The organism is Micromonospora sp. LH3U1 (assembly GCF_028475105.1).
GTDB lineage: Bacteria > Actinomycetota > Actinomycetes > Mycobacteriales > Micromonosporaceae > Micromonospora.
Map to the genome: position 1 here is coordinate 2,570,223 of NZ_CP116936.1, position 57,671 is coordinate 2,627,893.

Genomic DNA, 57,671 nt, shown 5'->3' on the forward strand with positions numbered 1-57,671 from the left:
GCTGCCCGCCGGTCAGGTCCAGTTGGAACGCTGGTTTCCCGGCATCGCCGACGAGGCGCTCGCCCTCGGTGCGCCTCCGCCGCCCAGCGACCAGGGCACCGCGAAGATCTTCATCAACGGCGAGCTGGGGCTGCCGCCGGCAGCGACCGACACCGGGCCGGCGCTGATCACCACGCGCCCGTTCCTGGAGGCGCTGGTCCGGCGGCGGACCCTCGCCGTCGACAACATCCGCATGGTGTACGGCCGGGCGGAGGGCCTGCTCTTCGACGAGCGGCGCGTCACCGGCGTCCGGTACGTGCCCGAGGGTGGCGGCACCGAGCCTGTCGTCGAACCGGCGGAGCTGGTGGTCGACGCGATGGGGCGGTCCAGCCGGCTCAGCGACTGGCTGGCCGAGCACGGGTGGCCCCGCCCGCCGATGCACCGCATGCCGATCAAGCTGAACTACGCGACGGCGCTCTACCGGCGCGACGAGAAGGTCAGCGACGCCTGGGTGGCGGTCTTCCACACCATGGCGGGCAAGGGGCGTACCGCCCGGATCGGTGGGATCAACTCGGTCGAGGGGGACCGCTGGATCATGCTGGTGGCCGGCTACGACGAGGACCGACCGAGCCGCGACGTCGCCGACTTCACCGCCCGCTGTCGGGAGCACTATCCGCAGATGTTCGGCGACATCGCCGAGCACGGGGAGATGCTGGGCGGGGTGGTCACGTACCACCAGGCGGACAGCCGACGTCGCGACTTCCACAAGCTCGACCGCCTGCCCGCCGGGTTGGTTGCCGCTGGTGACGCGGTCGCGTCCTTCAATCCGGTGTACGGCCAGGGCATGACCTCCGCGACGCTGCACGCGTCCTGCCTGTCGGCGTACCTGCGGTCCGGTCCGAAGCCGCTCGACGAGCCCGCGCGGGCGTACTTCGAGCAGGTCCGCGTGGTCGTCGACGCCGCCTGGCAGATCTCCACCACCGCCGACATCGAGCTTCCGCACGTCGACGGGCCGTACCCGCCCGGGTACAAGGTCACCAAGTGGTTCGGTGATCTGCTCTTCCGGACGTCGCTGACCGATCCGGTGCTCAACGCCCGGCTGGGTCGGGTCACCACCATGCTCGACCACCCGGCGACCCTGAGTCGCCCCGGCACCCTGCTCCGGGCCCTCCGGCTCGGCCTGTTCACGAGCTCTCGGCGGTGATTCGTCGCGAAACCCGCCGTCACCAGAGGGCTCGGTGGAGAATGGTGGGCCGGGGAGGGGTGCTGCGACGGACCCGGGGGAGCAGGCGTGCTCGCAACCAGCCTCCTTGGCCGGCTTCGCCGCCGTGACCCGGGGGACGCCATCCTGCGACGCGCGGCACGGTTGACGCTCGTCGCGTCCGCCGTCTTCTACGGCTGCCGTTACGGCGCGGGCAGTTCGGTGCTCGCCACATACGCTCTGTTCGGCACGATCGCCGCCGGGTCGTTCGCGCAACTGCCCGGGCCCGCGCCGCAGCGGGCGCGGATCCTCGTCACGTCGCTGCCGGCGGTCTGGGCGCTGATCGCCGCGGGTTCGCTGCTGGCGTGGAGCACGTGGTCGGCCGCAACCGGAATGCTGGTCATCGGGTTCGTCGTGGCGTTCGCCGGGGTCGGCAACCCGCGCCTGGTGGGTTTGGCGAGCGCGTTCCAGCTCTTCTACATCCTGGCGTCGTTCCCGCCGTACCAGCCGGGCACCCTGCCGGAGCGACTCGGCGGCGTCACGCTCGCCATCGTGCTGCTCGCCGGGGCCGAGGTGGTCCTCTGGCCCGACCCGGTGCCCGTCTCCTACCGGCAGCGTCTCAACGACGCGGCGGACGGCCTCGCCGCGTTCCTCGACGCCGCCGCCGACGGGTTGACCGACCCGCACGCCGGTCACGGTGGTCGGGACACGCGGCGCAAGCGGGCGTACGAGGTGGTGGCCGCGATCGGGTTGGGCCGCAGCCCTCCGGAGTGGGCCCCCACCGCGGCGGGCGTTCAGGATCGGGCGTTACGGATCTGCGCGGCCGCCCTACGGGAGGTCCTCACCGAGGCGGACCGGCTGGCGGCGGACGCCCCGCCGGAACCGATCCCGGACCTGGCGGCGGCCCGCCTGCTGCGCTCCTGCGCGGACACGACCCGCGCCGCTGGCCGCAGCCTGTCACCGGGTGCCCCGGCAGTGGGCCTCGACGACCTGGACGCCGCGGTCGGGCGAGCCGAGGCGGCGTACCCCGTGGGCGCGGGCCGGGGCCGTGACGCGTCGGACGTCCCCCGGCTGTGCCGGGACGCGACCGCGCTGGCCCTAGCCGACCATGTTCGGGTCTTCGCCGTTGGTGCCCGGGTCGCCACCGGGGCGCGGCTCGACGGCGAGGACGCCTCCTCAGGGCTGTTCGAGTACGCGCGGCACAGCCCGTGGAGGCTGTACTGGTGGCAGTTCCGCTCCCACCTGGCGCCCCGCTCGGCCCACCTGCACAGCTCGCTGCGGCTGGCCGTGGCGCTCGCCATCGCCCGGGTGGCCGCCGGGGTGTTGCAGCTGACCCACGGCTTCTGGGTGCTGCTGGCCACCCTCACGGTCCTGCGCACCTCGGCCGCGGACACCCGCACCGCGCTGCGGCCGGCCGTGCTGGGCACGATCGCCGGTGCCGCGGTCAGCGGCGCGGTGATGCTCGTCGTCGACCAGCCGATCGTCTACGCCGTCGTCCTGCCGGTCACCCTGATACTGGCCTTCGGCATCGGTCGCCTACTCGGGCCGGTGTGGCAGCAGGCGCTGCTCACCCTGCTGTTGACGGTCGTCTTCGCCCAGCTCAGCCCGGAAGGGTGGCGGCTCGCCGAGGCCCGACTCGTCGACGTACTGCTCGGTGCGGTGATCGGCGTGCTCGCCGGTGTGGCGATGTGGCCGCGTGGCGCGAGCCACGACCTGCGGCACAATGCCGCCCGTTATCTGGCGGCCAGCGCGGACGCGGTCGAGCAGACCGTCCAGGCGGTGCTCGGCGGTGCTCCGCCTCCCGACCGTGCCCTCGATCGGGTCCGGCGCCGGATGGTCCTGATCGACTCGTCGTACTGCCAGTACCACTCGGAGCGGCACGACCCGCACCGTCAGAAGGTGAACTGGGACGCCGTTCTGAGCGCCGGGCACCACGTGCTGCCCGGCGCCGAGTCGCTGCTGCGACGCAACCCGCCCGGCTGCCTCGCCGGCTGGCCCGCCGCGGCCGCGCTGCTGCGGGAGTCCGCCGGGCAACTACATTCGGCGTACGCCGACCTGGCCGACGAGGTGGCGCACGATAGGCGGTCCGGTCCGACGCCTGTCCCGACCGGCTGTGCCCGGGAACTGGAACGGATCCGCCCGCTGCTCGGGGAGGTCGGCCCCGAGTCGGTCCGGCACCTGGTGGAGGTCGACCGGTGGCTCGCTGGCCTCGCCGACACTCTCACCCGGATCCACCCGCCCGTCGAGGGCGAATCCGCCGGCCGCCACGGGACGCCATGACCTGCTCGCCCGCTTCGAGCTCGGAGTGCTCGCGGAGCCTTAGGGCTGCGCGTGCGGGTGCTCTTCGACCGCGTCATGGCCGACGGTCGGGACCCTGGCGTTCGGTTGCTCGGCCAGGACTTCGTACGGATCTGACAGGCCGCCGGTCGCCGATTGGCCGTGCCCGTACGACGCCGACCCGCCTAGCGTCGACCACATGGAGATCGAGCAGGCACAGAAGCTGTGGCAGCCGGAGCCCGGTTGGTTGAACACCGCCTCCTACGGGTTGCCGCCCGAGCCGGCCTGGACGGCCCTGCAGGAGGCCCTCGCGGCTTGGCGGGTCGGCAGTACGTCCTGGGAGGGCTGGGGCGAGTCCGTGAACCGGGCCCGCGCCGCGTTCGCGGGCCTCATCGGCGTGCCGGCCGGTGACGTGGCGGTCGGTGCGGCCGTGTCCCAGATGCTGGCTCCGGTCGCGGCGGCGCTGCCGGCCGGGGCCACCGTGGTGGTTCCCGAGGTCGAGTTCACCTCGAACCTGTTCCCCTGGCTGGTCCAGGAGGATCGCGGGGTCAGCGTCCGCACGGTGCCGGCGGATGGACTGGTCGACGCGATCGACTCCGACACCGACCTGGTTGCGTTCAGCTTGGTGCAGTCCGCCGACGGCTCGGTCGCCGCGTACGACGACATCGTGGCCGCGGCCCGCGCGCACGACGCGTTGGTGGTGGTGGACGCGACCCAGGCGTGCGGCTGGCTGCCGTTCGATGGGAGCCGGGCCGACGTGGTGGCGGTGGGTGGCTACAAGTGGCTGATGAACCCGCGCGGCACCGCGTACACCTATCTGGCCCCGTCGTTGCGCGACCGGCTGCGCCCCGACGCCGCCGGCTGGTACGCGGGCCGCGACCCGCACGCCTCCTACTACGGCCCGCCGCTGCGGCTGGCCGACGACGCCCGCCGGTTCGACATCTCACCGGCCTGGTTCAGCTGGGTCGGGGCGGCGCCCGCTCTGGAGTTGGTCGCCGAGATCGGCGTGCCGGCGATCCGGGAGCACGACGTGGCGTTGGCCAACCGGTTCCTGACGGGGCTGGGCCGGCCGCCGGGGGAGAGCGCCATCGTGAGCGTGGATGTGCCCGACGCGCAGCAGCGGCTGGGGGCGGCCGGCATCCGCGCGGCGGTCCGCGCCGGACGGGTCCGCGCCTCCTTCCACATCTACTCCACCGAGGCCGACGTGGACGCGGCCCTGGAGGCGCTGACCCCCTGAGCCCCGCTCAGGCGAGGTGACCGCCGATCTTCGTGTAACCGCGCAGCAGATCGCGGGAGATGATCAGCCGCTGCATCTCGTCGGTGCCCTCGAAGATCCGGTAGAGCCGGACCTGCCGGTACCAGCGTTCGATGGGCAGCTCACGGGTGTAGCCCATGCCGCCGTGGATCTGGAGCACCCGGTCGACCACCCGGTTGACCATGCCGGCGCCGTAGAGCTTGCCCATCGACGAGGCGTGCCGGGGATCGAGGCCCTGATCGACCGTCCACGCCGAGCGCAGCACCAGCCAGCGGGCCGCCTCCAGCTCCGTCTCCGAGTCGGCGATCATCCACTGGATGGCCTGGTTGGTGCCGATCTTCGCGCCGAAGGTCTCCCGGGTGTTGGCGTAGTCGATCGCCATCTGCAGCACCCGCTCGGCGATGCCGATGGCGTGCGACGGGATGGTGTACCGGCCCTTGCCGATCCACTCCATGCCCAGCGTGAAGCCCTGCCCGATCTCGCCGAGGATGTTGCGGTGCGGCACGCGTACGCCGTCGAAGATGAGCGACGCGGGCCCGCCCTCGCCCATGGTCTGGATGAACTCCGAGCGCCAGCCCATCGACCGGTCCACCAGGAACGCCGTGGCCCCGCCGTTGCGGGCGCCCTTCTCCCGGTCGGTCACCGCGACCACGATGGCGAAGTCGGCGTCGTGGCCGCCGGTGATGAAGGTCTTCTCGCCGTCGAGGACCCAGTCGTCGCCGTCGCGGCGGGCCGAGAGCCGGATGTTCGCGGCGTCCGAGCCGGCGCCCGGCTCGGTGATCGCGAAACAGGAGCGCCGCTCGCCCTCGATGGTCGGGATGAGGAACTCCCGCTTCTGCTCCTCGGTGGCGTGGAACAGGATGTTGTCCGCCTCGCCGCCGAAGCGGAACGGCACGAACGTGTGGCCCAGCTCGGTCCAGATCAGTGACTGGAGCACCGCCGGCAGGTTCATCCCGCCGTACTCTTCGGGGGTGGCCAGGCCCCAGAAGCCGAACTTGCGCGCCTTGAGCTGCAGTTCGCGCACCTCGGAGTGGTCGAGGCCGGGCTGGTGCGCCCGTTCCCGGCGGAGCACCTCCGCCTCCAGGGGCATCACCTCGCGGCTGATGAACGATCGGACGGTGTCCCGCACCGCCCGCTCTTCGTCGGTCAGTGAAAAGTCCACGGTGGTCCTCCTGGCGTCAGCGCTGCCGGTCACCTTTAAACTAGCGGTGCAAGTTTTGCCGCGTCCAGACCTGACGGCCGAGACCCGCGAGGAGCGCAGTGCCCCGACCACGCCAGCCCCGGCTCACCCGGCAGCTGATCGTCGAGACAGCCACCGCGCTCATCGACGCCGAGGGCCTGCCCGCCTTCTCCACCCGCCGACTCGCCGCCGAGTTGGGCGTACGCGGGCCGTCGCTCTACAACCACTTCGCCACGAAGGACGAGATCCTCGACGCGGTCGCCGACACGGTCACCGCCGCCGTCGACACCAGCGGCTTCGCCAGCCGGGACTGGGCCGCCGCGCTGCGTGACTGGGCCTGGTCGTACCGGCGGGCGCTCACCGCCCACCCCAACATCGTGCCGTACCTGGCCCAGGGGCCGGGCCGTCGACCGGCCGCGCTGGCCATGGCCGACGCGGTCTACGGCGGGTTGGTACGCGCCGGCTGGCCGCCCGCGCGGGCCACCCACATCGGCGCGGCGCTGCGCTACTTCGTGGCCGGGTCGGCGCTCGGCTCGTTCGCCCGCGGTTTCGTCGAGGACCCGGAGTTGTACGCCGCGCACTACCCGCACCTGCGTCAGGCGCACCGGCTCGCCGAGCACCAGCAGAGCGTGGACGAGGGCGCCTTCGCCCTCGGCCTGGACGCACTGCTGCACGGTCTGGCCGCCGAGTACACCCGCACCGTCGCCACGGTGGAGTCCGCCCGGTCCAACGGGTAGCGTCCAAACTCCCAGCGCTAGTTTCCTCGCCCGTCGCGACCCCGTCGCCATCGCCCGTCGCCCACCCCCGAAGGGACGCCATGGACCTCGCCGCCCCGCCGTCGCAGCTGCCCGACGCCCTGCGCCTCCGACGCCACCTGCACCTCGGCGGCGAATGGACGTCTCCCGCCGACGCCGGTCTGATCGACGTGGAAAATCCGAGCACCGGGGAGCTGATCGGGCAGGTGCCGGCCGGCACCCCGGCCGATGTGGATCGCGCCGTGGCGGCCGCCCGGGCCGCGTTCCCCGGCTGGTCGGCCACGGCCCCCGCAGAGCGGTCCGCCCACCTCGACCGGCTGCACACCGCGCTCGCCGCGCGCGCCGACGACCTCGCCCGCACCATCGCCGTGGAACTGGGCTCGCCGCTCAAGCTCGCCACCCGGGTGCAGGTCGGGCTGCCGCTGACCGTGCTGCGCGACCACGTCGCGCTCGCGGCCCGCGCACCCGTCGAGGAGAGCATCGGCAACTCCCTCGTCGTCCGCGAGCCGATCGGCGTGGTCGGCGCGATCACCCCGTGGAACTACCCGCTGCACCAGGTGATGGCGAAGCTGGCGCCCGCTCTGGCCGCCGGCTGCACGGTGGTGCTCAAGCCCAGCGAGTTGACCCCGTTGACCGCGTACCTGCTGTTCGACGCGGTCACCCAGGCCGGGTTGCCGCCGGGCGTGCTCAACCTGGTTTCCGGCACCGGGCCGGTGGTGGGCGAGGCCCTCGCCGGGCACCCCGACGTCGACCTGGTCTCGTTCACCGGGTCCACCGCCACCGGCGCCCGGATCATGCGGCTCGCCGCCGACCGGATCGCCCGGGTCGCGCTGGAGTTGGGTGGCAAGTCCGCCAACGTGATCCTCCCCGACGCCGACCTGGCCACCGCGGTCAAGGTGGGCGTCGGCAACGCCCTGCTCAACTCCGGCCAGACCTGCACGGCGTGGACCCGGATGCTGGTGCACCGCGACCGGTACGACGAAGCGCTCGACCTGATCGCCACGGCGGTGGCCGGCTACCGGCTCGGCGACCCGTTCGACCCGGCCACCCGGCTCGGCCCGCTGGTCTCCGCCGCCCAGGCCGCGCGGGTGCGCGGCCACATCGACCGGGCAGTGGCCGACGGTGCCCGACTGGTCGCCGGTGGCCCGGACGCCCCGGTGCCGACACAGGGGCATTTCGTCGCCCCGACCGTCTTCGCCGACGTGCACCCCGACAGCGCGCTCGCCCAGGAGGAGGTCTTCGGCCCGGTGCTCGCCGTCATTCCGTTCGCCGACACCGACGAGGCGGTCACCATCGCCAACAACTCGTCGTACGGGCTGGCCGGCGCGGTCTGGTCCGCCGACACCGACGCCGCGCTCGCGGTGGCCCGGCGGCTGCGCACCGGCGCGGTCGACATCAACGGCGCCCCGTTCAACCCGCTCGCCCCGTTCGGCGGCTACAAGCAGTCGGGCCTGGGCCGGGAGTTGGGCGTGCACGGGCTCGCCGAGTTCTGCGAGCTGAAGGCGATCCAGCGATGACCGGCCCCGAGCTGTCCCCGCCCGCGCCGGCCCTGGAGGGAGCGCCGGTCACCGTGCGGGCGCTTGTCGCGCGCGGGTCCGGCGCCGAGTTGCGGGTCGAGCAGGTTCGCCTGCCCGCACCCGGCCCCGGCGAGCTGCGGGTGACGATCCGCGCGGCCGGCATCTGCCACTCCGACCTGTCCATGGTGAACGGCACCCTCGCCGCGAGGTTCCCGCTGGTGCTCGGCCACGAGGCGACCGGGGTGGTGGCCGAGGCCGGGCCGGGCAGCCGGCTGGCGGTCGGCACCCCGGTGGTGCTCAACTGGGCGCCCGCCTGCCGGGCCTGCTGGTGGTGTCAGCACGACGAGCCGTGGCTCTGCGCCAACACCACGGCCCCGACCGTGCCGCGCGGCGAGACCGACGACGGCGTCCCGCTGCACCTGACCCTCGGCCTCGGCGCGCTCGCCGAGGCGGTGGTGGTGCCCGAGAACGCCGTCATCCCGATCCCCGCCGGTCTGCCCCCGGAGCGGGCCGCGTTGCTCGGCTGTGCGGTGCTCACCGGTGTCGGCGCGGTCTACAACACCGCCCGGGTGGCTGCCGGCGAATCGGTCGCGGTGATCGGGCTCGGTGGGGTCGGCCTCGCCGTGCTCACCGCTGCCCGCCGGGCCGGCGCGACGACGATCCTCGCTGTCGACGTCGCCGAGGCCAAGCGCGACCTGGCGCTCGCCGCCGGGGCGACCGACTTCCTGCTCTCCGACGACCGGCTCTCCAAGGAGGTACGGGCGCGTACCGAGGGTCGGGGCGTCGATCACGCCTTCGAGTGCGTCGGCCGTGCGGCCACCATCCGCGCTGCCTGGCGGCTCACCCGGCGCGGGGGAGCCGTGACCGTGGTCGGTATGGGTGCCAAGGACGACATGGTCAGCCTCGGCGCGCTGGACATCTTCCACTCCGCCCGTACGCTGCGCTCCTCGGTGTACGGCTCGTCCGAACCCGACCTGGAGGTGCCCGTGCTGGCTGCCGAGCTCGCCGAGGGTGCACTGGACTTGCGCGTGCTGGTCAGCGGCACGATCCCGCTGGACGAAGCGCCCGCCGCGTTCGACCGGCTTGCTCGGGGCGAGGGCGCTCGCTGGGTGGTCACCCTGGACTAGCCGAGCGGTGTTGGCCGGTGACCGCTGCTCGATCAGCGCGCCCGCCGCTCGTCCGCCTTCGCGGCTTCCACGTCGGCGCGGCCTGCGGGCAGTCGTGGTTGGCCGACAACCACGCGCGCAACGCGTCGGCGTCCCCGACGATCAACTCATCACGTTCGGCGCTCGTGTTGACCGTTGCCGCGGTGCTCGCGGCGACGGTGGCGATCCCGGCGGCGCCGGCCGCCGCGGGCGGCACGGGCTGGTGGGCCATGTCCGGCTACCTGGTCAGCAACAGCGCATTCAATCCCAACGAAACGACCGTGACGGTTCCGACCGTCCCGAACCTCAAGCTCAAGCACACCGGCACCCCGGCCCGGACCGGTCAGCGCGCACCGGTCGTCGCCGACGGACTGGTGTACACGCCGGACGACCGTGGTGTCACGGCCACCGACGAGGTGACCGGCGCACAGAAGTGGCGCTTCGAGCTGGACCCCGCGACGTTCGTGATGCCTACGGAGCTCGTTCACACGGCCGGCCAGGTCGTCCTGGCGGCGAACGTCATACTTCACTCCCCTGGCGTCGTTGCGTCACAGGTCTTCGTGCTCGACGCTCCGACCGGCACGATGGTTCGGGACTTCGATGACGAGGGAGTGGCTACTCAGATTTTCGTTGACCGGGGCGTCGTCATGGTCTCTGGTGAGAGCCGGTGGGCCGCAGACACGCGCGCCTACCGCCTCGCCGACGGGCAGCTGCTGTGGCAGCACGACAAGTACATGCAACAGCCGGTCTCGGCGAACGGTCGCGTTGTCCTTTCCGGAACCGGAACGGCCGCCAAGCCCTTGGCGAGCACCATCGTCGACATCGCCACCGGCAGCATCATCAACACCACAGGGACCGCGACTACCGGGCGCTCGCGACGGACGAGACGGGGACCAAGTTCTACGTCGGGTGGGGGCACAGCCTGCAGGTCCTCGACCCGACGACCGGCACCCTGACCTGGCTCGCGTCGAACCTGAACCCGCAGTTCGTGGTGGTCACCCCGACCAGGCTCTACGTCACCTCCTCCGGGGGCACTGTCTACGCGTTGAACCGCAGCACCGGCGCCATCATCTGGAACCGGAGCATTCCGGGAAGCCAGCACCAGCGGGCGATCATCGCGGGTGGCGTTCTGTACGTCACGGCCAAGGGCAACCGGGTGTACGCCCTGAACCCGGTCGACGGCGCTCCGCTGAACGCGCCGGCATTCACCGGCGCGACCGACCAGCTCGTGGTCACCTACGGCAGGGTGTACGTCACCGACGGCACGAAGCTGACGGTCTACGGCCTCTAGCCGAGCGGCGTTTCAACGGCGGTTGACCGGATGTCGCGGTCAACCGCCGTTGTTGTCTGCGCGGTGTGGCGCCGCCACGGGTGGGCCGGCGTCAGGTCACTTGCCGGTGACGATGCCCGGGTTGATGCAGAGCCCCGGGTTGGCGCCGTTCTTCTCGGCGATCTCCAGGCAGCGGGTCACCTTGTCGACCTTCGCGTTCGTCTCGGTGATCTGCTTGGAGATCTCCGCGTTCTTGCGGTCCTGCTCCAGGTTGCGGGTCTGCGCCAGCTTGTCCTGGAACGCCTTGATGTTGCCCTCGGTCTTGTCGTCGTGGTTCACCCGCGTGATGGTCACCGAAAGGATGTCCACGTCGGTGGCGAGCCGGGTCTCCCCGCTGGTCTTGATGTTCGCCGCGAACGGCTTCAGGTCGACGTTCAGGTCGCCGGTCTGGGCGTCGATCTTCTCCAGCGGGTTGTACGCGGCGAAGGCGTCGTTGACGGCGCTGTCGAGCTGCACACCCACCCGTTGGCCTCGGAAGCTGTTGAAGTCTCCCTTGTAGTCCATGAACTGCTTCGGCGCGTTCTCCGGCTTGACCTGCCACTCGATGAGCACCTCGACGCAGGCGTCGGCGAGCGTGCCGGTGCGGACCCGTACGCAGTTGTTGCCGCCGATGTGGTCGTACTTCTGCCGGCCCGCGTCCCACTCGCCGACCTTCTGCCAGGGCGCCACCCACTTCAGGCCTGAGCCGGTCACCTCGCCGGTGGGCTTACCGAAGCTGGTGACGATGCCGACCGAGCGGATGGGCACCGAGTGGGCGCTGGAGGCGACACCGACCACCAGCGTGAGGGCGAGGAAGCCGAGCGCGGCGAGGGAGGCCGTCCGCTTCAGCGAGCCCTTGGGGGCGACGAGAGCCAGGACGGCGCAGACCGCCAGGACGACGGCGAAGACGATCGCCATGGTGAAGCCGACAGGCATGGGGTGGGGACCTTCCGTGGGGCTGTGTGGATCATCAACCTAGGAGATCCGGTCAAGTCGGCGGCACGGGGGAGTGGAGTTTCTGCACGTCCGCTGCCGGCCGAATATGGATGTCATCGACATGGTTCGACGTGCGCGGCCCGCCGTAGGTTTCGTCCACGCGACGGGCCTGTGACCACGGTCACCGAACGACCGTCGCCGCGACCGTGCGGAGGATGAGGCGATGGCCGGGCAAGCGCTCCTGTCGGCCCGTGGGCTGACCCGCGACTTCCGGGGCTTCCGGGCGGTCGACAACGTCGACCTCGACGTCGCGCCGGAGAGTGTGCACGCGCTGGTCGGCCCGAACGGCGCGGGCAAGACCACCCTGTTCAACCTTCTCACCGGCTTCCTGCGACCCAGCGGCGGGCGCATCGAGCTGGACGGGCGGGACGTCACCGGGCTGCCTCCGGAGCAGGTGGCACGGCGTGGCGTGGCCCGCTCGTTCCAGATCACCAGCCTCTTCCCGCAGCTGTCGGCCCGGGAGCACGTCGCGCTGGCCCTGCAGTCGTCCAGTGGGCTGGGCTGGCGGTTCTGGCGTTCGGCGAAGCTGATGGGTCGCTACACCGAGCGGGCCGACGAGTTGCTGGCCATGGTGGGGCTGGCCGACCTGGCGCAGGCCCCGTCCGAGGCGCTGGCGTACGGCCGCAAGCGGGCCCTGGAGCTGGCCATCGCCCTGGCACTGGACCCGAAGGTGCTGCTGCTCGACGAGCCGACCGCCGGGATGGGCCTGGAGGACGTGGACCGCACCGTCGAGCTGATCAGCCGGGTCCGCGAGGGCCGGACCGTGGTGATGGTCGAGCACAACATGAGCGTGGTCGGCCGACTCGCCGACACCGTCACCGTGTTGCAGGCCGGCAAAGTCCTCGTCGAGGGCCCGTACGAGCAGGTCCGCGCCGACGAGCGCGTGATCACCGCCTACCTGGGAGCCGCCGATGCTGCGCATTGAGAACCTCTCCGCCTTCTACGGCGAGGCGCAGGTGCTGCGGGAGGTCAGCCTCCAGGTCTCCGCTGGCGAGGTGGTCACCCTGGTCGGGCGCAACGGTGCCGGCAAGTCCACCCTGCTGCGCTGCGTGATGGGGCTGCACCCCGGTCAGCGCGGCACGGTCGAGCTGGACGGGCGCGACATCGCCAAGCTGCCGGCGCACAAGCGGGCCCGCCTGGGGCTGGGCTGGGTGCCCGACGACCGGGGCAGCTACGCCACGTTGACCGTCACCGAGAACCTCACCCTGCCGCCCACGGTCGGCCCCGACCCGTGGTCGCTGGAGCGGGTGTACGAGGCGTTCCCCGCCCTCTACACCCGGCGGGACTCGGCGGCCACCACGCTCTCCGGCGGCGAGCAGCAGATGCTCGCGCTGGCCCGGGTGCTGCGGATGGGCGCCCGGCTGCTGCTCTGCGACGAGCCCACCGAGGGCCTCTCGCCACTGCTGGTGCAGCAGGTCGGTGACCTGCTGCGCGAGGCCAAACAGCACGGGGTGACCGTGCTGCTGGTCGAACAGAACCTGCACTTCGCCACGGGTGTGGCCGACCGGCACTACCTGCTGGCCGAGGGACGCGTCGCCGAGGCGATGGACAACTCCGAGGTGCGTTCGCGGGAACGCGAACTGCTCGCGTACCTCGGGATCTGATTTTTCAACGACGACCCGCGCGACGACGCACGGGATGGATGGAGTGGGCATGCGCAGGACGGTGGGTGTGGCGGCGGCGTCGGCCGCGGTAGTGCTGGTGGCCGGATGCGGCGGCGGTGGACCCCAGTCGAGCGGCGACCAGAAGCTGACCGGCGACAAGATCGTGCTGGGCGTGCTCAACGACCAGTCCGGGGCGTACTCGGAGTTGTCCGGGAAGAACTCGGTGGCGGCCGTGGAGATGGCCGTCGCCGACTTCACCGCGAAGTACGGAGACAAGGCGGTGACCAAGGACATCACCGTGGAGACCGCCGACCACCAGAACAAGCCGGACGTGGCCAACTCGAAGGCCCAGGAGATGTACGACCGCAAGGGCGTCGACCTGATCCTGGATGTGCCCACCTCGTCGGCGGCGCTGAAGGTCGCCGACGTGGCGAAGGAGAAGAAGAAGCTCTATTTCAACATCGGTGCGGCGACCACCGATCTGACCGGCAAGAGCTGTAACAAGTACACCTTCCACTACGCGTACGACACGTACATGTTGGCCAACGGCACCGGAAAGACCACCACCGAGCAGATCGGCAAGAACTGGTACATCCTGTACCCGAACTACGCCTTCGGTCAGGACATGGAGAAGAGCTTCTCCACCGCGATCACGGCGGCCGGCGGCACGGTGGTCGGCAAGGACGGCGCACCGTTCCCGAACACCAGCGGAGACTTCTCCACCTTCCTGCTCAAGGCGCCGAACCTGAACCCGAAGCCGGACGTGTTGGGCACCATGCAGGCCGGCGCGGAGCTGGTCAACGTGGTGAAGCAGTACAACGAGTTCAAGCTGCGCGACAAGGGCGTCGGCCTGGCGGTGGGGCTGATGTTCCTCACCGACATCCACTCGCTCACCCCGGCGGCGCTGGCCGGCACCACGTACACCGACGCCTGGTACTGGAACTTCGACGCGAAGAACCGGGAGTTCGCCGACCGCTTCCAGCAGAAGGCCGGCACCCGGCCGACCTTCGCGCACGCGGCCAACTACTCGGCGGCGTTGCAGTACCTGGAGGCGGTGCAGGCAGCCGGCACCGACGACGCGGACGCCGTGGTCAAGGGCCTGGAGGGCAAGACGGTCGAGGACGTCTTCCTGCGCAACGGCAAGATTCGCGCCGAGGACCACCGGGTGGTGCACGACGCGTACCTGGCCCAGGTGAAGCCGCAGTCCGAGGTCACCGAGCCGTGGGACTACGTGAAGGTGCTCAAGACGATCCCCGCCGCGGAGGCGTTCCGCGCTCCCTCGGCGGACTGCAAGCTGTGAGTGCGAGGAGTGAGCCGGTTTTGCGAGCCCCGCAGTCGCGAACGGGCGTGACGCTGTGACGGCATTCGCCCAGAACACGTTCAACGGGTTGGTGAGTGGGGCGTTCTACGCCCTGCTCGCCCTCGGGCTCGCGGTCATCTTCGGCATGCTGCGGGTGGTCAACTTCGCGCACGGCGCGTTCTACATGCTCGGCGCGTTCGGGGCGTACGTGCTGCTGACCGAGGCGGGAGTGCCCTTCTGGGCCGCCCTGGTGATCATGCCGGTGGGGCTGGGCCTGCTCGGCATGGCGTTGGAACGCGCCGTGATCCACCGGCTGACCAAGCTCGACCCGCTCTACAACTTCCTGCTCACCTTCGGCCTGACGCTGATCGTGCAGGATCTGGTGAAGCTGCGCTACGGCGTGCAGTCCAGCCCGTACGCCACTCCGTCGCTGTTGAGCGGGACGGTGAACTTCGGGCTCTTCGACTTCCCGACGTACCGGGTGTTCATCCTCGGCTTCGCGGTGCTGCTCTGCGTCGCGGTGTGGTGGGTGCTCACCCGTACCCGGATCGGCATGGTGGTCCGCGCGGCCACCGAGCGGCCCGACCTGACCCGCGCGTTCGGTATCGACGTCGGACGTTGGGTGACGCCGGTCTTCGGCTTCGGCATCGGGTTGGCCGGTCTGGCGGGCGTGCTGGCCGCGCCCATGCGCGCGGTCAACCCGTTGATGGGAGCCGACCTGATCATCGTGGTCTTCGCGGTGGTGGTGATCGGCGGGCTGGGCTCCATCTTCGGTTCGGTCGCCGCCGGCTTCGGCATCGGGCTGGTGCAGGCGTGGGGTGAGGCGTACCTGTCCGCCTTCCCGATCGTCTCCCAGACGATCGTCTTCATCGTGATGGCCGTCGTGCTGCTCTGGCGCCCGGCCGGTCTGTTCGGTCGTGAGGAGGCTCCCGCATGACCAGCACCGTCGACACTCCCGCCGACGCGTCCCGCTCGACGCCACCGTCCGGGCTGATCGCCGTGGCGCAGGCACCCGGCTGGGTGCGGTACGCGCTACTCGCCGTCGGGCTGGCCGTCGCGGCATGGCTGCCCAACGGCCTCTACCCGGCGGTCGCGGTGGACATCCTCTGCTGGGCGCTGTTCGCCGTGGCGGTGGACCTGCTGCTCGGCTTCACCGGGCTGATGTCCTTCGGTCACGCCGCGTTCTGGGGCACCTCGGCGTACGTCACCGGGTTGGTGGCCATCCACGCGGGCCTGCCGTTCCCCCTGGCCGTGCTGGCCGGGGCACTCGCCGCGGCCGTGCTGGCGGTGCCGATCGGCTACCTGGCGGTCAAGCGGACCGGCATCTACTTCGCCATGGTGACCCTGGCCTTCGCGCAGATGGTCTACTACGTGGCCAACGAGTGGCGCTCGGTGACCCAGGGTGAGAACGGCCTCCAGGGCGTACCTCGCGAGTTGTTCGGTTGGGACCTCACCGACGACTACTTCTTCTACTACGCGATCCTGCCGATCGTGCTGCTCGGGCTGGCCGCCGCCTGGCGGATCGTGCACTCACCGTTCGGTCGGGTGCTGGTCGGCATCCGGGACAACCCGGCCCGGGCGCGGGCGCTGGGCTACCCGGTGCACCGCTACAAGCTCACCGCGTTCGTGCTCTCGGGGTTCATCGCCGGGCTCGGCGGTGGACTGTTCGCGGTCGGCCACCGGTTCGTCTCGCTGGACGTGCTGCACTGGACCACCTCCGGCAAGGCGGTCATCGTGGTGGTGCTCGGCGGCATCGGCACCCTCTGGGGCGGCGTGCTCGGCGCCGGCATCGTGGTCCGGCTGGAGGACTGGCTGTCGTTCTCCGGGTTCGAGGCGATCGGCCTGGTGACCGGCGGCATCTTCGTCCTCGTCGTGGTGCTGTTCCGGCGCGGCATCTGGGGCAGCGTCGCCGCGCTGGCCCACCGGTTGGCGGCCCGCCGCCGGTAAATCCCGTGGCGGCGCATCCGCCGGGCACCGTTTCAGCGAACCCCCGGGTAGGGAACGTCTACCCGGGGGGTACGTCTGGTGCTGACTGATCCGATGCCGGCAGAGGCCGTGGAGATCGCGCACAAGCAGGTCTCGCTGGCGGCCGAGGACCTGGACGGCAGCGGTGTCGCCACGCTGCTGCTGGAGTTGGCCGACGAGTGGGGCGTGCCGGCGTTGTGGGAGCAGGTCTGCCGTCCGTTGCTGGCCCGGCTGCCGGGGCGTACCGCCGCCGAGGTCGCCATCGAGCACGCCCTCAGCGAGGGCGTGCGGGTCGGGCTGGACGTGCACCGCCGGGAGCCGGGCCGGTCACTGCCCACCGGCGGTGTGCTGCTGGCCGGCGCCGAGCGGGAGGAGCACGGCCTTGGCCTGCAGGCGCTCGCCGCCGCGCTGCGCGAGCAGGGCCGCGGCTGTCTGAATCTCGGCCCGGCGTTGCCCTGGGCCGCGCTGACCAGCGCGGTCTACCGGGCACGCCCGCGCACCGTCGTGCTCTGGTCGCAGACGCCGGTCACCGGCCGTGCGTACCGCCTGGTGCGCTTCGCCCGGGACTTCCCGCTCCTGCGGGTGTACGGCGCAGGGCCGGGCTGGATCGAGCCGCTCACCGCGCCGGCGAACCACCTCGGCACGCTGCCGGCCGCCGTCGCCGCCTGCCTCCCGACGTCCTGCCGGCGCTGACGCAGACGGGGCTGACGACGGCGGTTCGGGGCGGCGGTTCGGGGCGCCCGGGCGGCGGGCGGTTGGCGCTGCGGAGTTGGCCTCGATGGTCGCGAGAGTGGGCTCGTTGCCGTGATCCGTCCAGGCGTCGGTGTGACGGGCACCGAACGGGCTGACTGACAACCAAACGTGACGTGGGCCACTTACGATACGGATCCGTTCCGTATCGTTAATGACGGTCTTAGGCTGTCCGCAGTTACGAGTCTGGCCCGTATCGTATTGCGTGACGGGTACAACCGGGGGGAGAACCGGGCATGGAGCTGCACAACAACACTGGACACCCGAGGAGGTGGGCGATCCTGGGGGTGCTGGTGATCAGCCTCCTCGTGGTCGTCCTCGACAACACGATCCTCAACGTCGCCCTGCGCACCCTGGCCGACCCGGTGCACGGCCTCGGTGCCAGCCAGGGCGAGCTGGAGTGGTCCATCAACTCCTACACGCTGGTCTTCGCCGGGCTGCTGTTCACCTTCGGGGTGCTCGGCGACCGCGCCGGCCGCAAGCGCTTCCTGATGATCGGTCTGGTGCTGTTCGGCCTGGCATCGCTGCTCTCCGCGTACGCCCAGAGCCCCGCCCAGCTGATCGCGGCCCGCGCCCTGATGGGGGTCGGCGGCGCGGCCATCATGCCGGTGACGCTGTCGATCATCTCCAACGTCTTCGACCCGCGTGAGCGCGGCCGTGCGATCGGCGTCTGGGCCGGCGCGGTCGGCCTCGCCGTGGCGATCGGCCCAATCCTCGGCGGTGCGCTGCTGGAGCACTTCTGGTGGGGCTCGGTCTTCCTGATCAACGTGCCGGTGGTCGCCGCCGGCGTGGTGCTGGTCGCCCTGCTGGTCCCCGAGTCGCGTGACCCGCGTCCGGGCCGCGTCGACGTGCCCGGCGTCCTGCTCTCCGTCGTCGGCCTGGTCGCGCTCTCCTACGGCATCATCGACGGCGGCGAGCACGGCTTCGGCCGGCCGGTGGCCTGGGGTTCGATTCTGGTCGGCCTGGCGGTGCTGGCCTGGTTCGTGCAGCACGAGCGGCGCAGCGACCACCCGTCGCTGGACGTCCGGCTGTTCACGCTGCCCCGGTTCGCCGCACCCGTGGCCATCGTCGGCCTGGTGTTCTTCGCCGCGATGGGCGTGATGTTCTTCAGCTCGTTCTACCTGCAACTGGTGCGCGACTACAGCCCGCTGCAGACCGGCCTGCTCTTCCTGCCCTTCGCCGGGGCCCAGCTGATCTTCGCGCCGCGCAGCGCCGCGATGGTCCGCCGCTACGGCGGCCGGGCGGTCGCCACCGTCGGGCTGGCGCTGACCGTGCTGGCACTGGCCGCGTTCGCCTTCATCGACGCGTCCACCCCGATCTGGATCGTGCTGGTCGTCTTCTTCTTCCAGGGCGTCGGAATGGCCAACATCATGCCGCCGGCAACCGAGTCGATCATGTCGGCGCTGCCCCGGGAGAAGGCCGGCGTGGGCTCCGCGGTGAGCAACACCGTCCGCCAGGTGGCCGGCGCGCTCGGCGTGGCGGTCCTCGGCTCGGTGCTCTCCGCGGTCTACCGGGCCGACATGGACGGCGCGCTGACCGGTCTGCCCGCGCAGGCCCGCGACACGGCCAACGAGTCGATCTCCGGGGCGTACGCGGCGGCCGGGCAACTCGGCCCGGCGGCGCCAGCGCTGATCTCGGCGGCCAACGACGCCTTCGTCACCGCCATGCACTGGGCGGCGGGGCTCTCCGCGGTGGTCGCCGCGCTCGGGATCCTGGTGGTGCTGCGCTGGATGCCGGGCCGGGAGGCCACGGCTGCCGTACCGGCGGCGCCGGCCGCCGAACCCGAGTTGGCCGGGACGGCCTAGGTTCGGGGACAATGTCCGACATGATGTCCACTGCCGATGCTCCGCGGTCGCCCGGGCGACCGCGGAGCCTCCGCGCCGATGAGGCGATCATCGAGGCCACCCTCGACCTGCTCGCCGAGGGCAGCACCACCGAGGCGCTCTCGATCGAGGCGATCGCCGCTCGCGCCGGGGTCGGCAAGGCCACCATCTACCGCCGCTGGGCCGGCAAGGACGCGCTGCTGCTGGACGCGCTGCGCCGACTCAAGGGCGTCCTGCCGCAGCCCGAGGGGCACTCCATCCGGGACGATCTGATCCTGCTGGTCGGCGCGATCGGGAAAAATGTCGACCCACGCGCGGCGAAGATCATGCCCTGCCTGGTGCCCGAGGTGAACCGCAGCCCGGACCACTTCCAGCTCTACCAGAACATCATCGCCCCGCGCCGGCAGTTGATGCGCGAGGTGCTACGGCGCGGCATCGACGAGGGGACGCTCCGCGCCGACATCGACGTGGAGGTGACGATGGCTCTCCTCACCGGGCCGATGCTGATCCAGCGGGTACTGCAATGGAACCCGGACCTGGACGAGCGGACTCTGCCCGAGCAGGTCGTCGACACCGTGCTGAAGGGCCTCCGCGCCCACTGACCCGCCCCGCCCGCGCCCCGCCCGCGCCCCGCCCCGCGCCGCCCGCCCCGCGCCGCCCGCCCGCGCCGCGCCGCCCGCCCCGCCGATCTAGGGGATATCGCTGCTGTTGGAGATCAACCAGCGACGATCTGCCCTAGATCGGCGCGTCAGCCGGCGGGGGCCCGCAGGCGGTGCAGGCGCAGCGCGAGCTGCACCTCCAGCGCCCGCTCGGGCCGCTGCCAGTCGGTGCCGAGCAGTTGCCCGACCCGCTCCAACCGCTGGGTCACCGTGTTGACGTGCACGTGCAGCTGCTCGGCGGCCCGGGCCAGGCTGCCACCCACCCCGAAGTACGCCTCCAACGTCTTGACCAGAGCGGTGCCCCGCCGGGCGTCGTAGTCGACCACCGGTCCGACGGTGGCGCTGAGGAACTGGGTCACGTCCGTCTCGCCCCGGTCGCCGACCGTGCCCAGCAGCAGCCCGACGAACCCCAGCTCCGCGGTGCTCGCCCCCTCACCGGTACGGCCCAGCGCGCCCAGCGCGGTGAGGCACCGGTCCGCCTCGTGGAACGTCCCGGCCAGCGCCGCCGGGGTGTTCGACGGGCCACTCGCCCCGGCCGTCACCGGTCGGCCGGTCACCCGGGACAGGTCCCGGGCAACCGCACGGGCACTGCCACCGGCGTCCAACCCCGGCAGCATCAGCACCACCCGACCGTCGCGTGCCGCGGCCAGCCCGCCGCGCGCCGAGGCGTACGTGGTGGCCCAGGAGAGCACCCGCTGTCGGGCCGAGCCGGTCGCGGCGATCGCGTCGTCGCCCACCGCCACGAGCACGTGCGGCGCGTCCAGGTCCACCCCGAGCCGGCGAGCCCGGCTGCGCAGCGCGTCGGTGTCGCGTAGCGGGCGGGCGATCAGGTCGTCCAGCAGTTCGCCGCGAACCCGCCCCTCCGCCTCGGCGACCGTCCGGCGGAACAGCAGCAGCAGCGCGGTCACCAGCGCGGCCCGCTCCAGGATCCGCTGGTCGGCGTCGACCAACTCGTCGTCCGGGCGCAGCACCAGGGCACCCAGGTTCTCCGCGCCCGCCACCACGGCCGCGTACCAGAGCGGACTGCGACGCACGCTGCGCCCCTCGGTCCGGGACGCGGCCACCGCCTCGACGATGTCCACCCGGTCCGGCTCGTCGATCTCACCCACCCGGGCCAGTAGGCGGCCCTCGGCGTCCAGCGCCAGCAGCGCACCGCCCAGCACCTCGGTCACAGCGGCCGCCACGTCCTCCACACCGCCGCCGCGCAGCACCAGCGCGGTCATCCGGTCGTGTGCCGCCGCGGCGCGCTCCACCGAGCTGCTGTGAGCCCGGATGGTGGTGTTCGCGGCCGACAGCTCGGCCAGCGCCGAGCGGGTCTCGGTCAGCAGCCGGGCGGTGTCGATCGCCACCGCGGCGTGCGCGGCGAGGGAGACCAGCAGCGCGACCTCCTCCCGGACGAACGGCCGGGCCGAACGGTTGGCCGCGTAGAGCACGCCGATCGAGGTCGAGCCGAGTCGCAGCGGCACCCCGAGGATCGCGACCAGACCCTCCTCTCCGACGCCGGCGTCGATCTCACCGGTGTGGTGGAAGCGCGCGTCCTCGCCGTAGTTGGCGGTGACGTACGGCGCGCCGGACTGGGCCACCAGGCCACCGAGGCCGGCGCCCATCGGTAGGCGCAGCCGCTGGAAGCGGGCCGAGACCGACCCGTCGGTCACCCGCATGTAGGTGTCGCCGCGCTCGTCGTCGTTGAGCGTCATGTAGGCCACGTCCGCGCCGAGCAGGTTGCGGGCCCGGTGCACGATCGCCCGCAGCACGTCGTCCAGGTCGCGCAACCCGGCCAGGTCACTGACCGTGTCGTACAGGCCGGACAGCTCGGTCTCGCGGCGGCGCCGCCGCTCCAGCAGCGCGCGGACCCGCAACGCCACCGACTTGGCCTGCTCCAGCTCGGCAAGCCGGTCGGGCGGCAGCCCGGCGGCCCGCGCGGCCACCAGAGGTCCCTCGAACTCGACCGCCGCGGCCTCACGGGCGAGCAGTTCCAGGAACTCCACCGGCGATGACATGGTCGACATTGTGCTCGGGCCCACTAGTTCGCCGTCCAGCCCCCGTCGAGGGCGATCGACGCGCCGGTGATGAACGCCGCCGGCGACGAGCAGAGGTACGCCAGCAGTTCGGCGACCTCCTCCGGCTCGATCAGGCGCTTGATCGCGGCCCGGGCCAGCATGATCTTCTCGATCACCTCGGCCTCCGGAATGCCGTGGCTGGCCGCCTGGTCGGCGATCTGGCTCTCCACCAGGGCTGTGCGCACGTACGCCGGGTTGATGCAGTTGGCCGTGACCCCGTGCGCGGCGCCCTCCAGGGCGACCACCTTCGACAGCCCTTCGAGAGCGTGCTTGGCCGAGACGTAGGCCGCCTTGTACGGCGAGGCCCGCAGCCCGTGCACCGAGGAGATGTTGACGATCCGGCCCCAGCCCCGGGCGTACATGTGCGGGAGCGCGCGGCGGATGATCAGGAACGGTGCCTCGACCATCACCCGCTGGATGTACTCGAAGCGCTCGACGGGGAAGTCCTGCAGCGGCGCCACGTGCTGGAGTCCGGCGTTGTTCACCACGATGTCCACGTCCACGTCGAGGCGGTCCACCGCCGTGGCGTCGGACAGGTCGACGCCCTCGGCCCGGCCGCCGGCCTCGGCGGCCACCGCCTTGGCCGCCTCCAGGTTGCGGTCCACCACGAGCACCTTGGCGCCGGCCGCGCCCAGCCGCAGGGCGCACGCCCGCCCGATGCCGCTGCCGCCCCCGGTGACCAGGGCGGTCCGACCGGCGAGGTCGACCTGTACGACGTGGGGGACCGCCACGGGTTCTGCCGTCATGGCGCAAGAAGTTACGAGCTGTGAGCCCCAGAGCACATGGGCCCACCCCACATACTCCCCACCGAGCCTGTGTGGCCCGCGCGCCGCGCTCCCCGCCACGTCGATCATGGACTTGTGGTGCCCGGTCGAGTCGGTCCCGTGCCCTTTGTCACCCACCACAACTCCATGATCGACAGGGGCGGGCGTGTCCCGTGGGGGGCGTGGGGGAGTCGGCGGTTAGGGTGTCGAACACACGTACTGCTGACGGCTGGGGAGGGGGCGGCGTGCGGGTGCTGGGGGTTGACCCGGGGTTGACCCGGTGTGGGGTGGGCGTGGTCGAGGGCGTGCCCGGCCGACCCTGCACTCTCATCGCCTACTACGTGGTCTACACCGACCCGGCCGACGACCTGGCGCTGCGCCTGCTGCATCTGGACCGGTCACTGAACGATCTGGTCGCCAAGCACCAGCCGGAGAGCGTCGCCGTCGAGCGGGTGTTCAGCCAGCACAACGTGCGCACGGTAATGGGCACCGCGCAGGCCAGCGGCATCGCCGTGCTGGCCGGGGCGCGCGCCGGGCTACCGGTGCAGACGTACACCCCGAGCGAGGTGAAGGCGGCCGTGACCGGGTCCGGTCAGGCCGACAAGGCGCAGATGACCGCTATGGTGACCCGTCTGTTGCGGCTGGATGAGCCGCCGAAGCCGGCCGACGCCGCCGACGCGCTCGCCCTGGCCATCTGCCACGTGTGGCGCGGCGGGACCCGCTCCAAGCTGGCCGCTGCCGCCGACCGGGCACGACGAGGAGGAGCACGATGATCGCCAGCGTGCGCGGCACGGTGACCGCGACGGGACCGGACCAGGCCGTGATCGAGGTCGGCGGTGTCGGCCTCGCCGTGCACTGCGCCCCCGGGACACTGGCGGAGCTGCGGGTCGGCCAGGTCGCCCGGCTCGCCACCAGCCTGATCGTGCGGGAAGATTCGCTGACTCTCTATGGCTTCGCCGACGACGACGCCAAGTCGTTGTTCGAGCTGCTCCAGACCGCCAGCGGGGTGGGCCCGCGACTGGCCCAGGCGGTGCTGGCCGTGCACACCCCGGACGCGGTGCGCAAGGCGATCGCCAACGCCGACACCGCGGCGCTGACCCGGGTTCCCGGGATCGGCAAGAAGGGCGCCGAACGCCTGGTGCTGGAGCTGCGCGACCGGATCGGCCCGGTGCCGATCGGCGCCGACGGCGTGGGCGGGGTGACCGGCGGCAACTGGCCCGACCAGGTCCGGCAGGCGCTGGTCGGGCTGGGCTGGACGGCCGGTCAGGCCGATCACGCCGTGGCCGCCGTGGCGGAGACGATCGTGGGCGAGACCCCGCCGGTGCCGGTCCTGCTCAAGCAGGCCATCCGCCTGCTCGGTCGTACCCGATGAGCGCCCGGCCGCGACGGGAGGCGGCACGGTGAGCGAGATCGACGGGCTTGTCTCGGCGTACGTCAGCGATGCCGAACGGGACGCGGAGGCGACGGTACGGCCGAAGCGGCTGGCCGAGTTCATCGCCCAGGACCGGGTGCGCGACCAGCTCGACCTGTTGTTGCAGGGCGCGATGCGGCGGGGGTCGCCACCGGATCACATCCTGCTCTCCGGCCCGCCCGGGTTGGGCAAGACGAGTCTGGCCAACATCGTCGCCGCCGAGCTGGGCGCGGGCATCCGGGTGACCAGCGGCCCGGCGATCGAGCGTTCCGGTGATCTGGCGGCGATCCTGACCAGCCTCGCCGAGGGCGACGTGCTCTTCATCGACGAGATCCACCGCATCGCGCGGCCGGCCGAGGAACTGCTCTACAGCGCCATGGAGGACTTCCGGGTCGACGTGGTGGTCGGCAAGGGGCCGGGGGCGACCGCGATCCCGCTGGATGTCGAGCCGTTCACGCTGGTCGGCGCGACGACCCGCTCGGGCCTGTTGACCGGGCCGATGCGGGACCGCTTCGGCTTCGTCGCGCATCTCGACTTCTACGCCCCGGCGGATCTGGAGACGCTGCTGCACCGCTCGGCGCGGATTCTCGGTGTGCCGATCACACCCGAGGGCGCGACCGAGATCGCCGGCCGGTCCCGGGGCACTCCGCGGATCGCCAACCGGCTGTTGCGCCGGGTCCGTGACTACGCGGAGGTGCGGGCCGACGGCGTGGTCGATCTCGCGACCGCCCGTGCCGCCTTGATCGTGTACGACGTGGACGCGCTCGGCCTGGACCGGCTGGACCGCGCGGTGCTGACCGCGCTGGTCGACTCGTTCCGGGGTGGCCCGGTGGGCCTGTCCACGCTGGCCGTGGCGGTGGGGGAGCAGCCGGACACGGTCGAGGAGGTCTGCGAGCCGTTCCTGGTCCGCGCTGGCCTGTTGGCCCGTACGCCCCGGGGGCGGGTGGCCACCGAGGGTGCCTGGCGGCATCTGGGGCGTACTCCGCCAAATGGTACATTTGGCATGGATAGTCCGCCGGTGCCCGATCTGTTCTCGTTGGACACCGAACAGCCGTGATGTGAACGTGATCTGTGCCGCATTCGGCGTTCCCAGGTGCAGGGTTTAGACTTCGCCGCGGTCTGTACAGGACGTGAGAATCCGCCTCCGCTCCGGCACCCCAGGTGCCGGGCAGGTGGCCAATGGGAAGGCAGTAACCGTGCATTACGCAGCAGCGGGTGGCGGGGCCGGCAGTTTCACGCCGATCCTGATGATCGCCCTGCTCTTCGGTGTCATGTACTTCATGATGATCCGGCCCCAGCAGAAGCGCCGCCGCGAGGCGGAGTCGATGCAGTCCAACCTCGGCCCCGGCGACGAGGTCGTGACCATCGGCGGGCTCTACGGCACGGTCACCGGCATCGAGGACGACACCGTCCTGATCGAGGTCGCTCCGGGCGTCCAGACCCGCTACGCCCGGCCGGCCATCGCTCGGGTGGTCACCCGCGCGGAGCTGCCGAGCGAGCCGGTCACCGAGGACGCGGAAACCGTCAAGGACTGACGCTTTCCCCCGGGGGTGGTGGGTCCGGCGTACGGCCGGTCGACCGGCTTCCGGGCTGCCGCGCCCGACGGGGCAGCGGACGAGACGTGAAAACTGAATAGTTGGGTTGACGCCGGGCGTCGGCACGTTCCCGTGACCGTCGGCGTCCCACGCCGGTGTGTCCGGCCCTCGTGTCGGCACCTCGTCGGCTCAGGGTCAGACCCGTCGGCCGGGACCCCCGGCCCGACACCGCCGCCGCTGCGCACAGCGGCGCGACCGTACAGGGAGACAGGACAGCCGTGGCACCACCTCAGGGTCAGATGCGCCCCGGGCGGCAGCTCGCCGTGCTCGGGTTCATCTTCGTGGTCCTCTATCTTTTGGTGTTCTTCTCGGGCGGCGCCAGCGGCAGCTTGAAGGACCGGCTCGAGCCCAAGCTCGGCCTGGACCTCATCGGCGGCACGAGGATGACGCTGGAGGCGACTAACAGCGTCGACGGCAAGCCCCCGACCGCCGAGAACCTCGAGGAGGCCCGCCAGATCATCGAGAACCGGGTCAACGGGCTCGGGGTGGCCGAGGCCGAGGTGGTCACCGAGGGCAACCGGAACATCGTCATCTCCCTGCCCGGTGAGAACCGGGACCTCACCGAGGTGGGCAGCGCCGCCGAGCTGCGCTTCCGCAAGGTGTTGAAGGCCGCCGACGGCAGCGGAACGGCCGCCGTGCCCCCGCCGGCCGCCACGCCGGTCCCGTCCGGCAGCGCCAGCCCGACCCCGTCCGGCGCCGCGTCGCCGACCCCGTCGGGCAGCGGCGCGCCGAAGGCGACCTCGTCGCCCAGCGGTGGTCAGGGCGGAATGGCCCCGGCGTCGCCCAGCGCCACGCCGACCCCTCCGCATCCGCCTCGCCGAGTGCCGCCGCGCCCACGCCGAGCGCCAGCGAGGAGCCGGTGCCGGCCAGCGTCGAGGAGCAGCGCAAGGCCGTCGAGCAGAAGGTCGGCGCCGCATCGTGGCAGGCTGCCAGCGCGTTGCAGGCCCCCGCCGACCTGGCCACCGACCCGTCGCTGGCCGACAAGCTCAAGCCGTTCGGCACGCTGTCGCCACAGGAGGTGGCGGTGCTGCCGGCGCAGATGCAGTTCAACGTGCCGACGATCGGCTGCGAGCAGCTCGACAAGCGCCCGCCGGCGTCGATCTCGGACCCGAAGCAGCAGGTTGTCGCCTGCGAGGACGGCGCCTCCAAGAACCTGCTCGACCAGGCCAAGGTGCTGGGCACCGACGTGGACGACGCCGACGCGGTGCTCGACCAGACCAACGCGTGGGTGGTCAGCCTGGACTTCACGAACGACGGCCAGGGCAAGTGGACCAGCCTGACCCGTGAGGCGTTCAACAACACGGGCCAGGCCTGCGACGCGACCGCGCTGGGTCAGGACGGCAAGTGCCGGGTGGCCGTCGTGCTGGACAACGAGATCGTCTCCTCCCCGGAGATCCAGGGTGTCCTGACCGGCAACTCCCAGATCACCGGCAACTTCAACCAGAAGGACGCCAGCGCGCTCGCCAGCCAGCTTCGCTACGGCGCGCTGCCGGTGACCTTCGAGCCGCAGGAGTCGCAGAACGTCACGGCCACGCTGGGTGCCAGCCACCTGCGTGCCGGTCTGCTCGCGGCCGGCATCGGCATGCTGCTGGTCATCATCTACGCGTTCTTCTACTACCGGCTGCTCGGCTCGGTGATCTTCCTGAGCCTGATCCTCTCCGCGTTGCTGGTCTTCGGCGCGCTGGTGGTGCTCGGCCGGCAGATCGGCTTCACGCTCACCCTTGCCGGCATCGCCGGCATGATCGTCTCGCTCGGTGTGGCGGCGGACTCGTTCGTCATCTACTTCGAACGATTGAAGGACGAGATCCGGGAGGGGCGCAGCCCCCGCAGCGCGGTGCCCCGCGCCTGGATCCGGGCCCGTCGGACGATCATCTCGGCCAATGCGATCACCCTGCTCTCCGCGGTGGTGCTCTACGTGGTCTCGGTCGGCACCGTCAAGGGCTTCGCGTTCGCCCTCGGCCTGGCCACCGTGCTGGACCTGGTCGTGGTCTTCCTCTTCCGACACCCGATCATGACCATGTTCGCCCGGACCCAGGCGTTCCTGTCCCCGCGGGTCAGCGGTCTGGGCCGGGCGCTTCCGGCCCGTAACCAGCCGACTCAGCCCCGCAACCCGCGCGCCAAGGAGGCCTGAGATGGCTGAAAACGGTCTGGCGAGCCGCCTTTACAACGGCGAGGCCGGTCTCAACATCGTCGGCCGGCGCAAGCTCTGGTTCGGCGTCGCCGGTGTCCTGGTCCTGATCGCGATCCTCAGCTTCTCGATCCGTGGCTTCAGCCTCGGCATCGAGTTCGCCGGCGGCAACTCGTTCCAGGTGCCGGCCAGCGTCGGCACGCTGGACGACGCCGAGCGGGAGGTCAACTCGGCGCTCGCGGCCGAGAACACCGGCATCGAGGTCGCCACGGCGCAGAAGGTCGGCGGTCCCGGTGGCGACTCCTACGAGCTGCGCACCGGGCAGCTCAGCGCCGAGCAGACCGCCGCCGTCAAGGCCAAGATCGCCCAGGATCTCGGTATCGACGAGGGTCAGATCAGCGGTAACCAGGTCAGCGAGGCGTGGGGCAGCCAGGTGACCGAGCGGGCGATCCTCGGCCTGGTCATCTTCATCGCGCTGGTGATGGTCTACCTGATCCTGCGCTTCGAGTGGCGGATGGCCGTCGCCGCGGTCGCCTCGCTGATCACGAACCTGATCCTCACCGCCGGCATCTACTCGCTTGTCGGCTTCGAGGTCACCCCGTCGACGATCATCGGCTTCCTCACGATCCTGGGCTTCGCGCTCTACGACGTGGTGGTGGTCTTCGACAAGGTCCAGGAAAACACCCGGGGCATCACCGCCAACAACAACCAGACGTACAGCGAGGCCTCCAACCTCGCCGTCAACCAGAGCCTGATGCGGTCGCTGAACACCTCGGTGGTCGCCCTGCTGCCGGTCGGCGGTCTGCTCTTCATCGGTGCCGGCCTGCTCGGCGCCGGCACGCTGAAGGACCTCGGTCTGGTGCTGTTCGTCGGTATGGCGGTGGCGTTCCTGACCTCCATCCTGGTGGCCACCCCGCTGCTGGCGCTGCTGAAGAACTACGACCCGCGGATTCAGGCGCACAACAAGCGCATCCTGACCCGCCGGGGCGCCCTCGCCCGGGGCGAGGTCACCGGTAAGGGTGTCGTGGGCCCGGCCCAGGCCGATGCGACCGACGAGCCGCTCGACTCGGACGCCGCCGCGCTGGCCGGTGCCGCCCCCAAGGTGGGCGCTCGGCCGGCGGGCAAGCGGCCAACCGGAGCCCGGGGCGGTCGCCCGGGTGCCAGTGGCAACCGGCCGGGTGGCGCCAAGCGGCGCTGACCCGGGAGGAAACACCTGAACGGCGTCCGGCATGCTGTGCGAGCAGCACTGCCGGACGCCGTTGTCGTTGAAGGGAAGCGAAACAGCCGTGACGGAGACCCACAGCACCGCGGCGCGCGGGGACCTCGGCCCGGAGGCCGCCCGACTGGTCGCCAGCCGGGTGCTGGACGTGCCCGATTTCCCCAAGCCCGGCGTCATGTTCAAGGACCTGATGCCGCTGTTCGCCGACGGGAAGGCCTTCCGTGAGGTGACCGACGGGATCGTCGCCCACCACGGGCGGGACGCCTTCGACGTGGTGGTCGGCATCGAGGCGCGCGGGTTCGTCGTCGCGGCGGCCGTCGCGTACGCGGCCGGGGTGGGCGTGGTGCCGGTGCGCAAGGCCGGCAAGCTGCCCCGCCCGGCGCACTCGGTCTCCTACGCCCTGGAGTACGGCGAGGCCACGCTTGAGGTGCACGAGGACGCCTTCACCGCGGGGCACCGGGTGCTGGTGGTCGACGACGTGCTGGCCACAGGCGGCACCGCCGAGGCGACCCTGGACCTGGTCGAGCGGGCCGGTGGGACCGTCACCGGCTTCACCGTGCTGCTGGAGCTCGGCTTCCTGGGCGGGCGGGAGCGGCTGGCACCGCGTACCGTTCATGCCCTGCTGACCGTTTGAGCCGGTCCACGCCCTGCTGGCCAGTTGACGCTCTCGATGCTCTGCTGACCATTTGATCCCAGACCCGTCGGGCGGACGTGGCGCCGACCGTCCGGCGGAGCGGCAGGGGGCCGTCCGTGCGGGTAGCATTGCCCTTTGCTGACGCCGGCGGTACACCGTCCGGCGGCGCGAGACCAGGCCGGCCGATGTTCGGCCGGTGTGTTTCCGGCGAGCGGTGAGGAGGCCGGTGTCCCACGATGTCGTCCCTCCGGCGGAGGGCACGGTGCACCCGACAGGCGACGCTGACGGCTCGGTGACTGACCGGACAGGCGACGCGCCGGCCCGGGTGACGGGCACCGGCAACGGCTCCTCCGGCAGGGCTCCGGGCGAGGGCGCGGTGCGTCCGACGAGCGGCCCGCCCAGCGCCGAGGCGTCTCCCGGCGCCGATGGGGTGGTGGTGCCGTTCCCGACTGACGCCGCTGTCGACCCGTCGCCGAGCGGTGGCTTCGGGCTGTCCAACGCGCCCACCGGCCGGCGGGTCCGGGCCCGGCTGGCCCGGTTCAACGCGCCCTGGCAGACCTCGCAGGTCAGCGAGGTGCTGGAGCCGCTCATCGCGAGCCACCGGGACAACCACCCCAAAGCCGACGCCCGCCTGCTCCAGCGCGCCTTCGACACGGCCGCGCGGTGGCACTCGGGGCAATACCGCAAGTCCGGTGATCCCTACATCACCCACCCGCTCGCGGTGGCGACCATCCTCGGCAACCTGGGGATGGACACCACCACGTTGGTCGCCGCGCTGCTGCACGACACCATCGAGGACACCGAATACACCCTCGACCAGATGCGCGCCGACTTCGGTGGCGAGGTCGCCCTGCTGGTCGACGGCGTCACGAAGCTCGACAAGGTCAAGCTGGGCGACGCGGCCAAGGCCGAGACGATCCGCAAGATGGTCGTGGCGATGGCCAAGGACCCGCGGGTGCTGGTGATCAAGCTGGCTGACCGGCTGCACAACATGCGCACCCTGACCTTCCTGCCCCGTCCCAAGCAGGAGCAGAAGGCCAAGGAGACGCTGGAGATCCTGGCGCCCCTCGCGCACCGGCTCGGTATGAACACGATCAAGTGGGAGCTGGAGGATCTGTCCTTCGGCACGTTGTTCCCGAAGCGCTACGAGGAGATCAACCGGCTGATCGGGGAGCACCAGCCGCAGCGTGAGGCGCTGCTGCGGCAGGTGACGCAGAAGGTGCAGATCGACCTGAAGGCCGCCAAGATCAAGGCGGAGACCACCGGGCGGCCGAAGCACCTCTACTCGATCTACCAGAAGATGATCGTGCGGGGTCGGGAGTTCAACGACATCTACGACCTGGTCGGGGTGCGGATCCTGGTCGACACGGTTCGGGACTGCTACGCGGCGCTGGGTGTGATCCACGCCAACTGGCAGCCGGTGCCGGGCCGCTTCAAGGACTACATCGCGATGCCCAAGTTCAACATGTACCAGTCGTTGCACACGACGGTCATCGGGCCCACCGGCAAGCCGGTGGAGATGCAGATCCGCACGTACGCGATGCACCGCACCGCGGAGTTCGGCATCGCCGCGCACTGGAAGTACAAGGAGCACAAGGGCACCCAGATCGTCGGCCCGCCCGCGCACATCGACGAGATGACCTGGCTGCGGCAGCTGCTCGACTGGCAGCGCGAGGCGGCCGACCCGAGCGAGTTCCTGGACGCGCTGCGCTTCGACCTGTCCAGCCAGGAGGTGTACGTCTTCACCCCGAAGGGTGACGTCATCCCCCTGCCGACCGGGTCGACGCCGGTGGACTTCGCGTACGCGGTGCACACCGAGGTGGGGCACAAGTGCATCGGGGCGCGGGTCAACGGCAAGTTGGTGCCGTTGGAGTCCACGCTGTCCAACGGCGACGTGATCGAGATCTTCACCTCGAAGTCCGAGACCGCCGGCCCGACTCAGGACTGGCTGGGCTTCGTCAAGAGCCCTCGCGCGCGGACGAAGATCCGGCAGTACTTCAACAAGGAGCGGCGCGAGGAGGCGATCGAGGCCGGCAAGGACTCGATCGTCAAGGCGATGCGCAAGCAGGGCATGCCGTTGCAGCGGATGCTCACGTCCGACGCGCTGATGTCGATCGCGCGGGACCTGCACCTGGCCGACGTGGCCTCGCTCTACGCGGCGGTCGGCGACAGTCAGGTCTCCGCGCAGTCGGTGGTGCAGAAGCTGATGGCCGCGTACGGGGGCGAGGAGGGCGCGGCGGAGGACATCGCCGAGACCGCCGTCGCCACCCGGCCGCCGCGCAGCCGCCAGAGCAGCAGCGACCCCGGTGTGGTGGTCCGAGGCGTCAGCGACGTCTGGATCAAGCTGGCCCGCTGCTGCACCCCGGTCCCACCGGACTCGGTGTTCGGCTTCGTCACCCGCTCCGGCGGGGTCAGCGTGCACCGCGACGACTGCGCCAACGCCGAAGACCTGCGGGCGCAGAGCGAGCGGGTGGTCGAGGTCAGTTGGAAGCTGACCTCCGCCTCGACGTTCCTGGTCGCCATACAGGTCGAGGCTCTGGACCGGCACAAGCTGCTGGCCGACGTCACCCGGGTGCTCTCCGACGAGCGGGTCAACATTCTCTCCGCCACCGTCACCACCACCCGCGACCGGGTGGCGGTGAGCCGGTTCAGCTTCGAGATGGCCGACCCGAAGCACCTGGGCCACCTGCTGGCCACGGTCCGCAAGGTGGACGGCGTCTTCGACGCGTACCGGGTCACCTCCGGCGCCTGACCCCGCCGCACACCGCGTACCTCGGACACGGAAACGCCCGCCGGCTCAGCCGGCGGGCGCTTCGTCGTGTCTGCGGGGTGTCAGCCCTGCGGCGGGCCCATCACGAGGTCCTTGATGACGACCTCCTTCTTCGGGTGGCCACCGCCGGCCTGCTGGGCGAACGCCCCGTCGTCGCCGGCCTTGGCCACGTCCTTGACGATGTCCAGGCCACCGGTGATGGTGCCCAGCACCGTGTACGCCGGGTCCAGCGGCGAGTCGCCGTAGACGATGAAGAACTGGCTGCCGGTGCTGCCCGGCTGGCCGGAGTTGGCCATCGCGATGACACCCTCCGGGTACGGCGGGCGCTTGTCGGTGGGCAGGTTCTCCTCGGGCAGGCGGTAGCTCGGGCCACCCTGGCCGTCGGTGTCCCGCCAGCCGTTGCCGGTGGCGCTGGGGTCACCGCACTGCAACACCTTGATGCCCTCGGTCACGAGCCGGTGGCACTTGCTGTTGTCGAAGAAGTTCTTCTCCGCGAGGTAGGTGAAGCTGCCCGCCGTGCACGGCACCAACGACCGGTCGACCTTGGCGGTGATCGGGCCCAGGTTGGTGTCGATCGTCATCGTCTGCACGCCGGTGGCGGACTGCTGGTTGCTCGGCAGCCCGACGTCCTTGATCTGCGGGGGGCGCTGCTCCGTGGGCAGGGCGTTGAACACGCACTCGGACGAGCCGGGCGCCGCGGCGGTGGTGTCGGGCTTGTCGTCGTCGCCGAGCGTCATCGCCAGCCAGACGGTGCCGGCGACCACGAGCACCAGCGCGGCACCCGCGCTGACGATCGCCTGCGTCTGCCGGCGCTTGCGGGCCTTGGCCGAGCGCTCGGCCATATCCTTCTCGAGCCGGGCGCGTGCCGCCGCGCGCTGGCGCTCTCTGGTGGACGTCACGCCTGGATCCTCCTGGCTGTCTGCTGCTGAGTGCCGCTTGAGTGGGTGGGGACGACCGGTCAGCCGGCGCTCGGGCTGCTGGCCGGGGTGCCGGAGGCCGACGGCGCCGGTGCCGCGCCGGTGACCGGCTCACCGACGGTGAGGCTCTGGATCGTCACGTCGGCGCTGGGCTTGACCTTTGCCCCGGTCCCATTGTCCACGGTCGGGAGGGCGCCGATCTTTTCCACGACGTCCAGCCCGCCGGTGACCCGGCCGATCACCGGGTACTTCGGGTCGGTGGTGGTGAAGTCCTTGAAGAAGATCAGGAACTGGCTGCCGTTGTTGCCCGGCGGGTTGGCGATCATCGCCACGGTGCCCTTGGGGTACGTCGGCGGTTGGCCGGGGGCCGGACTGGCCGACGGTGACGCCGACGGCACGGTCGGCAGCTCCTCGTCGTAGAACGAGTAGGTCGGCCCACCGAGGCCGGTGCCGCTGGGGTCGCCGCAGCGCAGCGCGCCGTCGGCGATGATCTCGTGGCACTTGGTGTTGTCGTAGAACGACCTGCTCGCCAGGTGGGCGATGCTCGCCGCCGCGCACGGGGAGTTGGTCAGGCTCAGCTCCGCGGTGATCGGCGCGCCCTGGTTGGTGGTCACGGTCATCGCCCGGGTGCCGTCGGTGGGCAGACCCTTGGTCTCCGGTGTGCCGACGTCCTTGAGGTTGGTGTTGGCCGTCGCGTCCTGCGGCGTCCAGAGGCAGGTGTCCTCCGTGGCCGTGTTCTGCGTCGGGTCGGAGTCGAACGCCCCGAGCGCCCAGGCCGAGCCGGCCACGACCAACACGAGGATCAGGGCGGCGCCGACACCGGCCTGGATCTGCCGACGGCGCCGCGTGGCGGCGGCCCGGCGAGCCAACTGCCGGTCGAGCTTGGCACGCGCCATTTTGCGCTGCCGGTCCCTGCTGGAAGCCACCCGCGCTCCCCTTTCCTCTGCCTGGTCGTCGCCGGCGGCCGGGCGTCCCGGCCCGTCCGGGCGTCACGTGTGCCGCGCCACACGCCCGCCAGAGTGTACGGCTAGCGACTGGGAATGTGGTGTACGAGGTCCACCCCGTCCCGAGCAGCGCTTATCGGGCGTTGTCACTGTGCCCCACGGGGTGCGAGGGACGGACGCGGCGAACTCGCTCGGCCTGCCCGTTAGGCTGCTGGGTAGGACGACAGTGCTCGACGGAAAGGACAGCGCCCGTGCTCGTGGCCGGCTTTCCCGCAGACGCCTTCGGCACCAACTGTTACGTGGTTGCCACCGCGCCGGGGGAGCAGTGCGTGGTGGTCGACCCCGGCATCGGGGTGCTCGACCAGCTCGACGCGCTGCTCGCCGAGCACCGCCTGCATCCGGCCGCCGTGCTGCTCACCCACGGCCACCTCGACCACACCTTCTCGGTCGCGCCGGTCTGCGATGCGCGCGGCATCACCGCCTACGTGCACCCGGGTGACCGGGAGATGCTGGCCGACCCGTCCAAGGGCCTCTCGGCCGACCTGACGTCGCTCTTCGGCGGTCGGCTGAGCTACACCGAGCCGGAGGACGTGGCCGAGCTGACCGACGGCGCCACCCTCACGCTCGCCGGCCTGGAGATCGCCGTGGACCATGCCCCGGGCCATACCGGCGGGTCGGTGCTGTTCCGACTGCCGGGCGCCGGGTCGGGCTGGGAGGCTGACGAGCTGTGCCTCTCCGGTGACGTCCTCTTCGCCGGGTCGATCGGCCGCACCGACCTGCCGGGCGGGAGCATGCCGGCCATGCTCACCAGCCTGCGCGACAAGATCCTCCCGCTGGCCGACGACACCGTTGTGCTACCCGGCCATGGCCCCAGCACCACCATTGGCCGTGAGCGTGCCAGCAACCCGTACCTCATCGAGGTGGCACAGGTCGGCGGCGGCCGACCTGCTCCCACCCGGGGCCTCTAGACCTTCTCCGCGCCGCGCGCGGACCCACGACACCACCGCGCCGCGGGCGCGGAACCGCAAGGAGTACGCCGATGAGCAAGCCCACGCCCATCTCCGGTTTCCCGGAGTGGACCCCCGGCCAGCGGATGATCGAGCAGTTCGTGCTCGACAAGATCCGGGCCACCTTCGAGCTGTACGGCTTCGCGCCGCTGGAGACCCGCGCCGTGGAGCCGCTGGACCAGCTGCTGCGCAAGGGCGAGACCTCGAAGGAGGTCTACGTGATCCGGCGGCTGCACGCCGACGCCGAGGGGTCGGGCGGTGACGACCAGCTCGGCCTGCACTTCGACCTGACCGTGCCGTTCGCCCGGTACGTGCTGGAGAACGCCGGCAAGCTGGCGTTCCCGTTCCGCCGCTACCAGATCCAGAAGGTGTGGCGGGGTGAACGGCCGCAGGAGGGCCGCTACCGGGAGTTCGTCCAGGCCGACATCGACATCGTCGACCGGGATACCCTGGCTCCGCACCACGAGGCGGAGATGCCCCTCGTCATCGGGGACGCGCTGCGCTCGCTGCCGATCCCGCCGGTGACGATCCAGGTCAACAACCGCAAGATCTGCGAGGGCTTCTACCGGGGTATCGGGCTGACCGACCCGGAGGCGGCGCTGCGCGCCGTGGACAAGCTCGACAAGATCGGCCCGGTGAAGGTGGCTGAGCTGCTGGCCCAGACCACCGGGGCGAGCGAGGCGCAGGCGAAGGCGTGCCTCGCGTTGGCGGAGATCTCCGCTCCGGACGCCTCGTTCGCCGACGCCGTCCGGGCGCTCGGGGTGAGCGACCCGCTGCTCGACGAGGGCATCGAGGAGCTGGTCCGGGTGGTGGAGACCGCCGCCGAGCACTCGCCCGGACTCTGCGTGGCCGACCTGCGGATCGCCCGCGGCCTCGATTACTACACCGGCACCGTCTACGAGACCCAGCTGCAGGGCTACGAGCGGTTCGGCTCGGTCTGCTCCGGCGGCCGGTACGACAACCTGGCCACCGCCGGCGCTGTCTCCTACCCGGGGGTGGGCATCTCGATCGGGGTGACCCGGCTGCTCGGGCTGCTCTTCGGCGCGGGGGATCTGTCGGTCTCCCGTGAGGTGCCGACCGCCGTGCTCGTCGCGGTGACCAGCGAGGAGCAGCGCACGGCCAGCAACCGGGTGGCCGAGGCGCTGCGGCGGCGCGCGGTGCCGACCGAGGTGTCGCCGAGCGCGGCGAAGTTCGGCAAGCAGATCCGCTATGCCGAGCGCCGCGGCATCCCGTACGTCTGGTTCCCGGGTGCCGACGGAGCGCCGGACGAGGTGAAGGACATCCGCTCGGGTGAGCAGGTCACGGCCGTTGCGGGGGAGTGGATGCCACCCCGGCAGGACCTTAAGCCGGTAGTCAGCTGAGTCTCACGACTGGCGCACATGGCCTCGGGGACCTACGGTAGCGTAAGTTACGCCACCGTAGGGAGCCTCTCGTGATCATGAGCACCACACTGAGCCAGACCGCACTCCTCGTCGAGTTGGAGCCGGTGGTTGCCCGCAACCTCGACCGCCACCTCACGCTGGCCAAGGAGTGGTTCCCGCACGAGTACGTGCCGTGGAGCGAGGGGCGCACCTTCGACGGGCCGCTCGGTGGCGAGGCGTGGTCTCCGACCGACTCCACCATCCCCGACGTGGCCCGCACCGCGCTGATCGTGAACCTGCTGACCGAGGACAACCTGCCCTCGTACCACCACGAGATCGCCACCCTGTTCGGCCGGGACGGCGCGTGGGGCACCTGGGTGCACCGGTGGACCGCGGAGGAGGGCCGGCACGGTGTCGCGATCCGCGACTACCTGACCGTCAGCCGCGCGGTCGACCCGGTGGCGCTGGAGCGGGCCCGGATGACGCACATGTCGGAGGGCTACACCAACGCCCACGGCGACGAGGTGCTGCACTCACTGGCGTACGTCTCGTTCCAGGAGTTGGCCACCCGGATCTCGCACCGCAACACCGGCAAGGCCACCGGCGACCCCGCCTGCGAGGCGCTGCTGGCCCGGGTGGCCGCCGACGAGAACCTGCACATGGTCTTCTACCGCAACCTGCTCGCCGCCTCGTTCGAGCTGGCCCCGAGTCAGGCCATGCGGGCCGTCGCCGACGTGGTGGCCGACTTCCAGATGCCCGGCAGCGGCATCGAGGGCTTCGCCCGCAAGTCCGTGGCGATCGCCCTGGCCGGCATCTACGACCTGCGCCAGCACCGCGACGACGTGCTCCAGCCGGTGCTGCGCCAGTGGGACGTCTTCAACGTGACCGGCCTCAACGCCGACGGCGAAGCCGCCCGCGAGCAGCTGGCCGCTCAGCTGGAAAACCTGGAGCGCGCCGCAAGCCGCTTCGAGGAGAAGCGCGACGCCCGAGCCGCCCGCCTAGCCCTCCGCTAAACCCCAACCCCAGTCCCCCCACCCACCCTGCCCCGCCCCAGGCCCACCCCTCTCCCGCGTTGATCAAGAGGTTTCGGTCATCGGAAGCCTGTTTCCTGACGCAAACCTCTTGATCAACCCAAAGGGGTGGGGGTGGGGGTGGGGTGGGTGGGGGTCAGGGTTGGGGGAGGAGTAGGCAGGTGCTGGTTGCGTGGGCTATCAGGCGGGCGCTCGCGTCGGTGATGCGGGCCTCGGCCAGGGCCGTACGCCGGCCGCGTTGCAGCACCGTGCCCTCGCAGCGCAGCGTGCCGCTGTCGATCGTGACCGGGCGGAGGAACTTCACGTTGAGGTCCAGCGAGGTGTAGCCGACGCCGGCCGGCAGCGTGGTGTGCACGGCGCACCCCGCGGCGGTGTCCAGCAGCGTCGAGAGGACGCCACCGTGGACGCTGCCGAGCGGGTTGTAGTGGAACTCCTGCGGGGTCAGCTCGACGACGACCCGACCCTCGTCGGCCTCCATCCGGGTCATGTCGATGAGGTGCATCACCGGCGGCGCGGCCAGCTCGCCGGCGATCATCGCCCGGAGCATGTCGATGCCGCTGCGTCGGCCGACCTGGGCGGCGTTGGCCGCCGGGTCCGCCCAGGTGAAGGTACGGCTGCGCGCCGGTTCCTGCGTCTGCGTCATGGATGCAGCCTGGCAGTAGGTTGCTGAGTCTGTCAATGAGACCTAGCCTGGTCGGATGGGACCCTCGGCACTGGACTGGTCGGTGGACAACTGCACCATCACCCGCGCGATGGCCGTCCTCGGTGAGCGCTGGACGCTGGTGGTGCTCCGCGAGGTGTTCACCGGCGTACGCCGCTTCGACGACATGCGGGTGCGCACCGGCATTCCGCGTCAGGTGTTGACCAACCGACTGTCCACGCTGGTGGAGCAGGGCGTGCTGAGTCGCGAGCCGTACCGGGAGCCCGGCAGTCGGTTGCGCCACGAGTACCGGCTGACGGCCAAGGGCCTGGACCTGTGGCCGGTGCTGGTTGCCGTGCTCGGCTGGGGCGACCGGTACCTTGCCGATCCGGAGGGCTCGCCGCTGACCGTCACCCATCGTGACTGTGGCGCTCCGGTAGGCATCGAACTGCGATGTGCCGACGGGCACGACGTGGGTCAGATGCGCGACGTGGTGCCCCGCCCGGGTCCCGGCGCCCGGCGCCGTACCCCCTGACGCGCGGCACCCTCGCCACCCGTCGCCATGGAGACATCGATGACCGTGCTCATGCAAATTGGATCCGGTGTCGATTCGATGTGACGGTCGTTGTTCGCCAGCGTGTCAGGGGTGTTGCGGCGATGTGGCCGGCCAAGATCGGTGAATCCGGGCGAAACCAAGCCTTGTGAATGATCTCAAGTATGTAGATACTTCACTTCATTCGGCCGGTTTCCCCAGATCGGCCGGGTTGCCCTCGGGTCAGCCGCCCCCCGGTGAGACCCGTTCCCCCGCCCTGGAGGTTTGTTACATGCGACCCACGAGGTCCTCACTCCGCGTCGCGGCCACCGTCGCCGTGGCCGGAAGCTTGGTCGTCGGTACGCTCATCGGCGCACCCGCCCAGGCCGCCCCCGCCGCCTCGCCCGATGCCGCCGCCGCCCTCTCCGCTCAGCTCGGCGACCGCTCCGCTGGCTCGTACATCGATGCCAGTGGCAAGTCCGTCGTCACGGTGACCGACGCGGCCGCCGCCAGCAAGGCCAGCAAGGCCGGCGCCGTCGTTCGCTACGTCACCCGTGGTGCCGCCGAGCTCAACCGGGCCACGGCCGAACTGGAGCGCTCCGCCAAGATCCCAGGCACCGCCTGGTGGAGCGACCCGGTCACCAACCAGGTCGTCGTCTCCGTGGACAGCACCGTCACCGGAGCGAAGCTGGAGCGGGTCAAGGCCGCCGCCGCCCGTGCCAACGGCGCGGTCCGGGTCGAGGCCGAGGCCGGCGTGCTGAGCACCCGGATCTCCGGTGGCCAGGCCATCTACGCCGGTGGCGGCGGGCGCTGCTCGCTCGGCTTCAACGTGCGCAGCGGCAGCACCTACTACTTCGTGACGGCCGGGCACTGCACCAACATCTCGGCCAGTTGGTACTCGAACTCCGGCCAGACCGCGCTGATCGGCACCCGGACCGGCACCAGCTTCCCGGGCAACGACTACGGCATCGTGCGGCACAGCAACTCCGCCAACGCCGCTGGCAACGTCTCCCTCTACAACGGCAGCTTCCGCGACATCACCGGCTCCGGTAACGCCTCGGTCGGTCAGGCGGTGCAGCGCTCCGGCAGCACCACCGGCCTGCGCAGCGGCTCGGTGAACGCGACCAACGCCACGGTGAACTACGCCGAGGGTTCGGTCTCCGGCCTGATCCGCACCAACGTCTGCGCCGAGCCGGGCGACAGCGGCGGCTCGCTCTTCGCCGGCGGCACCGCCCTGGGCATGACCTCCGGCGGCAGTGGCAACTGCCGCACCGGTGGCACGACCTACTTCCAGCCCGTCACCGAGGCACTGAGCCGCTACGGCGTCAGCGTCTTCTGATCCAGTCACCGCTTGCGGGCCGCCGGAACCCTCCGGCGGCCCGTTCGCTGTGCTGGCACACGAGCACCGCGATGCTCGGCAACCCCGTGCGGAACGGGACCGGCTCAGGCGTACCCCGGCGATCCGGGCCGCGCGATCCGGTGCCCGCGACGGCGGTCAGCGGGGCCCGGACGGTTCCAGTCGCCGCCGCTGAGAGGCCAGCGCGGCGAGCACGGCGGCCAGCGGCACGGCCGCCTCGCCGGCCGCCAACAATCGCTCCGTCAGCCCGATCCGTGCTCCGTCGGCGAAGTACTCGACGGCGAACCAGCCGAGCAGCCCGAGCAGGACCGCCGCCGCCGCGAGCGCTGTCCAGCGTGCGGGACCGCGCTGACCCTGGTCCAGGGGTGGCGCCGCTCGACGGGGCACGGCCAGGGCCGGCCAGACAGCCAACGCACCGAACGCCACAGCAGCGGCGACGACGTGTGTCGTCGAGCCCCCCGGACGTTGCGGGAAGGCGACCAGCACCAGGGTGGCGAGCCCGCCCAGCGCGAGCAGCCCTCGACCCGTCGGCGCGGCAGTGACCAGACCGAGCGCGGTCACCAGGTGACAGAAACCCAGGCCGGCAAGCCCGAGCGTCATGATCCATCGATGGTCCGCATCCGTGGCGGCAAGCGCGCTGATGGTCTGCCGGACCGGATCGAACCCGTCGGGTTGGGCGGCCTGCGCCAGCGTCCAGCCCCCGATGAGAAACAGCGGTGCGCCACCAGCCGACAGCAGGGCCCAGCGGGGAACAATCGACATCGGGCGATCGTAGCGGTGCGACCGGAGGAACTGCCCAGGCCGACGCCTCGCGTTCGGGCGGATGGGCCGACGTCGCGGCCGCCGGACCAGGTCGGAGGATGAGTCACGGCAGCCCATCGGGCCGTCGAGGAGTGGGCCCGTGCGACGGTCCAAGCGGATCCGGAGGTACGACGCCGACCGTCGGCAGAGCCGGACCGACGGAGGTGGTGCCACCCGAGGCCCACGCAAGGTGCGCCCGCCGGGCCGAGAGCACCGCCAACAGAGGCCAGAGTGATACGGCCACCGCCGTCACCCGTTCGGCCAACCCGGTCCGGGATCCGCTGGTCACCTCGAACGCGGACCAGCCGAAGAGCGCGAGCAGCACGGCCGTCGCGCCGAGCCCCACCCCCCGGCGGAACGCCCAGGGCGGCTGCGGCGAGTCCGGATGGACGGCGTCCGCGCCGCGTGGCAGCCACAGCGCCGACCCGGCCGGCCAGAGCACCAGGGCGAGGACGGCCACGGTCGCCGCGATGCCGTGGCTGAGCGAGCCGCCCACCGTCGGCCGGGGAAACGCGACCAGCGCGATGGTGGCCACGCCTCCCACGGCGAGCATGAATCGGCTGGGCAGCCCGGCCGCGTGCAGCACAGCGGCGGTCGCCAGGTAGCAGCAGCCGAGCAGCACCAGGGCGGTGACCATGATCCAGGCGTCGGCGGCGTCGTGCCCGGCCAATTGGCTGATGGTGTCCCGGATCGGGTCGTACCCGGCGGGCTGCCGGGACTCCGCGACCGTCCAACCGGCCACCAGCAACACGGGCGCGGCCGCCGCCGTGGCGACGGCCCAGTTCGGTACGGCGCGCATTTCGCCACGTTAACCGGCATGGCTGCTGGCTGAGTCGGGTTCGCGGGACCGCCCCACCAGCGAATCGCACCGGCCTGCCGGGTGCCGCGGAGGCAGAGCGGCCACCCCTGACAGAATGCCGGTGAGGACTGTTCCACGATGAGGAGTTGCCAGCTGTGATCCGTACCCACAATGCCGGAAGCCTGCGCGCCGCGGACGCCGGCTCGACGGTGACGCTCGCCGGGTGGGTGGCCCGCCGGCGCGACCACGGCGGCGTCATCTTCGTCGACCTGCGCGACGGTTCCGGCGTTGTCCAGGTGGTGTTCCGCGAAGAGGACGCGCACGCGCTGCGCAACGAGTTCTGCGTGAAGGTCGTCGGCGAGGTGACCCGCCGGCCGGCCGGCAACGAGAACCCGGAGCTGCCCACCGGTGAGGTCGAGGTGACCGTCGTCGAGCTGGAGGTGCTCTCCGAGGCGGCCCCGCTGCCGCTGCCGGTGGACGACCAGATCGAGGCCGGTGACGACCTCCGGCTGCGGTACCGCTACCTGGACCTGCGCCGCAGCGGCCCGGCGAACGCGCTGCGCCTGCGCTCGCGCGCCAGCCACCTCGCCCGGGGTGTGCTGCACGAGCGGGACTTCCTGGAGATCGAGACGCCGACGCTGACCCGCTCGACGCCGGAGGGCGCCCGCGACTTCCTGGTCCCGGTGCGACTCCAGCCCGGTAGTTGGTACGCGCTGCCGCAGTCGCCTCAGCTGTTCAAGCAGCTGCTGATGGTCGGCGGCATGGAGCGGTATTACCAGATCGCCCGCTGCTACCGCGACGAGGACTTCCGCGCCGACCGGCAGCCCGAGTTCACCCAGCTCGACATCGAGATGTCGTTCGTCACCGAGGACGACGTGATCGACCTGGGCGAGGCGATCGTCTCGGCGCTCTGGAAGGACCTGGCTGGGCACGAGATCGCCACGCCGATCCCGCGGATCACCTGGCACGACGCGATGGCCCGGTACGGCTCGGACAAGCCGGACCTGCGCTACGGCGTCGAGCTGACCGAGCTGACCGACTACCTGCGCGGCACCGAGTTCCGGGTCTTCGCCGGGGCGATCGACGCGGGCGGCTACGTCGGCGCGGTCGTGATGCCGGGCGGCGCGGCGCAGAGCCGTAAGGAGCTGGACGGCTGGCAGGACTGGGCCAAGGCGCGTGGCGCGCGCGGCCTGGCGTACGTGGTGCTGGACGCCGAGACCGGCGAGGCGCGCGGCCCGGTGGCCAAGAACCTCTCCGCCGAGCACCTGGGTGGGCTCGCCGACGCGGTCGGCGCGAAGCCGGGCGATGCGGTGTTCTTCGCCGCGAGCGGCACCACCCGGGAGGCGCAGGAGCTGCTCGGCGCGGCCCGCGTCGAGATCGCCAAGCGGTCCGGCCTGATCGACGAGAGCGCCTGGGCGTTCTGCTGGGTGGTCGACGCGCCGATGTTCGAGCGCACGGACGAGGGCGGTTGGACGGCGGTGCACCACCCGTTCACCTCGCCCAACTCGGAGTGGGTCGACCGGTTCGAGGAGGCCCCGGACCGGGCGCTGGCGTACGCGTACGACATCGTCTGCAACGGCAACGAGATCGGCGGCGGGTCGATCCGTATCCACCGGGGCGACGTGCAGAAGCGGGTCTTCGACCTGCTCGGCATCACCCCGGAGGAGGCGCAGGACAAGTTCGGCTTCCTGCTGGAGGCGTTCAAGTACGGCGCTCCGCCGCACGGCGGTATCGCCTTCGGCTGGGACCGGGTCTGCATGCTGCTCGCCGGCGCGGACTCGATCCGTGAGGTCATCGCCTTCCCGAAGACCCGGGGTGGCTTCGATCCGCTGACCGGCGCGCCGACGCCGATCACCGGCCAGCAGCGCACCGAGGCCGGCATCGACGCCAAGCCCAAGCCCTCGGCCACCACCCACACCGGCACCGCCGGCCCAGCTGCCCCGGTAGCCGACCCGGTCTGACCGCACCCCCCGCACTGCTTGGTTGATCAAGAGGTTTGCGTCATCATCGCCTCGCGAGATGACGCAAACCTCTTGATCAACAGCGGGGGAGTGGGCTGGTATGCGGGTGCTTGTTGTCGGGGGCAGCGGGTTACTGGGCCGGGAGGTTTCTCGGCGGGCTGTTGATGCCGGGTTGTCGGTGGTGGGGACCGTTCACTCCGGTGAGATCGCTCTGCCGGGTGTTGCCGTGCGGCGACTGGACGTGACCGACCGGGCCGCGGTGCGTGCGCTGGTCGCCGAGGTACGCCCCGACGCCGTGGTGAGCACCCCCTACCGGTACGACGACTGGACGGTCACCGCCGACGGGGCCGCGTACGTGGCGGTCGCCGCGGCCGAGGTGGGCGCTCGGCTGGTGCACGTGTCCAGCGACGCCCTGCACGCCGGCCGTCCGTCGCCCTACCTCGACGACGACGTGCCCACTCCGATCAACGCGTACGGGGCCGCGAAGGCAGCGGCGGAGACCGCCGTGCGGGCGGTCGACCCCGGCGCGGCACTGGTGCGTACCTCGCTGATCCTGGGGGAGGGCAGCAAGCAGATCCAGCTCTGCCGCGAGGCGCTCGCCGGCCGGGCCACCCTGTTCACCGACCAGATCCGCTGCCCGGTCGACGTCACCGACCTGGCCGACGCCGTGCTGGAATTGGTCCACAGCGCGTACGCCGGCCCGCTCAACGTGGCCGGACCGGACGCGGTCAGCCGCGCCGAGCTGGGCCTGCTGGTCGCCGAACGGTTCGACCTGGACGCGTCCGGCCTGAAGACCACGACCAGCACCGCCGCCGGTGTTGCCGGGCCCGGCGACGTACGCCTGGACTCCACCCGCGCCGCTGGCCTGCTGCGCACGCGGCTGCGTGGGGTACGCGAACTCCTGGCTCGCTGAGCCTGCCGAACATCATTCCAGTGGACGCACACTTCCTATGCATAACTCTTGTGCATAGGAAGTGTGCAGAGATAGTGTGCAGCCATGGAGAACCCCCCATCCGACGGCCGTACCGAGCCACGGCGCGTCGATCTGGACGGCCGGCAGGTTCGCGTGCTGGCCCACCCACTGCGGATGCGGCTGCTCGGCTCGCTGCGTATCGACGGCCCGGCGACCGCCACGGCCCTCGCCGAGAAGTTGGGCACCAACACCGGCGCGACCAGCTACCACCTGCGGCAACTCGCCGAGGTGGGGCTCGTGGCCGAGGATCCCGACCGGGGCACCGGTCGGCAGCGCTGGTGGCAGGCCGCGCACGACATGAGTCACTTCGACCCCACCGACTTCGACGAAGACCCGGATGCCCGCGCCGCCGTCCAGTGGATCCAGGCCGACCAGGTGCGGCTGATGGGCGACCTGGCCGAGCGTTGGATGGCCGTCGAACACCACCAGTCTCGGGCCTGGCGCGACGCCGTCGGGATGAGTGACCTGGTGCTGCCGCTCGACCCGGCCCGACTACGTGCCCTCAGCGACGACCTGTGGGCGGTGCTGATGCGCTACCGCGACGAAGCCGTGGCCGATGCCCCGGACGTCAAACCCGTGCACGTGTTCCTGGCCGGCTTCCCGCGTCTGGACGAGCGGTGGTGAGCGCGAGGAGTGAGCCGGGTTTGCGAGCCCCGCAGTCGCGAACCGAAGGTGGCTCTGTGAGTGCGAGGAGTGAGCCGGGTTTGCGAGCCCCGCAGTCGCGAGCAGAGGAGACGCAGTGAGCGCGCTGACCGTACGCCAGGTCCGGAATCGCTACCTCACGCTCTACGGTCTGCGCTGGCTGCCCACCGGACTGTTGATCCCGGTGATGATCCTGCTCATGCAGGAGCGCGGCCTGACGCTGCCACAGATCGGCCTGGTCGGCACCGCGCAGGGGCTGCTGGTGCTGGCGCTGGAGCTGCCCACCGGCGGGCTCGCCGACGCCCTCGGTCGCCGACCCGTGCTGCTCGCCGCCGGAGCGCTCAACCTCGCCTCGCTGGCGCTGTTCGCGGTGGCCGACTCGTTCTGGATGTTCTTCCTGGTCTGGGCGTTGCAGGGGGTCTACCGGGCGTTGGACAGCGGCCCGCTGGAGTCCTGGTACGTCGATGCCACCCTGGCCGCCGACCCGGATGCCGAGTACGAGAAGGGCCTCGGGTACGGCGGCACTGTCATCGGTGGCGCTATCGCCGGTGGCGCGCTGCTCAGCGGTGGTCTCATCGCCCTCGGCCCGATGGGGCCGGTCAGCGCGCTCACCGTGCCCGTGCTGGCCGCCATCGTCGCGCAGGCGGCGGCGCTCGTCGCGCTTGTCGTGCTGCTGGTGGAGGAGCGGCCGGCCACCGGGTTCGCGGCGCTACGGGCCTCGGTGGTGCAGGCGCCCCGGATGATCGGCCAGGCGGTCGGGCTGCTGCGCCGGTCCCGGGTGCTGCTGGCCCTGGTGGCGGTGGAGCTGTTCTGGGGCTTCGGGATGGTCACCTTCGAGTCGCTGCTGCCGGTGCGGCTCGCCGAGGTGATCGGCGATCCGGAACGTGCGGCGGCACTGCTCGGACCGGCCAACTCGGCCGCCTGGCTCGCCTCGGCCGCCGGCGCGGCGCTGACCCCGCTGCTGCTGCGCTGGTTCGGTGCCGCACCGGGCGCGGCCCTGCTGCGCATCCTGCAGGGGGTGACGGTGGTCGGGATGGGGCTGTTCGCCGGGCCGGTCGGGGTGTTGGTGGCGTACCTGGCCTGCTACGCCGTGCACGGCGCGTCGAACCCGCTGCACAGTGGGCTGCTGCATCGGCAGGTCGACGGCCCGTACCGGACCAGCGTGCTCTCCCTCAACTCGATGATGGCGCAGCCGGCCGGCGCGCTCGGCGGGGTGGTGCTTACCGCGCTGGCCGCCGCCACCAGCGTCGGCACCGCGATGGTGGTCGGCGGGGTGGTGCTGGCCGTCGCCGCCCCGCTCTACCTGCCCGCCTGGCTTGCCGGCCGCACACCCGCACCTGCCATCGAACCGACCGCGGTCCCCGTACCCGCCGTCGAGCGATGAGGACAGGCCCCTCGCTGAGGGGCCTGCCCCCACGTCTCAGGCGAGGCGGAACGAGCTGAGGGAGAGGCTGTTGGTGAAACCGAGCCGACGGTAGAGCCGCACCGCACCGACATTGCTCGGATAGACGCCGAGCCCCACGGTGTCGTGGCGCGCCAGCAGCGCCCGGGTCATCCCGGCGGTCAGGGACGCGCCCAGCCCAACACCCTGTTGGTCGGGTGCGACGGTCAGGCCGGCGAGGAAGCCGATGTCACCCTGGCTGCGGTCCGCGCCGCACGCCACCAGCCGGTCGCCGGCCCGGATGCCGTACCAGTCCACCACCCGTGGGTCGCCCGGGCGGGAGGTGGTGCTCGGGAACGCCTCGTCGATCAGCGCCTCCAACGCCGGATGGTCGGCCTCGGTGAGTCGTACCACCCGCTGCTCGTCCGCCTGCGCCGGTGGTGGCGTGTCGGTCCAGTGGAAGTCCCAGTCAGCGTGGCCGGTCACCGCCAGTCGGCCCGCGAGCAGGGCGGGATCGTGCCGGGGTAGGTGCAGCCGCTGCTCCGGGCGCAACACCCCGTCCGCAACCAACGCGACACAGACCTCGATCGCCGGCCCGGCCGGGCCGATCGCACAGCCGGCCGGCCCGTGCTCGGACGGCACCACCCACAGCACGGCGCCGTCGCGCCGGTAACCGCGCACCGGTGGGCGACTACCGAGTGCGTGCCGGGCGAACGGGTGGTGGCCGACGGCGGCCAGGACAGCGGTCCGGTCCCCAAGCACCTGGTCGTCGACGATCATGCTGGTCAGCCTAGGAGCCCGGGGTGCACCGTCGGCGCCCGGCCACGATTTGCATGCCAAATCCACCGTGGAGATTGGCGAGCCGACCGATTGGGTACATCACGCGCCGACCTACTGGGAACCCCCACCGGAGGACCGACATGCTCGCCATTCTCGCGGCCATCGTCTTTGGCTTCGCTCTGCTGCTCGACCTGCTCAACACGGACTTCGGAGCACCGGACCTGTTCAACTGGAACACGCTCGTGCTCATCGGACTGCTCCTGCTCTCGCTCTACCTGGCCGGCGTGGGCAGTGGCCCGCGCGGCGGTGGCGGCGGTGGCGGCGGCCGCTGGTACCGGGGCCGGCGCCCCGGTCGCGGCTGACCGGAACCGATCACCGGTGGCGGGCCCGCGGCGCGATTCCGGCGTCGTGGGCCCGGCCCGGTACTGTCTTCGTGATGGAGTCCGACGCCCTCTTCTCCCTCGGTGAACCCGCCGGGTCGCGCAGCGCGCCCGACGGTCCCGCCGGTGTCGACGGCTTCACTGCGGTGGCCGACGATTCGCCCCTGCCCGTCCGGATGCGCCCGGTGACCCTCGACGAGTTGGTCGGGCAGGGCCACCTACTCGCTCCCGGTGCCCCGCTGCGGCAGCTGGTCTCCGGCGCCGCCCCGATGTCGGTGATCCTCTGGGGCCCGCCGGGCAGTGGCAAGACCACCATCGCGCACCTGGTGGCCGGGGCGACCGACCGCCGCTTCGTCGCCATGTCGGCGCTCTCCGCCGGCGTCAAGGACGTACGAGCGGTGATCGAGGCGGCTCGCCGCCAGCGACGCTCGGGCGGCCCGCAGACGGTGCTCTTCATCGACGAGGTGCACCGGTTCAGTAAGACCCAACAGGATTCGTTGCTCGCCGCGGTCGAGGACCGGACGGTCACGTTGCTGGCGGCGACCACCGAGAACCCGTACTTCTCGGTCATCTCCCCCCTGCTGTCGCGGTGCGTGCTGCTCACCCTGCAACCGTTGGACGACGAGGCGGTGCGGGGCCTGCTGCGCCGCGCGGTCGCCGACAAGCGTGGCCTGGATGGGGCTCTCGCCCTGACCTCCGAGGCCGAGGACCACCTGGTCCGGCTCGCCGCCGGTGACGTCCGCAAGGCACTCACCGCACTGGAGGCGGCGGCGGCGTCCGCCACGGCGCTCGGCACCGGGGGGATCGACCTCGCCACCGCCGAGCAGGCGGTCGACGTGGCGGCGGTGCGCTACGACCGCGACGGCGACGCCCACTACGACGTGGTCAGCGCCTTCATCAAGAGCATGCGCGGCTCGGACGTGGACGCCGCGGTGCACTGGCTGGCCCGCATGCTGGTCGCCGGTGAGGACGCCCGGTTCATCGCCCGTCGCCTGGTCATCTTCGCCAGTGAGGATGTTGGCATGGCCGACCCCGGGGCCTTGAGCGTCGCCACCGCCGCTGCGCACGCCGTCGAGTACGTCGGGCTGCCCGAAGTGCAGCTCACCCTGGCCCAGGCCGTGATCCACCTGGCCACCGCGCCCAAGTCGAACTCGGCCACCACCGCCATCGGCGCCGCGATCGCCGACGTCCGGGCCGGTCGCGGTGGTCCGGTGCCGCGAGGGCTGCGCGACGCGCACTACGCCGGCGCCCGGGGGCTGGGCCACGGGACCGGCTACCGCTACCCGCACGACGACCAGCGCGGGGTGGTCACCCAGCAGTACGTCCCGGACGACCTGGTGGGCACGGACTACTACCAGCCCAGCCCGCACGGCGCGGAACGGTCGGTGGCCACCCGGCTGCCGCTGCTGCGCCGGATCGTGCGTGGCCTGCCGGCCCCGGCCACCCGTCCGGAAACTCCGACCGCCGAGCCGCCGGTAACGGCGCAGAGCGCGTCGGCGCTTCCCGGGGAGACCGGTCGCCCGGCGACGGGCACGGGCTCCGCCGGCACGATGCAGGACAGCGGCACCGACGCCGCAGGAGAGGGTCAACAGTGAGATCGCGTGGTGGGGACCGCCCGGACGAGGGCCCGGACGAGCGGCGCGATCCCCGCGCCAAGGCGCGCCGCTGGGGTCGAGGACGGCCGGCCGAGGCTGAGCCGGAGGAGCCGGTCGCCGGCGAGGAGTTCGGCTGGATCGACGACCTGCGCTCGGCCAAGCAGCAACGCAGCGAACTGGGTCCGGATGGCGCCCCGGCAGAGCCGAACGCCCCGCGTGGGGGCGCGCCGGCAGAAGCCGCCGGGCCGCGTACGGCAGCGCCGGCCGGTGCGCGTGGAGGTGGGCCGGTGCCGCCGGAGGTCGCGGGGCCGCCCGCCGGTGTCGCCGCGCGTCGACCGGTCGACGGTCCCTGGCCGGGGAGGCCCCGCCAGCGGGCCGCCGCCCGGATGACCGGTCACCCGCCGCCAGCCCCGGTGCACCGGCACCGGGCCAACCAGCGCGTCGTGGGGTGCAACCGGCGCCCGGCGCCCGCGCCGCCGTACCGCCGTCGCCACCGGCCTCGGGCGCACCGACCGGTCGTCGTCCGGAGGCCGCCGTTCCGACGGGCCGCCGTCCGGACGCTCCCGCACCCGGGGGTCATCCGGACGCGATGCCGCCGCTGCGCCGTCCGGACGCCGGCCCGCCGGCCCGCCGACCCGGCCCGGAGCCCACCGCACCCGGCCGTCCACTGCCGCCTGCCGACGGCACGCCCGCCGGTCGACGCGCCGCTGGACCGGCGCCCGATCCGGCGCGGGCTCCCGGGTCACCCGCCACCTCCGGCCCGGCCCGGTTCGACGGCGCCCCGGCTGGCGCTGTGCCGCCGGTCACGGACGGCCTGCGGCCCGACCCCGCCATCGACCGTGACCCGCGTACCGCCCGGCGTCACCCGGGCCCGGTCGACCCCGGGGCACCAGAGCCTGCCGGCCGCCGTGCCCCCGAGCGCTCCCGTCCGGCAGCCGGCGGCCGCCGCCGTGCCGCCGAGCCCGATGGGCCGGCGGTGCCCCGCTCGGGCAACGCGCCGTCGGTGCCCGAGGCCGTCGGCGGTCACAGCGGCGCCATGCCCACCGTCGGCCCGGCCGACGGCACCGGTCGCCGCCGGGTCGTCCCCGACGAGCCGGAGCGACGTACGCCGGCCGGCGGCGAACCCCGGGCGGACCGTCCGGAGCGGCCCGCCGACTGGCTGCGCCAGGCCGGCCGCCTGCCGCACACCGACCCCGGCCTGCCGGTGGTCAACCGCCGTGGTGGCACCCCGCCCGCCGCGGGTCGCCGTCCGGCACCGGCCGCCGGCACGGGTGAGCTCGCCGACCACGCGTCCGGTCGGCTGGCCGTGCCCGATCCGGCCGCCGAGCGCACCGCCGGCCGCCGGCCGCGGGGCCGCCGGCTGACCCGGGCGCGGAGGCACCGACCGGTCGTCGTGTCGTCCAGCCCGACGCGCCGGGATCCACGGGAGAACAGGCCCTGCAATATCCGCCGGCATCCCGTGAGCGGCCCACCCGTGGCCGGGGCGCTGCGGCGCCCCGACGGACCCCACCGGTCGGCGCGGCCGTGCGGCGGGCGGGTCCGGCCCGGACGCAACGCCCACCCCGGACCCGACCGGTCGACGACGCCCACCGGCCGAGCCTGGCCCGGACGGCCCGGCCGGACCGGGTCGACCCGGCCCGGCGAGTGACCGTGGCGACGACCCGTACGCCGGTGGCCGACCCGCGCCGGGTGCCGGTCCCGTCGCACCAGCTCGGGGGCCGCCCGCTCCACGCCGCCCGGCCGGGCCCGGCCCACCCCGGGTGACGCACCGGTCCAGGGCGCCGGGCGCCGTGGCCCCGACGGCCCACCCCGCCCCGGCCCGGGTGCCGAGGCCGCACCCCGGGACGTAGCCCGTCCGGACGGTCCTGCTCGCGCCGCCGTACCGCCAGGTGCGGACGGTCCACCGCGACCGCGTCCGGACGGTCCCGTTCGCGCCGCCGCTGCGCCGGGTGTGGACGGTCCGCCGCGAGCACGTCCGGACGGTCCTGCCCGTGCCGCCGTCCGACCACCCGGCGGCGCGCAGCCGCCTGGCGGCGACGATCGGGCGAACGGTGAGCCGGGTGCCGGTCCCGGGTCCCCCATGCCGACTCGTGGTGGTGCCCCGGCCGGTCGACCCGCGCCCGCCGACCGTGCCGCCGGGCGTGCCCTGCCTCCCCATCGGGAGCCCGGCCGTTCCGAGCCGAGCGGCGTCGCACCGGTGCCGCCGCCCGGCCGCTCCGGCGAGCCCATCGGCGTGGCCCGTGCCGCCGCCGTAGTGCCTTCCCCGTCCGGTCCGGCGGACCGGCCGACCCCGAAGCCGTCCGACGGGCCCGCGCTGCGCTCGGCCGGCCAGGACGCGCCGGACGACGGCGCCGCATCAGGTGCCCGGTCCGAGTTGCGTCGGCAGTTGCGTGAGCGGCGCCGCCTGCGTGCGGCGGTGCTGGTCGTGGTCAGCATCGTGCTGCTCGGCGCGGTGCCGCTCTTCTTCGGCATCCGGACGCTGAGCCGGGACCCGGTCTTCGACAACCTGGACCAGCTCAACGTGCCCGCCTGGGCCGCCGCGAAGACGGTCGACGACGTCAGCGGCAGCCGCTGGTGCCTGCTCGACTGCCGGCTGCGTGAGCGCACCGTGACCTCGGAGAAGGCGCCAAAGGACACGGCGGAGGTCTACGAGGACGCGCTGCGCCAGGACGGCTGGCAGCCGTGGAAGGTGGACCGCTGCCCGGAGCAGCAGACGAAGGGCAGCTACACCTGCTGGCGCCGGGACGAGTTGACGCTCGACCTGTGGGTACGCGAGCCGACCTGCGTGCCGCCGCCGGTCGACGGCGAGCCGGCCGTCGTGCCGTCTGGGGATCCGTCGGCCGCTGCGACGGAGTGCACCGGCTCGTTGGTGTCGGTGAAGGTGCGTAACGCGATCGACGACGAGCGGACCAGGCCGCAGCCGACCACCGACCCGTCACTGACCGGAGAGGATCCGTTCCCGACGGTCAGTGGGGATCCGCTGGGTGAGCTGACACCCTCACCGTCCTGAGCCGGTCTCCATCACGGACGGTAGGGTCTGGGGCTGGCGGGCACGCCCGCTACCGGTGACCGCCGACGGCGTGGCACCCGGTACGGGTACCACGGTTGTGCGTTCCGGGGACGTCGGGTCCTGCGGAACTCTGCTTCTTGAGGAGGACAGGCGTGGGCGACATTGGAGAGGTCGCGGCGCTGATCGCGGCGTGCGCGTTCGCGGTGCTGGTGCTCATCCTGACGCTGCCGATCCTGCGGCTGCGGCACACGGTTGACGCCACCACCCGGATGATCAACGACCTCAACGATCGGACCGCACCGCTGCTCGGCGACGTGAACACCACGGTGAAGAACGTCAACACCGCGCTGGAGCAGGTGCAGACCTCGCTCGACGGCGTGAACCTCCAGCTGGCGAAGGTCGACACCATGACCAGCCACGCGCAGAACGTCACCGCCAACATCGCCAACCTGGCCACCGTCGTCTCCGCCGCGGCCGCCAACCCGTTGGTCAAGGTGGCCGCGTTCGGCTACAGCGTGCGCAAGGCCGCCGCCGGCCGCCGGCACGCCGAGACCGAGCGCGAGGTGCGCGACACCATCAAGCAGCAACGACGGGCCGCGCGGCGCGGCAACCAGTGACCGGCCCGCGCACCAGGAGGTAGCGAGACATGAGGCGTTTGTTCTGGCTCGGTATCGGGTTGGCAGTCGGTGTGGTCGTGGTCCGCAAGGTGACCCGGACCGCACAGGCGTACACGCCGGCCGGTATCGCCAGCACGGTCACGGAATCCGCTGGCGGGCTCGTCGAGTCGCTGCGTAGCTTCGTGGAGGACGTCCGGGTCGGGATGGCCGAACGCGAGCAGGAGATCCACCAGGCGTTCGCCCAGGGCGAGGCGTTCGACGACCAGTTTGCCGACCTGCGGGAAGACCCGCGGATCGGCGATCGAGAAATCTTTCCGGAGGAACACCAGCGATGAAGACGGCGGAGATCAAGCGACGGTACCTCGCGCACTTCGAGGCGAATGGCCACACCGTGGTGCCGTCCGCTCCGCTACCCGCCATCAGCGACCCGAACCTGCTGTTCGTCAACGCCGGCATGGTGCAGTTCGTGCCGTTCTTCCTGGGCCAGCAGACTCCCCCGTACCAGCGGGCGGTCAGCGTGCAGAAGTGCATCCGCACCCCGGACATCGACGAGGTCGGCAAGACCAGCCGGCACGGCACGTTCTTCCAGATGAACGGCAACTTCTCCTTCGGTGACTACTTCAAGGCCGGCGCGATTCCCCTCGCGTGGGACCTGGTCACCAAGTCGCAGGCCGATGGCGGGTTCGGGCTGGACCCGGAACGCGTCTGGCCGACGGTGTACCTCGACGACGACGAGGCGTACGAGATCTGGCGGTCCGTGGGGGTGCCGCCCGAGCGGATCGTCCGCCGGGGCAAGGCGGACAACTTCTGGTCGATGGGCATTCCCGGGCCGTGCGGTCCGTGCTCCGAACTGTTCTACGACCGGGGCCCGGAGTACGGCCGGGAGGGCGGCCCGGCGGTCGACGAGGACCGCTACATGGAGTTCTGGAACCTCGTCTTCATGCAGTTCGAGCGGGGTCCGGGCACCACCAAGGATGACTACCCGATTCTGGGCGACCTGCCGGCGAAGAACATCGACACCGGCATGGGCCTGGAGCGGATGGCCTCGATCCTGCAGGGCGTCGACAACCTCTACGAGATCGACGAGGTTCGGCCGATCCTGGCGCGGGCGGCCGAGCTGACCGGCAAGCGGTACGGCGCGCACTCCGGCCACGTGGCGAGCGAGTCGCACCCGGACGACGTCCGACTGCGGGTGATCGCGGACCACGTGCGGACAGCGTTGATGCTGATCGGCGACGGCGTGACCCCGAGCAACGAGGGTCGCGGGTACGTGCTGCGCCGGATCATGCGCCGGGCGATCCGGTCGATCCGTCTGCTCGGCTGGCAGGATCGGGCGCTGCCCGAGCTGCTGCCGGTGGCCCGGGACTGCATGGCCCCGTCGTACCCGGAGCTGGCGACCGACTTCGACCGGATCGCGGATTACGCGTACGCGGAGGAGGAGGCGTTCCTGTCCACCCTGCGTGCCGGCACCACGATCCTGGACACCGCGATCGCGGAGACCCGCACCGCGGGTGGTTCCGCGCTGTCCGGGGCGAAGGCGTTCCAGCTGCACGACACGTACGGCTTTCCGATCGACCTGACCCTGGAGATCGCCGCGGAGCAGGGCCTCGCGGTCGACGACGAGGGTTTCCGCCGGTTGATGGCCGACCAGCGCACCCGGGCGAAGGCGGACGCGCAGGCCCGTAAGACGGGGCACGTCGACCTGTCGGCGTACCGGTCGGTGCTCGACTCGGGTGGCCCGGTGACGTTCACCGGGTACAGCGAGGTGGCCCGCGAGTCGAGGGTGCGGGCGCTGCTCGGCACCGACGGCCCGCGCCAGGCGGCGACCGAGGGCGACACCATCGAGCTGGTGCTCGACACGACCCCGTTCTACGCCGAGGGCGGTGGCCAGCAGCCCGACCAGGGCATGATCACCGTTGGTGGCGGGCAGGTCGAGGTGCTCGACGTGCAGCAGCCGGTGCCCGGCCTGATCGTGCACCGTGCCCGGGTGATCCGGGGCGAGGTGCGTGCGGGCGAGACCGGGTACGCGGAGATCGACGCGACTCGGCGCCGGGCCATCTCCCGGTCGCACACCGCGACCCACCTGGTGCACCAGACCATGCGGAACTTCCTCGGCGAGTCGGCCACGCAGGCGGGGTCGCTGAACGCGCCCGGCCGGCTCCGGTTCGACTTCAACACCCCGACCGGGGTGTCGCCGAGTGTGCTGCGCGACGTCGAGCAGCAGGTCAACGAGGTGCTCCTGGCCGACCTGGAGGTGCATGCCTTCATCACCTCGCTGGACGAGGCGCGGCGGATCGGGGCGATGGCGCTCTTCGGCGAGAAGTACGGCGAGGAGGTGCGGGTCGTCGAGGTGGGCGACTACGCCCGGGAGCTGTGCGGCGGCACGCACGTGGCCCGCTCGGCCCAGCTCGGCCTCGTGAAGATCCTCTCCGAGTCGTCGATCGGCTCCGGCGTCCGCCGGGTCGAGGCGCTGGTCGGCATGGACGCCTTCGGCTTCCTGGCCCGCGAGCACCTGCTGGTCTCGCGGCTGGCCGAGCTGTACCGGGTGCCCAACGACCAGGTCGCCGACCGGGTGGAGCAGACCGTCACCCAGCTCCGGGACGCGGAGAAGGAGCTGGAGAAGCTGCGCGCCCAGCTGGTGCTGGGCGGGGCGGCGGCGCTCGCGGCGCAGGCCAAGGACGTGCGCGGCGTCGCGTACGTGGGCACCGAGGCGCCGGAGGGTGCGGCCGGCAACGATGTGCGGACCCTGGCCCAGGAGATCCGCGGCAAGATCGATCAGACGCGGCCGGCGGTGGTCGCGGTGGCGGCCCGGTCGAACGGCAAGGCGTCCCTGGTGGTGGCGGTCAACGCGGCTGCGCGCAACCGGGGCCTGGCGGCGTCGGATCTGGTGAAGGCGGCGTTCTCCGGGCGCGGTGGCGGCAGCCCCGATCTCGCCCAGGGCGGCGGCCTGCCCGCGGCCGAGGCACCGAACCTGCTACTCACCGTCGAGAAGGCGATCACTGAGGCGTGATGGACGATCATTGTCAGCCAGGGCGGACCGCTTGGTCCGCCCTGGCTCGTTCGGCGTCGGGGGTGACGGCCCGTGGCTGAACTGACACGCGGTGTGCGGATCGGCGTGGACGTCGGTCAGGTGCGGGTGGGGATCTCCCGCTCGGATCCGGACGGCATCCTGGCCACGCCGTTGGTCACCCTGGCCCGTGATCTCACGGCGGCGCCGGACGCGGTGCCGAGCGACCTTGCCCAGCTGGCGGCGTTGGTGGCCGAGCACGAGGCCGTCGGAGTTGTCGTCGGCCTTCCGGTCAATCTCGCCGGCAAGCACGGTCCTGCGGCCCTCCACGTGAAGGCGTACGCTGACCGACTGGTCGATGTGATAACGCCCATCCCGGTAACGCTCACCGACGAGAGGATGTCGACCGTGGTCGCTTCTCGTAGGCTTGCCGAGCGTGGCGTCCGAGGTAAACGTCAACGTGCGGTTGTCGACCAGGCGGCCGCGGTGGAAATCCTGCAGAGCTGGCTGGATGCGCAGCGGAGGCGGACGTAATGATCGACGATCTGGACCTTGGGTTCGACGACGCGGAGCGGGGGGAGAAGGGCCGGCACCGGCGCGGCTTCCGCAAGCGCAACGGCGGGTCCGGCGGCGGCCGGGGCAAGACATTCCTGGCCCTGCTGATGGCCTTCGTCCTGTTGGGCGGCATCGGCGGCGTTGCGTTCTACGGCTTCGACCGCATCCAGAACTACTTCGTCACCCCCGACTACGACGGCGCCGGGGCGGGTGAGATCACCGTCGAGATCAAGAATGGGGCGCTCCTCGCCGATATGGCCGACGCCCTGGTCGCGGCCGATGTGGTGAAGAGCCAGAAGGCGTTCGTCGAGGCGGCCGAGGCCAACTCGCGCAGCAAGAACATCCAGCCGGGCACGTACAAGCTGCGGAAGCAGATGAGCGCCTCGAACGCCGTCACCGCGATGCTCGACCTGAAGAACAAGATCGTCAACGGGCTCACCATCCCCGAGGGTCGTACCAGCAAGAACATCTACAAGCTGCTCTCCGAGAAGACCAAGATCCCGGTCAAGGAGTTCGAGGCCGCCGCGAAGGACCCGGAGGCGCTCGGCGTCCCGGATTGGTGGTTCAAGCGCGACGACGGCAAGAAGGTCGTCAAGTCCGCCGAAGGCTTCCTCTTCCCGGACACGTACGAGATCCCGCCGAAGGCCACCGCGGAGAGCATCCTCAAGCTGATGGTGGACAACTTCCTCTCGGTGACCGGGGAGATGAAGTTCGCCGACCGGGTGCAGAAGGAACGGGGCGGCGTCAGCCCGTACGAGGCACTGATCGTGGCCTCGCTGGCCCAGGCCGAGGCGGGCAACAAGAAGGACCTCGGCAAGGTCGCCCGGGTGGCCTACAACCGGGCGTACGGCGAGTTCGACTGTAATTGCCTGGAGATGGACGTCACGATCAACTACTGGCTGGAGCTGACCGGCAAGCCGACCAAGACCTCGGCCGAGATGAACCAGTCGGAGCTGCTCGACACCACGAGTCCCTACAGCCGCAAGCTGCGGGGTCTGATCCCTACGCCGATCAACAACCCAGGCAAGGACGCCCTGCAGGGTGCGATGGATCCGCCAGCGGGCAAGTGGCTCTACTTCGTGGCG

51 protein-coding genes and 1 pseudogene (2 of these 52 cut by a window edge) are annotated in these 57,671 nt (G+C 71.7%); 42 read left to right on the top strand and 10 right to left on the bottom strand.

The window, feature by feature from the left end:
- The 3 genes from PCA76_RS11695 to PCA76_RS11705 form a co-directional block, all read left to right on the top strand.
- Window positions 1-1,183: the 3' portion of an FAD-dependent oxidoreductase gene (locus tag PCA76_RS11695; protein ID WP_272617473.1), read on the top strand. The gene continues 233 nt to the left of window position 1, outside the view; 1,183 of the gene's 1,416 nt are visible here — the last part of the coding sequence; its start codon lies off the left edge, out of view; it ends in the stop codon at window positions 1,181-1,183.
- Window positions 1,184-1,270: 87 nt separating this feature from the next.
- Window positions 1,271-3,460 (top strand): FUSC family protein, encoded by a 2,190-nt coding sequence (locus tag PCA76_RS11700; protein WP_272617475.1) that lies wholly within the window; start codon window positions 1,271-1,273, stop codon window positions 3,458-3,460.
- Window positions 3,461-3,656: 196 nt separating this feature from the next.
- A complete protein-coding gene (locus PCA76_RS11705; RefSeq protein ID WP_272617477.1) occupies window positions 3,657-4,694 on the top strand; it encodes an aminotransferase class V-fold PLP-dependent enzyme in 1,038 nt (345 codons plus the stop codon).
- Between the two features lie 7 nt (window positions 4,695-4,701).
- Here PCA76_RS11705 and PCA76_RS11710 read toward each other — a convergent pair whose 3' ends face one another.
- The gene (locus PCA76_RS11710) at window positions 4,702-5,874 is read right to left on the bottom strand and encodes an acyl-CoA dehydrogenase family protein (RefSeq protein ID WP_272617479.1); all 1,173 of its coding nucleotides are present in this window, start codon (window positions 5,872-5,874) and stop codon (window positions 4,702-4,704) included.
- 98 nt (window positions 5,875-5,972) lie between these two features.
- On the opposite strand from PCA76_RS11710, the gene PCA76_RS11715 reads away from it, so the two are divergent.
- The 5 genes from PCA76_RS11715 (at window position 5,973) to PCA76_RS11735 (ending at window position 10,600) form a co-directional block, all read left to right on the top strand.
- The gene (locus tag PCA76_RS11715; RefSeq protein WP_272617481.1) at window positions 5,973-6,629 is read left to right on the top strand and encodes a TetR/AcrR family transcriptional regulator C-terminal domain-containing protein; all 657 of its coding nucleotides are present in this window, start codon (window positions 5,973-5,975) and stop codon (window positions 6,627-6,629) included.
- Window positions 6,630-6,709: 80 nt separating this feature from the next.
- Window positions 6,710-8,164: an aldehyde dehydrogenase family protein gene (locus PCA76_RS11720; RefSeq protein WP_272617483.1), complete on the top strand. Its 1,455-nt coding sequence runs from the start codon at window positions 6,710-6,712 to the stop codon at window positions 8,162-8,164.
- On the top strand, window positions 8,161-9,291 hold the full coding sequence (locus PCA76_RS11725) for an alcohol dehydrogenase catalytic domain-containing protein (protein WP_272617484.1): 1,131 nt from the start codon (window positions 8,161-8,163) through the stop codon (window positions 9,289-9,291). Before PCA76_RS11720 ends, PCA76_RS11725 begins: the two co-directional genes overlap by 4 nt.
- Before the next feature lie 17 nt (window positions 9,292-9,308).
- Window positions 9,309-10,265 carry an outer membrane protein assembly factor BamB family protein gene (locus PCA76_RS11730; protein WP_272617486.1) on the top strand — a complete coding sequence of 319 codons (957 nt, stop codon included), beginning with the start codon at window positions 9,309-9,311 and terminating at the stop codon, window positions 10,263-10,265.
- A 17-nt stretch (window positions 10,266-10,282) separates the two neighbouring features.
- Window positions 10,283-10,600 (top strand): outer membrane protein assembly factor BamB family protein, encoded by a 318-nt coding sequence (locus PCA76_RS11735; RefSeq protein ID WP_272619326.1) that lies wholly within the window; start codon window positions 10,283-10,285, stop codon window positions 10,598-10,600.
- 96 nt (window positions 10,601-10,696) lie between these two features.
- On the opposite strand, the gene PCA76_RS11740 is transcribed toward PCA76_RS11735, so the two are convergent.
- Window positions 10,697-11,554, bottom strand: coding sequence for an SPFH domain-containing protein (locus PCA76_RS11740; RefSeq protein WP_272617488.1), 858 nt, complete (start codon window positions 11,552-11,554; stop codon window positions 10,697-10,699).
- 223 nt (window positions 11,555-11,777) lie between these two features.
- On the opposite strand from PCA76_RS11740, the gene PCA76_RS11745 reads away from it, so the two are divergent.
- The 8 genes from PCA76_RS11745 to PCA76_RS11780 all read left to right on the top strand — a co-directional run bounded on the left by PCA76_RS11745 (window position 11,778) and on the right by PCA76_RS11780 (window position 19,658).
- Window positions 11,778-12,539, top strand: coding sequence for an ABC transporter ATP-binding protein (locus PCA76_RS11745; protein WP_272617489.1), 762 nt, complete (start codon window positions 11,778-11,780; stop codon window positions 12,537-12,539).
- Window positions 12,526-13,218, top strand: a complete 693-nt coding sequence (locus PCA76_RS11750; RefSeq protein ID WP_272617491.1) for an ABC transporter ATP-binding protein — start codon at window positions 12,526-12,528, stop codon at window positions 13,216-13,218. The genes PCA76_RS11745 and PCA76_RS11750 overlap by 14 nt, the downstream gene beginning before the upstream one ends.
- A gap of 49 nt (window positions 13,219-13,267) precedes the next feature.
- Window positions 13,268-14,518, top strand: a complete 1,251-nt coding sequence (locus tag PCA76_RS11755; protein ID WP_272617493.1) for an ABC transporter substrate-binding protein — start codon at window positions 13,268-13,270, stop codon at window positions 14,516-14,518.
- A gap of 55 nt (window positions 14,519-14,573) precedes the next feature.
- Window positions 14,574-15,455, top strand: coding sequence for a branched-chain amino acid ABC transporter permease (locus PCA76_RS11760; RefSeq protein ID WP_272617495.1), 882 nt, complete (start codon window positions 14,574-14,576; stop codon window positions 15,453-15,455).
- The gene (locus PCA76_RS11765) at window positions 15,452-16,465 is read left to right on the top strand and encodes a branched-chain amino acid ABC transporter permease (RefSeq protein ID WP_272617498.1); all 1,014 of its coding nucleotides are present in this window, start codon (window positions 15,452-15,454) and stop codon (window positions 16,463-16,465) included. Before PCA76_RS11760 ends, PCA76_RS11765 begins: the two co-directional genes overlap by 4 nt.
- A gap of 78 nt (window positions 16,466-16,543) precedes the next feature.
- Window positions 16,544-17,176 (top strand): transcriptional regulator, encoded by a 633-nt coding sequence (locus PCA76_RS11770; RefSeq protein ID WP_272617499.1) that lies wholly within the window; start codon window positions 16,544-16,546, stop codon window positions 17,174-17,176.
- 293 nt (window positions 17,177-17,469) lie between these two features.
- Window positions 17,470-19,038, top strand: coding sequence for an MFS transporter (locus PCA76_RS11775; RefSeq protein ID WP_272617500.1), 1,569 nt, complete (start codon window positions 17,470-17,472; stop codon window positions 19,036-19,038).
- Window positions 19,039-19,049: 11 nt separating this feature from the next.
- The gene (locus tag PCA76_RS11780) at window positions 19,050-19,658 is read left to right on the top strand and encodes a TetR/AcrR family transcriptional regulator (protein WP_272617502.1); all 609 of its coding nucleotides are present in this window, start codon (window positions 19,050-19,052) and stop codon (window positions 19,656-19,658) included.
- 146 nt (window positions 19,659-19,804) lie between these two features.
- On the opposite strand, the gene PCA76_RS11785 is transcribed toward PCA76_RS11780, so the two are convergent.
- Window positions 19,805-21,724: a helix-turn-helix domain-containing protein gene (locus PCA76_RS11785; protein WP_272617504.1), complete on the bottom strand. Its 1,920-nt coding sequence runs from the start codon at window positions 21,722-21,724 to the stop codon at window positions 19,805-19,807.
- Window positions 21,725-21,738: 14 nt separating this feature from the next.
- Window positions 21,739-22,521 (bottom strand): 3-hydroxybutyrate dehydrogenase, encoded by a 783-nt coding sequence (locus PCA76_RS11790; protein WP_272617506.1) that lies wholly within the window; start codon window positions 22,519-22,521, stop codon window positions 21,739-21,741.
- 263 nt (window positions 22,522-22,784) lie between these two features.
- On the opposite strand from PCA76_RS11790, the gene ruvC reads away from it, so the two are divergent.
- The 8 genes and pseudogenes from ruvC (at window position 22,785) to PCA76_RS11830 (ending at window position 32,278) form a co-directional block, all read left to right on the top strand.
- Window positions 22,785-23,312 carry a crossover junction endodeoxyribonuclease RuvC gene (ruvC, locus tag PCA76_RS11795; protein ID WP_272617507.1) on the top strand — a complete coding sequence of 176 codons (528 nt, stop codon included), beginning with the start codon at window positions 22,785-22,787 and terminating at the stop codon, window positions 23,310-23,312.
- Entirely contained in the window at window positions 23,309-23,911 is a 603-nt protein-coding gene (ruvA, locus tag PCA76_RS11800; RefSeq protein WP_272617509.1) for a Holliday junction branch migration protein RuvA, read from the top strand. Before ruvC ends, ruvA begins: the two co-directional genes overlap by 4 nt.
- A 37-nt stretch (window positions 23,912-23,948) precedes the next feature.
- The gene (gene ruvB / locus PCA76_RS11805) at window positions 23,949-25,007 is read left to right on the top strand and encodes a Holliday junction branch migration DNA helicase RuvB (RefSeq protein ID WP_442930256.1); all 1,059 of its coding nucleotides are present in this window, start codon (window positions 23,949-23,951) and stop codon (window positions 25,005-25,007) included.
- A gap of 139 nt (window positions 25,008-25,146) precedes the next feature.
- Window positions 25,147-25,485, top strand: coding sequence for a preprotein translocase subunit YajC (gene yajC, locus PCA76_RS11810; protein ID WP_272617514.1), 339 nt, complete (start codon window positions 25,147-25,149; stop codon window positions 25,483-25,485).
- Window positions 25,486-25,784: 299 nt separating this feature from the next.
- Window positions 25,785-27,676: pseudogene (gene secD, locus PCA76_RS11815) on the top strand (protein translocase subunit SecD).
- A gap of 1 nt (window position 27,677) precedes the next feature.
- Window positions 27,678-28,871, top strand: a complete 1,194-nt coding sequence (gene secF / locus PCA76_RS11820) for a protein translocase subunit SecF (protein WP_272617516.1) — start codon at window positions 27,678-27,680, stop codon at window positions 28,869-28,871.
- An 88-nt stretch (window positions 28,872-28,959) separates the two neighbouring features.
- A complete protein-coding gene (locus PCA76_RS11825; protein WP_272617517.1) occupies window positions 28,960-29,526 on the top strand; it encodes an adenine phosphoribosyltransferase in 567 nt (188 codons plus the stop codon).
- A 226-nt stretch (window positions 29,527-29,752) separates the two neighbouring features.
- Entirely contained in the window at window positions 29,753-32,278 is a 2,526-nt protein-coding gene (locus tag PCA76_RS11830) for a RelA/SpoT family protein (protein WP_272617518.1), read from the top strand.
- A gap of 80 nt (window positions 32,279-32,358) precedes the next feature.
- Here the strand turns inward: PCA76_RS11830 and PCA76_RS11835 are convergent, their stop codons facing one another.
- Complete coding sequence (locus tag PCA76_RS11835) at window positions 32,359-33,195, bottom strand: peptidylprolyl isomerase (protein WP_272617519.1); 837 nt, start codon at window positions 33,193-33,195, stop codon at window positions 32,359-32,361.
- A 59-nt stretch (window positions 33,196-33,254) separates the two neighbouring features.
- On the bottom strand, window positions 33,255-34,139 hold the full coding sequence (locus PCA76_RS11840; RefSeq protein ID WP_272617521.1) for a peptidylprolyl isomerase: 885 nt from the start codon (window positions 34,137-34,139) through the stop codon (window positions 33,255-33,257).
- Window positions 34,140-34,408: 269 nt separating this feature from the next.
- Here PCA76_RS11840 and PCA76_RS11845 point away from each other — a divergent pair, with 269 nt between their 5' ends.
- The 3 genes from PCA76_RS11845 (at window position 34,409) to PCA76_RS11855 (ending at window position 37,538) form a co-directional block, all read left to right on the top strand.
- Window positions 34,409-35,125, top strand: coding sequence for an MBL fold metallo-hydrolase (locus tag PCA76_RS11845; RefSeq protein ID WP_272617523.1), 717 nt, complete (start codon window positions 34,409-34,411; stop codon window positions 35,123-35,125).
- 71 nt (window positions 35,126-35,196) lie between these two features.
- On the top strand, window positions 35,197-36,525 hold the full coding sequence (gene hisS / locus PCA76_RS11850) for a histidine--tRNA ligase (RefSeq protein ID WP_272617524.1): 1,329 nt from the start codon (window positions 35,197-35,199) through the stop codon (window positions 36,523-36,525).
- 77 nt (window positions 36,526-36,602) lie between these two features.
- Window positions 36,603-37,538: an acyl-ACP desaturase gene (locus PCA76_RS11855; protein WP_272617527.1), complete on the top strand. Its 936-nt coding sequence runs from the start codon at window positions 36,603-36,605 to the stop codon at window positions 37,536-37,538.
- A gap of 154 nt (window positions 37,539-37,692) precedes the next feature.
- On the opposite strand, the gene PCA76_RS11860 is transcribed toward PCA76_RS11855, so the two are convergent.
- Window positions 37,693-38,199: a PaaI family thioesterase gene (locus tag PCA76_RS11860; RefSeq protein WP_272617529.1), complete on the bottom strand. Its 507-nt coding sequence runs from the start codon at window positions 38,197-38,199 to the stop codon at window positions 37,693-37,695.
- A gap of 55 nt (window positions 38,200-38,254) precedes the next feature.
- Between PCA76_RS11860 and PCA76_RS11865 the strand changes: the two genes are divergently transcribed.
- Together PCA76_RS11865 and PCA76_RS11870 are read left to right on the top strand one after the other, a co-directional pair.
- Window positions 38,255-38,731: a winged helix-turn-helix transcriptional regulator gene (locus tag PCA76_RS11865; RefSeq protein WP_272617531.1), complete on the top strand. Its 477-nt coding sequence runs from the start codon at window positions 38,255-38,257 to the stop codon at window positions 38,729-38,731.
- Between the two features lie 289 nt (window positions 38,732-39,020).
- The gene (locus tag PCA76_RS11870; protein WP_272617533.1) at window positions 39,021-40,067 is read left to right on the top strand and encodes a S1 family peptidase; all 1,047 of its coding nucleotides are present in this window, start codon (window positions 39,021-39,023) and stop codon (window positions 40,065-40,067) included.
- Window positions 40,068-40,223: 156 nt separating this feature from the next.
- On the opposite strand, the gene PCA76_RS11875 is transcribed toward PCA76_RS11870, so the two are convergent.
- On the bottom strand, window positions 40,224-40,847 hold the full coding sequence (locus PCA76_RS11875; RefSeq protein ID WP_272617535.1) for a DUF998 domain-containing protein: 624 nt from the start codon (window positions 40,845-40,847) through the stop codon (window positions 40,224-40,226).
- A gap of 103 nt (window positions 40,848-40,950) precedes the next feature.
- The gene (locus PCA76_RS11880) at window positions 40,951-41,685 is read right to left on the bottom strand and encodes a DUF998 domain-containing protein (RefSeq protein WP_272617537.1); all 735 of its coding nucleotides are present in this window, start codon (window positions 41,683-41,685) and stop codon (window positions 40,951-40,953) included.
- Between the two features lie 155 nt (window positions 41,686-41,840).
- Here PCA76_RS11880 and aspS point away from each other — a divergent pair, with 155 nt between their 5' ends.
- From aspS to PCA76_RS11900, 4 genes are all read left to right on the top strand, one after another.
- Window positions 41,841-43,646, top strand: a complete 1,806-nt coding sequence (gene aspS, locus PCA76_RS11885; protein WP_272617539.1) for an aspartate--tRNA ligase — start codon at window positions 41,841-41,843, stop codon at window positions 43,644-43,646.
- 100 nt (window positions 43,647-43,746) lie between these two features.
- The gene (locus PCA76_RS11890) at window positions 43,747-44,559 is read left to right on the top strand and encodes a sugar nucleotide-binding protein (RefSeq protein WP_272617542.1); all 813 of its coding nucleotides are present in this window, start codon (window positions 43,747-43,749) and stop codon (window positions 44,557-44,559) included.
- Between the two features lie 84 nt (window positions 44,560-44,643).
- The gene (locus tag PCA76_RS11895) at window positions 44,644-45,243 is read left to right on the top strand and encodes an ArsR/SmtB family transcription factor (protein ID WP_272617544.1); all 600 of its coding nucleotides are present in this window, start codon (window positions 44,644-44,646) and stop codon (window positions 45,241-45,243) included.
- 115 nt (window positions 45,244-45,358) lie between these two features.
- Window positions 45,359-46,645: an MFS transporter gene (locus tag PCA76_RS11900; RefSeq protein ID WP_272617546.1), complete on the top strand. Its 1,287-nt coding sequence runs from the start codon at window positions 45,359-45,361 to the stop codon at window positions 46,643-46,645.
- Window positions 46,646-46,681: 36 nt separating this feature from the next.
- Here the strand turns inward: PCA76_RS11900 and PCA76_RS11905 are convergent, their stop codons facing one another.
- Window positions 46,682-47,422, bottom strand: a complete 741-nt coding sequence (locus PCA76_RS11905) for a GNAT family N-acetyltransferase (RefSeq protein ID WP_272617549.1) — start codon at window positions 47,420-47,422, stop codon at window positions 46,682-46,684.
- Between the two features lie 140 nt (window positions 47,423-47,562).
- Between PCA76_RS11905 and PCA76_RS11910 the strand changes: the two genes are divergently transcribed.
- From PCA76_RS11910 to mltG, 9 genes are all read left to right on the top strand, one after another.
- Entirely contained in the window at window positions 47,563-47,784 is a 222-nt protein-coding gene (locus tag PCA76_RS11910) for a hypothetical protein (RefSeq protein WP_053658556.1), read from the top strand.
- Window positions 47,785-47,858: 74 nt separating this feature from the next.
- On the top strand, window positions 47,859-49,397 hold the full coding sequence (locus PCA76_RS11915; RefSeq protein ID WP_272617553.1) for a replication-associated recombination protein A: 1,539 nt from the start codon (window positions 47,859-47,861) through the stop codon (window positions 49,395-49,397).
- Between the two features lie 589 nt (window positions 49,398-49,986).
- Window positions 49,987-51,045 (top strand): hypothetical protein, encoded by a 1,059-nt coding sequence (locus PCA76_RS11920; protein ID WP_272617555.1) that lies wholly within the window; start codon window positions 49,987-49,989, stop codon window positions 51,043-51,045.
- Window positions 51,046-51,711: 666 nt separating this feature from the next.
- Window positions 51,712-52,407 (top strand): hypothetical protein, encoded by a 696-nt coding sequence (locus tag PCA76_RS11925; protein ID WP_272619328.1) that lies wholly within the window; start codon window positions 51,712-51,714, stop codon window positions 52,405-52,407.
- A 152-nt stretch (window positions 52,408-52,559) separates the two neighbouring features.
- Window positions 52,560-53,024 carry a DUF948 domain-containing protein gene (locus tag PCA76_RS11930; protein WP_272617557.1) on the top strand — a complete coding sequence of 155 codons (465 nt, stop codon included), beginning with the start codon at window positions 52,560-52,562 and terminating at the stop codon, window positions 53,022-53,024.
- A 29-nt stretch (window positions 53,025-53,053) separates the two neighbouring features.
- The gene (locus tag PCA76_RS11935) at window positions 53,054-53,359 is read left to right on the top strand and encodes a hypothetical protein (RefSeq protein WP_272617560.1); all 306 of its coding nucleotides are present in this window, start codon (window positions 53,054-53,056) and stop codon (window positions 53,357-53,359) included.
- Entirely contained in the window at window positions 53,356-56,034 is a 2,679-nt protein-coding gene (alaS, locus tag PCA76_RS11940) for an alanine--tRNA ligase (RefSeq protein ID WP_272617562.1), read from the top strand. Before PCA76_RS11935 ends, alaS begins: the two co-directional genes overlap by 4 nt.
- A 72-nt stretch (window positions 56,035-56,106) precedes the next feature.
- Entirely contained in the window at window positions 56,107-56,565 is a 459-nt protein-coding gene (gene ruvX, locus PCA76_RS11945) for a Holliday junction resolvase RuvX (protein ID WP_272617564.1), read from the top strand.
- Window positions 56,565-57,671, top strand: the 5' portion of a protein-coding gene (mltG, locus tag PCA76_RS11950) for an endolytic transglycosylase MltG (protein WP_272617566.1). The gene runs 90 nt beyond the window's last position; only the first 1,107 of its 1,197 coding nucleotides appear in the window; its start codon is at window positions 56,565-56,567; the stop codon falls past the right edge of the window. The genes ruvX and mltG overlap by 1 nt, the downstream gene beginning before the upstream one ends.

Excerpts from the sequence above, each read along its gene's own strand:
- PCA76_RS11935 (WP_272617560.1), top strand. The coding sequence starts at position 53,054 with ATGAGGCGTTTGTTCTGGCTCGGTATCGGGTTGGCAGTCGGTGTGGTC.
- PCA76_RS11910 (WP_053658556.1), top strand. The coding sequence starts at position 47,563 with ATGCTCGCCATTCTCGCGGCCATCGTCTTTGGCTTCGCTCTGCTGCTC.
- PCA76_RS11855 (WP_272617527.1), top strand. The coding sequence starts at position 36,603 with ATGAGCACCACACTGAGCCAGACCGCACTCCTCGTCGAGTTGGAGCCG.
- PCA76_RS11890 (WP_272617542.1), top strand. The coding sequence starts at position 43,747 with ATGCGGGTGCTTGTTGTCGGGGGCAGCGGGTTACTGGGCCGGGAGGTT.
- PCA76_RS11920 (WP_272617555.1), top strand. The coding sequence starts at position 49,987 with ATGCCGCCGCTGCGCCGTCCGGACGCCGGCCCGCCGGCCCGCCGACCC.
- hisS (WP_272617524.1), top strand. The coding sequence starts at position 35,197 with ATGAGCAAGCCCACGCCCATCTCCGGTTTCCCGGAGTGGACCCCCGGC.
- PCA76_RS11780 (WP_272617502.1), top strand. The coding sequence starts at position 19,050 with ATGTCCGACATGATGTCCACTGCCGATGCTCCGCGGTCGCCCGGGCGA.
- PCA76_RS11905 (WP_272617549.1), bottom strand. The coding sequence starts at position 47,422 with ATGATCGTCGACGACCAGGTGCTTGGGGACCGGACCGCTGTCCTGGCC.
- PCA76_RS11875 (WP_272617535.1), bottom strand. The coding sequence starts at position 40,847 with ATGTCGATTGTTCCCCGCTGGGCCCTGCTGTCGGCTGGTGGCGCACCG.
- PCA76_RS11865 (WP_272617531.1), top strand. The coding sequence starts at position 38,255 with ATGGGACCCTCGGCACTGGACTGGTCGGTGGACAACTGCACCATCACC.
- PCA76_RS11790 (WP_272617506.1), bottom strand. The coding sequence starts at position 22,521 with ATGACGGCAGAACCCGTGGCGGTCCCCCACGTCGTACAGGTCGACCTC.
- PCA76_RS11895 (WP_272617544.1), top strand. The coding sequence starts at position 44,644 with ATGGAGAACCCCCCATCCGACGGCCGTACCGAGCCACGGCGCGTCGAT.
- PCA76_RS11755 (WP_272617493.1), top strand. The coding sequence starts at position 13,268 with ATGCGCAGGACGGTGGGTGTGGCGGCGGCGTCGGCCGCGGTAGTGCTG.
- PCA76_RS11745 (WP_272617489.1), top strand. The coding sequence starts at position 11,778 with ATGGCCGGGCAAGCGCTCCTGTCGGCCCGTGGGCTGACCCGCGACTTC.
- PCA76_RS11725 (WP_272617484.1), top strand. The coding sequence starts at position 8,161 with ATGACCGGCCCCGAGCTGTCCCCGCCCGCGCCGGCCCTGGAGGGAGCG.
- alaS (WP_272617562.1), top strand. The coding sequence starts at position 53,356 with ATGAAGACGGCGGAGATCAAGCGACGGTACCTCGCGCACTTCGAGGCG.
- PCA76_RS11915 (WP_272617553.1), top strand. The coding sequence starts at position 47,859 with ATGGAGTCCGACGCCCTCTTCTCCCTCGGTGAACCCGCCGGGTCGCGC.
- PCA76_RS11860 (WP_272617529.1), bottom strand. The coding sequence starts at position 38,199 with ATGACGCAGACGCAGGAACCGGCGCGCAGCCGTACCTTCACCTGGGCG.
- PCA76_RS11880 (WP_272617537.1), bottom strand. The coding sequence starts at position 41,685 with ATGCGCGCCGTACCGAACTGGGCCGTCGCCACGGCGGCGGCCGCGCCC.
- PCA76_RS11705 (WP_272617477.1), top strand. The coding sequence starts at position 3,657 with ATGGAGATCGAGCAGGCACAGAAGCTGTGGCAGCCGGAGCCCGGTTGG.
- PCA76_RS11750 (WP_272617491.1), top strand. The coding sequence starts at position 12,526 with ATGCTGCGCATTGAGAACCTCTCCGCCTTCTACGGCGAGGCGCAGGTG.
- PCA76_RS11870 (WP_272617533.1), top strand. The coding sequence starts at position 39,021 with ATGCGACCCACGAGGTCCTCACTCCGCGTCGCGGCCACCGTCGCCGTG.
- PCA76_RS11785 (WP_272617504.1), bottom strand. The coding sequence starts at position 21,724 with ATGTCGACCATGTCATCGCCGGTGGAGTTCCTGGAACTGCTCGCCCGT.
- secF (WP_272617516.1), top strand. The coding sequence starts at position 27,678 with ATGGCTGAAAACGGTCTGGCGAGCCGCCTTTACAACGGCGAGGCCGGT.
- PCA76_RS11720 (WP_272617483.1), top strand. The coding sequence starts at position 6,710 with ATGGACCTCGCCGCCCCGCCGTCGCAGCTGCCCGACGCCCTGCGCCTC.
- PCA76_RS11740 (WP_272617488.1), bottom strand. The coding sequence starts at position 11,554 with ATGCCTGTCGGCTTCACCATGGCGATCGTCTTCGCCGTCGTCCTGGCG.
- PCA76_RS11775 (WP_272617500.1), top strand. The coding sequence starts at position 17,470 with ATGGAGCTGCACAACAACACTGGACACCCGAGGAGGTGGGCGATCCTG.
- ruvA (WP_272617509.1), top strand. The coding sequence starts at position 23,309 with ATGATCGCCAGCGTGCGCGGCACGGTGACCGCGACGGGACCGGACCAG.
- PCA76_RS11765 (WP_272617498.1), top strand. The coding sequence starts at position 15,452 with ATGACCAGCACCGTCGACACTCCCGCCGACGCGTCCCGCTCGACGCCA.